This window comes from Leptospira hartskeerlii (assembly GCF_002811475.1).
Taxonomy (GTDB): Bacteria; Spirochaetota; Leptospiria; order Leptospirales; family Leptospiraceae; genus Leptospira_B; species Leptospira_B hartskeerlii.
The window spans coordinates 173,014-230,684 of the sequence record NZ_NPDL01000007.1 but is presented as its reverse complement, the minus strand read 5'-3'; the positions used below and the strand labels follow the sequence as shown (position 1 = coordinate 230,684).

The following is a 57,671-nucleotide window of genomic DNA, read 5'->3' as shown; positions in this document are numbered from 1 at the left end:
TGGGCTCTCATGTTGTTAGCGGTTCTGGTTTGGCTCTTATCTATGCGACCGGAAAACATACTCAGTTCGGAGAAATCTACAAACGATTGAACGAACGAAAGCCGGAAACCGAATTCGAAAAAGGGATCCGCAAATTCGGTAACCTTCTTCTGGAAATTACTTTGGGCTTAGTATTGGTAATCCTGGGAATTAACGTTTTATTGGAAAAACCGATCTTAGACTCCTTCTTATTTGCGTTAGCAATTGCAGTAGGACTTACACCACAACTATTACCGGCTATCATTAACGTAAACTTGGCCCAAGGCGCCAAACAAATGAGCCGAAAAAAGGTAATCGTAAAACGTCTGAACTCCATCGAAAACTTCGGTAGTATGGACGTACTCTGTTCTGACAAAACGGGAACACTGACGGAAGGAGTCGTCAGAGTACATACAAGTGTAGATCCGAATGGGAATCCAAACCAAGATGTATTAAAATTTGCATCGATCAACGCTAACCTGCAGAGCGGTTTCCAAAATCCTATGGATCTAGCAATTAGCCAAGCATGTTCGATCTCATCCGATACGATCCCCAAATCCGGAGAACTCTCTTATGACTTTCATAGAAAAAGGATCACAGTAATTGCCGAGATCGATGGAAAACGTACTGCAATATGCAAAGGTGCAAGCGTTCCCCTTTTGGAGATTTGTGATCGTTATATAGATTCGCAAGGGCAGATACTACCCATTTCAAAAGAATTGGAATCCATCCAAACGGTATACGAAACGTTCAGTCGGAACGGATATCGTACGATTGGGATCGCCGTTAAAGAAATTAATGAGAACGATCCAGTCGACTATGAGATCGAATCTTCCATGATATTCTTAGGATTTGTAGCTTTTTCAGATTCTGCAAAAGTAGGAATCCAAAACACAATCCAGAACTTAAGGGATTTGGGTATACGTCTGAAAATGATTACCGGTGACAACAGATGGATCGCTGAGCAGGTTGCCAAGTCGGTGGGAATTTCCTGTTCATCGATACTTACCGGCCAAGAATTGCAAAGCATTGGAGAAGAGGCCTTAAGAGTACGAGCAGAACAAACAGATGTATTCGCGGAGATCGAACCGAATCAAAAACAAAGGATCATATTAGCGCTAAAAAAGGCGGACCATGTAGTTGGATATATTGGGGACGGAATCAACGACGCTTCCGCACTACACTCTGCTGACGTAGGTATATCCGTGGACTCCGCAGTGGATGTTGCAAAAGAAGCAGCAGATATCGTCTTATTAGAAAAAAATTTGGCGGTTTTATTGGATGGAGTCAAAGAAGGACGCGTAACGTTTGCGAATACCCTCAAATACGTATTTATGGCGACCAGTGCGAATTTCGGAAATATGTTCAGCGTAGCAGGAGCCTCAGCCTTCTTAAGTTACCTTCCACTCCTGCCGAAGCAGATCTTATTGACAAATTTATTAACTGATCTACCGGAAATGACAATTGCTTCGGACGAGGTGGACCAAAACTGGATCATCCGCCCGCGTAAATGGGACATCAAGTTTATCGGCAGATTCATGCTTGTATTCGGCTTCCTAAGTTCCCTTTTTGATTATGCGACATTCGGCCTGTTACTATTCGGCCTTGGGGCGAACGAAACGCAGTTCCAAACCGGATGGTTTATCGAATCAGTGGTTTCCGCGAGCCTAATCGTTTTAGTTATCCGTACTAAAAAAGTTTTTTATAGGAGCAGACCTGGAAAATTACTCTTAGGCGCAACAATTCTCTGTGTTGGTTTTGTATTTGCGATCCCCTATCTTCCCTTCGCGGAAACATTCGGCTTCGGCCGTCTCCCATTATTATTTTACGGTTACTTACTCGGAATAATCTTACTCTACGTAGGCTCGGCCGAATTCGCAAAATTTCTTTTTTATAAAAAAGAAAACTGAAACAACTATCTTTATAGATCCACTATTACTTTCAAAAAAGTAGCAGGGATGGAAACTCCGACGTTACCACTTTGATTTTGCTCATTTGCTAGCTCCATGAGTTGTTTACGTAACTCATGGAGTTTACCGTTCTTCTCCGCCGCCTCAAAAGCGTTCATTGTTGGACCGTAAAATTTTCCGAGTAATTCTATCAAATCTTCCGGGCTTTTATCCTGCGAAATAAAACTATATTTGTCTTTGAGTAAGGAAATTTTTTCCTCTTTCACTCCAGCCCTAACAAAATAATCCATAACATAAGATTTCATTCCCCAAGTCATCGGGCTCACAAAACCTTCCGGAGGCGGAGGTGAGAAGGAAGCGCTTATCTTTAATAATTGAGAAACAAATGAAGTAGGATCATTTGGGATCCAGTTCCCCATTACTATACGGCCTCCCTGCTTTGTAACTCGCACCATTTCACTTGCAACGTCAAACGGTTTAGGAGCGAACATTGCACCGAATATAGAAAGAGTTAAATCAAAAGAATGATCCGGGACTTCTTTTAAATTACATGCATCTCCTTCTTGAAACTTTAGATTGGATAGAACTTCTTCTTTTGCTCGCTTATTCCCTGCATCCACTAAGTTCCTTGCAATGTCTATCCCGACCACTTCTGAGCCGGTCCTTGCAAGTGGAATTGCAGTAGTTCCATCTCCTGATCCTAAATCTAAAATTTTCAACGGAGATTTTATTCCAAGATTGGTTACAAGTTCTTCTCCTGACCTGCGCATCAAAGAAGCGATCTCAGTAAAATCACCTTTCTCCCATAACGTTTTATTTGGATTTTCGGGTTTAGATTCCAAGGCCTGTTTTATCATATAAGTGTAAATCCTATTATAGAGTAGTATATTCTTTCCAACCTTCCACCCGATATGCAGGTAGAATAAATTCTCAGTGACAAGATGATTATATTTGCAGATGATGAAAGCTCCTTGTATAATTCTGCAACCTTCGATAAAAACTTTACAGGCTCTTATAATGGAAATTAATTCTCGCCCACTCGAACGACAGGAAAGGATTTGTATTTGGGGAAGTCGTTGTTTGTTTGCGGGCTATCTTCCGGATCTAACATTGCGTCGAAGAGCAGCGGCTACAGTCTGTATCAGTTTGGATGGAGAATTCCAAATTTCTTTAAATGATACTGATTGGATTAGTTTTCGTTCAGCGCTCATTCCACCGATGGTGGACCATTCTATTCGTTTTTCAGGAAAGTTCTGCATATTGCTCTTTATGGATTTAAGCAGTCCTAACTATGAATCGTTAAGAGCATCTAATTTAGAAAGTGAAACCGATGGTATTTTTATTTCCTTAAGGGAAGAAGAGCAATTATTCAGCAAGATAAATCAAATCCTTTCCGAAGATTCCAGTTCAGAAGAAGTAATATTAGAATTATTGAATCAAATCCCTCCGATCGTGAAGAATGATGCAAGAATGATCGACCCTCGTATCCAAAAGATCGTAGAATTGATCACTACAATGCCGCATGAAGATCACTCAGCAAAAGATCTGGCGGAATTTGCAGGAATGTCCGTTTCCAATTTGGAACATCAATTTAAAAAGGAAATCGGCATTCCATTCCATTCTTTTAGAACTTGGTTCAGGCTTAAGTTAACCGTGTATTCGCTTTTGCACGGAATGAGCCATACTGATTCCGCACATCGCGCAGGTTTTTTCGATTCTGCACACTTTACACGGACCTTTCGTGCCACATTCGGATTACCTCCTTCCGAAATATTCAGAAGCACAAGACATTTGAGATCATTCATAGAAGTTCCCGCAAGTTACGCAGAAGCTTAATCATAGCTAAGGTATGCTCTCATTTCCCCCTTACCTTTCACATCTATTAATCTTCGAATTTCTATCTGAGAAGTATCTTCGAGTAGATCATACGTTGTTTCTGAGATCTGGATCCTACCTGGTACACCATGAGATTCTAAACGACTAGCGGTATTTACAGCATCACCCCAAAGATCGTACGCAAATTTTTTCTTACCGATCACTCCTGCTACAACTGGCCCTGAATGGATACCAATCCGCATTCTTAAAGGTTTTCCGGATGGATCATGTAAGGTCTTTACAAACTTTTGCATTTCTAATGCCATCTGCATTGCCCTTTCCGCATGATCTTCATTCCAAATCGGAATACCAGAAACTGCCATGTAAGCATCTCCGATCGTTTTTATTTTTTCCATTCCGTATTTTTCAGCCAGAAGATCAAAATGTGAAAATACATCGTTAAGAAAATGTACCAAAGTTTCAGGAGATACCTTTTGGGAAATCGCAGTGAAGTTCTCTATATCTGCAAATAATATAGAAACAATTTTGTATCCATCTGCAATCGTAGACGGGTTTCTTTTTAATCTTTCTGCTATAGGCTCGGGAAGAATATTCAGCAGAAGATTCTCAGCTCGATCATGCTCTTGTTTATTTTTAGAAATAAAATAGAATAAGCTGAAAAAAGTTAATGTTCCTGCTCCTACAATATTGATCACAAAAAACAATATCTGCAAATTCCGTTCTACCCTTGGTATAGGTAACTGCAGATAAAATTCAGCTAATCCGGTTAAAACCAAAACGACCAGGAATAATCCAAACCATACTAAACCTTGGCGGACCGGTGCAAAAGAAAGAGCACCAAGCGGACAGAGAATCGCCCAAATGATGACTGCTCCTGAATTTTCAAAACCGCCCAGGCTCAATTGTAAAAGTACAGGGAGTATAAGGATAAAAAGAAACTGAAGAAATCTAAATGCCAAATACTTACCCGTAGCGAAAACAAAAAATAAGCTTAATAAACTTAAGACTGCATAACCTCCGGGGATCATAGCAGATTGAGGAAAACCTAAAATAAAATATAAAAAGCTCCATAAAAACCCAGCAGCAGTAAACGCCATCGAGAAATTGATGAGCCCGTCCTTGTGAAGTCTATCTCGTTCTTTCGTTATCATATCGTAACTCTCATTTTCTTAATGGACTGATAGAAAAAGAGCAGTTGTTTGTATAATTCTGCACATTCACAAAAAATCACACCGCCTCTATAAATTTTTTCCAAACAATTGCAGGATTATACAAGGAATACCGATCGATGAGTCATATATTGTTGTATATGCACGTTACAAAGGGCAAAAACAAAAAATGAAGAACGTTCTTTTTTACCAGCTATTCGAATCCCAATCTTCGACTTACACTTATTTGATCGCAGATATGGAAACCAAAGAAGCGGCAATCATAGATCCGGTTTGGGAAACTGTGGATAGAGATCTAAAACTGATCCGAGAATTAGGTCTTTATCTAATGTATATCTTAGAAACACATATTCATGCAGATCATATCACCGGAGCTTCCGAGATCCGAAAAAACACTATGGCTCAAACAGCAGTGAGCGCATTGGCAGAAATGGATTGTGCGGATATTTTGTTAGAAGACGGGCGTATTCTTCCACTTGGAAACAAAAATATAAAAGCGATCGCGACTCCGGGACATACGAACGCCTGTATGAGTTTCCTATTCGAAGGAATGGTGTTCACAGGAGATTCACTTTTGATCCGCGGTACTGGTAGGACGGACTTCCAAGAAGGATCTTCCGCGAAATTGTATGATAGTATCACTCAAAAATTATTCTTCCTCCCTGATGAAACCAAAGTTTATCCGGCACACGATTACAAAGGTTTAACCAGTACGACAATCGCAATAGAAAAGAAATTAAATCCAAGGATCGGAGGAAATCGCTCGAAAGAAGAATTCCAAAAGATCATGGAAGAACTGCAACTTACCACTCCCAAAAAGATGCATTTAGCGCTCCCTGCGAACGCAGGATGTGGAAGTTTGGAAATCGTAAGAACAATGAATCCTCAAAGTATATCAGGAATTCCTACTGTTTTGAACGAAGATGTATTCAAGAAAATTGGAAACGTAAAAATCATAGATGTACGTTCTCAGGAGGAATTCCACGGGGACTTAGGCCATATTCGAACTTCTCAACTTATTACGTTAGGCTCTGATTTAACTAAATTTTTAGAAACTGGAGATCGTTTCGAGGAGATCATCTTCGTATGTCGTAGCGGCAAACGTTCCAGGCAAGCCACAGAAGAAAGCATTCGTTTAGGTTATAAATTCACATCCAATATGGCGGGAGGGATGGTGAATTGGAATGAGAAATACCTGCCTAAGGAGTAATAAGAATGGCAACAGAATGGGTAATGGGTCTCGTCGGCGGAGTAGTGATCGGTATCGCTGTTTCTTTAATGCTTTTATGGAATGGAAGAGTGACCGGAGTCAGTAGCATTGTATACGGTGTATTAGTCCCTATCAAAGGTGATCTAGCTTGGAGATGGTATTTTATAGTTGGATTACTCTTAGGTGGTCTTTCCTTAAAATTTACAGCGCCAGAACTCTTAGCTGTGGAACTACAAACAAAAGCATGGATCGGTGCGATTGCAGGGATACTTGTCGGATTCGGTGCAATGTTAGGAGGAGGATGCACAAGCGGACATGGAGTTTGTGGGGTCAGTAGAGTTTCTCCAAGATCCATAGTTGCAACAATCGTATTCATGACTGCGGGAATGGCAGCAGTCATACTTCTCAGAAAAACAGGACTACTCGTATGAAATATAATATTGGAGCACTGATCGTAGGTTTATTATTTGCAGTTGGTTTAGGTTTGTCAGGGATTTTACAACCTGCGAACATAATAGGATTTTTAGATGTATTCGGAAAATGGAATCCTACTCTTTTATTTACGATGGCAGGAGCAGTCGGGGTTCATTTCATAACTTACAAATTAATACGAAAAAGAAAAACTCCAATGTTCTCGAAGGATTGGTTTATCCCGACCAGGCAAGAGATCACTCCTGCTTTGATCATCGGTAGTTTAATTTTCGGAATTGGCTGGGGACTTGGAGGTTATTGCCCTACAGTTTCGGTCACTACTCTTGCAAGCTTTGAAACAAGGCCGCTTATTGTTTTCGTAAGTATTATCTTAGGAATGCTACTATTCTGGGTCCTGGATAAAAACACGAATTTGAAAAGTAGATTAGAATAAACTACTATGCTGATCTTAGGATACATTTCTTCCTTTATCATGGGAATACTGCTCGGTTTGATCGGCGCCGGAGGTTCCATCCTCACAGTTCCCATTCTTTTCTATTTTTTTGGACAAGATGCAATTTTCGCCACAACAAACTCACTCTTCGTGGTTGGAATAGTTGCATTCTTCGGAGCAATAATCCAAATCAAAAAAGGAAATACGAATATAAAAGGTGGAATATATTTTGCGGCACCAAGTTTCTTGGGAATTTACATAGCGAGATATTTCCTCCTTCCTTCACTTCCAAACGTATTGATTTCAAATTTCGGGATCACACTAACAAAACCTTTGTTTGTAATGATCATTTTCGCAATCATAATGATTTTCAGTTCCTGGGCAATGATTCGTTCCGCGAGTCCAATCGTCGAAGAATCATCTAAACTCAACCCATTTTCATATAACTTTTTTGCCATCGGACTCAAAGGACTGATAGTAGGCATGATCACAGGATTTGTAGGTGCCGGAGGAGGTTTCCTTATCATTCCAGCTCTTGTAATTCTATTCAAGTTTCCGATACGGCAGGCGATTGGAACATCACTCGCTATAATTACAGTAAATTCACTATTTGGATTCACAATCAGTTTCGGATCAGTTCAAAATGAAAATTGTCCCCTCCTTCTAACTATTTGTGGCTTAGGAATCTCAGGAATGCTTTTAGGTCAGAATCTTTCATCTCAAATGAATGAAAGATATTTAAAAATTGGCTTCGGGTATTTCACGTTAGTTGTGTCTGCCCTGATCCTATGGGATCAGGGTTTGAAATTGTAAGTTATTTTAACTATTCTCTCGTGCTGAAGTACTGCTTATTCTATGATGCGGCAAGAACCACGCTAACGCTATTAAACACATAAGTATGAACGCAAGCCTAGGAAATCCCGCAAGAGCAAGTAAAGTAGCCATTGTATTTATAAAGATTGTCGCATAGCCTTTGAAATGTCCTTCGAAAAGCCTCGAAAAACGCGAGTCGGTCCCGTGCAAATTTTGCAAAGCTTTCACTAAGCATATATGCGCGATCGTGCTGAATGTCATCACGATAGAATACATTGCTACCGTGATATTTGAAAAATGATTTTCGCCCATCGATCCAGTAACAAACGGAATCAACGATTCCCAAAAGAGCGTAAACATATTTAACCAGAGTATTTTGTTATCAACCTTACTGACCTCGTGAAATAGGTGATGATGATTACTCCAATATAAGCCTATAAAAACAAAACTAAGTGCATAGCTTGCAAAAATTGGATAAGCATCTACGTAATTTTGCCAGGTAGGATCATGTGGCACTTTTAGATCCAAGACCATAATGGTCATAATAATAGCAAGGACGGCGTCCGAAAACGCCTCCAATCTGTTTTTATTCACTTCCACTTTCTCCTTTAAATTTTCTTCATAAACGGCTGATTTCTATTTCGGTAAGGAGGCCATGTCTATTACAAAGCGATATTTCACGTCCCCTTTTTCCAGACGTTCAAATGCTTCGTTAACGTCCTTGACCTTGATCAATTCAATATCCGCAGTAATATTATGTTTTGCACAAAAATCTAACATCTCTTGAGTTTCCCGGATCCCTCCAATATTGGAACCGGAAAAACTTTTTCTGCCCATTACTACATTGAAGGCGCCGACTTCTAACGGTTTTGGCGGCAATCCAACCAAAACAAGCGAACCATCTCGTCTGAGTAAATTTAAATAAGTATTCACATCATGTTGAGCGGAGACTGTATCGATGATAAAATGCAACTGGCCTGCATAAGTTTTCATCTGTCCTTCATCAGAAGAAAGAATTGCATGATCAGCACCCAATCTCTTAGCATCTCTTACCTTAGCGGTTGACGTAGTGAATACGATCACTTCGGCACCCATTGCCTTTGCTATCTTTATCGCCACGTGCCCAAGCCCGCCGATGCCAAGGATGCCTACTTTTTTCCCGATGCCGGCTCCCCAATGCTTTAAAGGTGAATAAACTGTAATCCCCGCACACAATAACGGTGCAGCGGCAGCAAGGTCCTTAAACTCCGGCATATGAAGCACGTATTTATCTTCACATACATAAGTTTGCGAAAAACCTCCAAATGTCATTCCACCTAAATATTTATCCGGCGAATTAAATGAAAAGGTTGGAAATGAATTACAAAACTGCTCCTCTCCTTCTTTACAGTTTTCGCATTCGTGACAGGAGTCTACAATGCAGCCTACTGCTACGAAATCTCCCACTTTAAAATCCGTAACTTGATTACCGATTCGAGTAATTTTTCCAACGATCTCATGTCCGGGAACCATCGGATATGCCGACATACCGAAATCATTCTTGATCTGATGGAGATCCGAATGGCAAATGCCGCAATATAAAATTTCCATTTCGATATCGTGTTGAAGGAGATCCCTTCTTTTAATTTCTATAAGCTTTAAAGGCTTGTCGGAAGCCTCTGTTCCGTATGCCTTCACTAACTTTGTATTCATTCTTATATCCCTTACTTTGCTATTTGAACTTATAGCCAGTCCAAAACTTAGGTGATGATAGATAATATCATCGCTTTCGTAAGCAAAATCTAACACGAAGGCTTGATTCACACAATATCGGATCCTATTTATTCTTGCCTAATCCTATGAATAATAAGAAAATTATACAGACGCGAAAGGTTAAGAATATCTAATGCTTATGAAAAAGAACAATATATCGACATTTGAAGAAAAGCGGCGAAAGTTAGCGGCTCTCATAAAACAATTTGTTCCTAAAGAACAAATCCAACCTTCTAGTTTAAAAGGCGTTCGATTCTTTCGCATTGATCAATCTGCACCGAAAGCTCAAAAAGCTTACGAACCTGGGATCATCATATTGGCCCAAGGACAAAAGCGAATTTTTCTCGGTAACGATATATATACATATAATTCGGGAAACTATTTAGTATTGTCCGTCCCGCTTCCGTTAGAATGTGAAACGAAAGCTAGCCCGAAAGAACCAATATTAGGTATTTATATTACAGTCGATCCTACCTCTGTGGGAGAAATTCTCACGAATGCGGCAATCCGATTGACTGAAGTGTTAAGTAGCTCCGAGGAAACAAAAGTTTTAGGACCTATGATCGTCAGAGAAATTATTTATCGTGTGTTGTGTGAAAAAGAAGGAGGGGCCTTACAAGCACTTGCGTATCGCAACAGAAAATTTTTTCAAATAGCTCGAGCCCTCCATCGAATCCACGAATCTTTTAACGAGGATTTAGACGTTCGATCATTAGCTTTTGATGCGGGTATGAGCATCTCTACATTTCATTCCAGCTTTAAAGCAGTGACAAACGCTTCTCCGATCCAATATATAAAGAATGTTCGCTTACATAAAGCACGCATCCTAATGATGCAAGGAGGTTTAAACGCTTACAACGCTGCAGCCAGGGTCGGATACGAGAGTCCATCTCAATTCAATCGGGAATATAAAAGATTTTTCGGGATCTCACCTGGGAAAGATACTGCAAACGCACGATATGAGGACGAAATAGGATCAGCTCGAATTGTTTAAACAATTATAAAATAAATAAGTTTATGTTTCCCTACAACCGTATCCTCATTGCACCCGACAAATTCAAAGGAACTCTTAGTGCAACACATGCCGCAAAGGCAATGAGTTCAGGTATTCGCTTTGCTTTGGGTGACTCAGTCCAGGTGGTCGAACTCCCTTTGGCCGACGGAGGAGAAGGAAGCCTTGTTGCTCTTCACTCACTAAGACCAAAGCTAAATCTTCGCGCAGAGATCCTCCCCGATGCAGGTGGACTCAAGCGCTCTGTTTGTTATCTAACTGGCGAGACCGATGCCTACTTTGAATCCGCGCGACTACTTTCCTTAAACTTCAAAGGTAATCGCCGACTTCCTCTTCTCGACCGAACTAGCAGTGGCCTTGGCCGCTGGGTTCGCGATATGCTGGCCTTGCAAAAAAGAGAGTTGTTTTTGTTTTTAGGAGGCACGTCCGTATGCGACGGTGGACTAGGTATCCTACTTGAATTCGGGTTTCAACTCTTAGACCACAAAGGGAACCCGGTACATTCTCTACGAAATTTGCCTAACGCGCGAAGGCTCGTACCTCCTACTCCATTTACCTCGATAGGAGCCAACATCAAAATGCTTTCGGATGTAACCAATCCTCTATTGGGACCGATGGGCGCCCCCAAATTGTTCGCCCCTCAGAAAGGCGCTACACAAAGCGATGTGGCTTTATTAGAAGACGGACTTGAGCAACTTTCCCGTCTGTGGGCTGAATTCGCTAAACAGAGTAATAAAAATTGGCCGGGGGGAGTCGGCGCAGGAGGTGGAATAGCACTCCCCTTTCTTGGAATGGCAAAAAAGAAGACAACGCTCAGCTCGGGCTCTCTTTTCTTTTTGGAGGAATCAGGACTAGCCGACATGATCCGTCCGGATGATTTAGTCCTAACCGGAGAAGGTAGGACCGATGCAGGCACGTTAGCTGGTAAGCTAGTAGATGCAGTAGTCCACTTATGCCGTAAGGCTGGAGCGGACTGCTTGGTAGTCAGTGGAGCTGTGGCAGATCGAGACAAATTGGACACAGCCAATTATCCTAAGACAATAGCGGTTTCAACCAATGGCAGTGTACCGGCACATAAAGCAGCAGCTGATGATCTATCTCGAGCCGTTACGCGAGCTTTATCAGAAATGAAATAATATTATTTCATGAAATCCGAAGGTAGATTTGATCCATAAAAATAGATTCAGACTCGCTCGTAATCGGTGGAGTAAGAATGGAGAGGAAAGAATACTTATCTATCTCCTCGCACTAATGCTCACAAGATTACCAATTCATTTTACCGTACTGAAGGTACGGTAGCCTCGTCCCCTAATTTCCGACATACTATCCACAAGCAACATGATTCAAATCGCGTTCTGACTCCACATAACACTAGCTTCTATACGGCTATAACCAAAAAGGTTTTGTCCGACTTCTATCCAAAATACTGCAAGAATTGTGATGCTGCAATGGACAAAGAAGTTACGACGAGGCCTGACGTTATTCGATGCAAGGTCTGTCATTACCAGGCTTCACGTCTTAGCTACACTCCCCTTCATCATTTCAAATTGCCGTTATGGATGTTCGGATTTGTATTCTATGAATCGCTCGTTCAATATCCAAAAGTTCTGACTGCTACCGAAATCAGTTTGCGCTTACGTATTAGTGGGAAGGCTGCATCTCTTCTCAAGCGACGGTTTCAGCTATTCTGTTCTCAGCAACTTCCTGTTTATAAGAAGTTGGCTTACAATGATTTGGCTAATCAGTTCCGCGACTTCGTGTTATCTGAGGAGAATATCGATATTACTGCTGAAATGGCGAATCGGCCGTATGTATGCGCCGATACAGCCGTTTTGTATTCTGCGAGTGAGCGCGCGAATAAAGGTCGTAAACGATATCGTCATGGCGGTGCTACTGCTTCTATCTATCTTTCTGAGAAGCTGGGAGGTAAGCAGGTAGGGGCTCTTGTTCAGACTATTGCTGTTAAAGGTGGCCCTGCATTCTTCTCTTCTGTTCCCAATCAGAAAGCAGATACACTGGGACCTATTATTAAAGAACATCTTCCGGTTACTACCCCGCTATTCACCGACCAAGGATATCCGTGGCTCTGGGGTATTTACAAGAATCATAGATCTGTGAATCACAATGCGAAGTCTGCAGAAGGTCGATATCGCTGGGCTCGTAATCGTTGGAGCAAAAATGGAGTTCATAACCAAGTCGCCGAAGGCAATCAGCGTCTTCTCAAAACTGCATTCGCATCTTACGGATACATTCGTCCGCAAAATTCTACACTCTATTTGAATGAGTTCTCTTTTATTAAGAATGCTCGAGTCTTTGGACTCGATGTGTTGGTGCCGACTTCTACTCAAGCGCCGCAAGCGGCGCCTGTGAGGATTGGTGCGAAGGGATACTTACCTCAACACATCATTCAGCAGCTTCCCTAACATCTGATCTTGCGTCTGAACAGTTTTCTGATTCGCCTCATAAGAACGGTTCACTTCTATCATTTCCACCATTTCAGTCACAACACTAACATTAGAAGCTTCTAAATAACCTTGGAGAAGATTCGGTTCTTCTTCCAAGAGAAAAGGTCTTGGTTCGCCTGACTCGGGCGTATCGTTATAGAAAGAGTCCCCTTCTTTGTCCAAGTGGCGAGGATTTTCCACGGTGCGGATCTTGATACGGTCCAAAAGAACAGGAGTTTCGAATCTATTCTTATCGGCTCCAACGGAATTACGGGGATCATTACCGATCTCACCATTGATCCAAACTTCACCGTTTTCTTTGATCAAAAAATTTCCACGAGCGACTTTGATCGGGCCATTCTCCCCCATCAAAGGAAAACCTTGAGGAGTCACCAAGTAACCGTTCGTATCCAAAACGAAAGCACCTGAGCGGGAAAGTCTTTCACCTCTATTTGTCAAAACACTAAAGAACGCCGGATGTTCCGTGCCAGGCCTATCTTGCAGCATCATGTCGAAAGGATTGTCTGTCTTCTTCACGGCACCCTGTTCGAATCTTGTATAAATTTCATTCACCTCGGCGCCTAACCCGAGTTTGCCGACCACAGGAGCAGTATCGAAGGAGCCCATTGGAACCTTGCCAACTCCGTCCTCACTGAATCTATGGATCAAAAGTTCAGGGAAAGTTTTGAACAACGTTGTGTCCCTTTTGAATGCCGTCTTGTCCACGTTCGCAAGATTATTGGAGATAACGTCCATGCGCGTTTGCTGCACGATCATCCCATTGGATCCGGTGTACATTCCTCTTAACATTCTTCTTTCTCCTGCTCTATTTAAGGATCGGAGTTTTCCAAAAATCCCATTACGCTTTTGAAGACATAAAAAGAAAAAATAAGAAGGAGTTCCTACCGATTTCAAAGATCAAATGTGAAGTTTGGCCGCCTCCCTCGACGAAGCTCGGGACCGGGCTCTCCGCTTCGGTCGCTTCGCGACACCCGCGTCGATCCCTGGCGGAGTACTAATCCCGGAAACTTCATTCCAAACCAAGCCGACACGGAATCGGGAATCTACATTCCATCCCAAAAGCGAGCAAACTGGACTTGTTAATTTGAATATTTTCTTATATAGGGTCTGGAAGGAACCTCCCACGGGCCCTCCACCACCACCCAAACCAGGGCGGGGGCCGCCCCTCCTCCGCAACCCTGTTGGAGTTCCTACCAAGAAGGCTGATTTTGTCTCATTCCTAAAAAACCTTTGACATCTCTCGTTCTGAGAGCTATCTATCCAGGGGATGAAGAAAAAAGGGTATTTTCTCTCCTTAGGAGCCGGCAAAAACCAGGTACCCTTGATCTCTGCGGCAAGAGCCTTGGGCCTAGAAGTGGCCGCGGTAGACAAAAACGATAAGGCTCCCGGCTTCGCGATGGCAAGCCTTCGTATCATCGAATCCACCTTCGAATACAGAAGGATCTTAAGAGCAGTCGCCGAAAATCCATTGCCAACACCGATCATCGGACTCGGAACAAGATCCTACGGCAAAGCAACTTATAGTACAGCCTATCTTGCAGAAAAATTGAAGCTGAAATATGCAAGCACAGAATCCGTATTAAAATTTTCTGATAAACAAGTCCTAAAAGAAACATTAGCTCCAAAAGGGATCAGAGTCCCGAGAGAGATCCCGACTTCTGAGATCAAAGCAAAGTCAAAATCTTTTCCTTATCCTTGGATCTTAAAACCCAGCCAAGGTAGCGGCAAATCAGGGATCCAACTCATAGAATCAGATTCTGATCTGAAATCACTTTCTAGTTTAATATCCCCTAAAAAACAGTCCAAAGCAAAAACTGCCGCGAATTCTCCTCATCCGGAAACCTGGCTTTTGGAAGAGTATATTCCAGGTCCTGAATATACTGTTTTAGGATTGGTAGATGGATCCGACTTTCATCTAGTGAATATTTCTTTGAAGGAAACTTCTTCTTTTCCTCCTTTTCTGGAGGCTGCTCATCGTTTACCCTTCCCTAAATCCGAATTGGAAGGTGAGATCAAGATGTTGTGCAGGGCAATTGTAAAGGCAACCGGTCTTAAAAATTGTCCTTTTGTGGCAGAGTTCAGATTGGATGAAAATGGAGATCTAGTCTTGATCGAAGCTGCCCCGGAAGTGGGCGGTGAATATCTAGCGGATGTTCTTGTTCCTGGTTATTCCGGTTACGATTATTTTACCAACCTAGTAAAACTTTTAGTGGGAGAGCCTATTACCCCTCCTCCTTCTAGTTTAGAAATTCCTAAAAAACTAAAGTCCCAAGTTCGTTTTGATATTCCCCCTAGAGGTGTTTCCATTCTGAAATCCTGGGAAAATTTTCCTACAAATTATGGTGAGACAATTCTTTTGAACCAAAACTTAAAGGAGCCGGGTTCTAAACTGGATACTTCTCTTGGGAATGAAACAAGAACAAGAGTTCTTTGTTTAAGATCAAAGGCGTCTTCCTCTGAAGAAGAATGGAATGGTTCCGTTAAAAATCGTTTGAAGGCGGAATATGAAGCCCGCTGATCACCCTTCCAAAGAAGCTTGGGAAACCCATTATACCAGACCTAAAGCAAAACTTTCCTATCCGGATGAGAACTTAGTTCGTATGATCTCTAAGTTTCCTCCTTCTTCCACTTCTCCAAAGGCCTTGGACTTTGGTACTGGTTCCGGAAGGCATTGTGTTCTTCTGAGAGATTTCGGTTATGAAGTGTATGCAGCTGATTATAGTGAGAACTCTATTCAGTCCGTTCAGGAATCTTATCCTTGGGCCAAAACTTTCTTATTGAATTCGCCCCCTTATCCTTTTGCAGACGAAGAGTTTGATCTTATTGTAAGCTGGGGAGTTCTACATTACAACTCTCCGGATCTCGCCAAATCCATGTTAGCTGATACCTTTCGTATTTTAAAAAAGGGAGGCTATCTTGCAGCTTCCGTAAGAGCAGAAGGCGACACTCATCTTAAAGCGGAAAAAGGTAAGATAGGAACTGCAGATCTTGTAGGCGGCGCTACTTGGTTTTATTCCCTGGAAACTGTAAAAGAACTTTTGAAAAATTTTTCTTCCTTCGAGATAGGTTATACGGAGAGAACTCCATTAGGAAAATTGGATGAGAGGATTTGTCATTGGATCTTTCTCGCCAAAAAATAATCCAAGAAGAATGTCCTCTCAACGGGGACTGCAATTGGGAACCTTTATACAGATCCGAATTCGGCAACTTCGATCTTTCTATCCAAACTTGTAAAACCTGCGGATTCCAAGCCCAATTTCCAAGACCTGAACCTGAGTCATTGTACACTGAAGAATATTATACGGGTAATCAGGAATTCACATATAGAGACGAAAGACTGACTGAAAAATTCGATAGATATGTTTGGTTTGCTCGTTTAAAAAATATTTCCAAGTTTAAATCTTCTGGGAATTTCCTGGATATCGGTTGTTCCTTCGGCGGTTTTTTAGAATGCGCTAAAGAAAAAGGATTCGTACCGTATGGAGTGGAAATCTCTCCCTTCTCCGCCAAACAAGCGGAGGCTAGAGGTTTCAAAATATGGCAGGGACAATTCTTAGACGCGGATCTTCCTGAAAATTTTTTCGATGTGATCACATTGATCGAAGTGATCGAACATTTAGAAAACCCAAAAGAAGTATTTAATAAGCTTGCGAGGGTCCTAAAGCCTGGAGGCCTACTCCTCATTCAGACCGCGAATTTTGATGCCTGGCAGGCAATGGAAGCAGGTAAAAATTATCACTATTATCTGCCTGGCCATGTGTATTATTATTCTGCAAAAATCCTCCGGAAAATTCTTGCCATACGAGGATTCGAAAGACAGATTACTTACCTCGGAGTGGACTTCCCTCTTTCTGCTAAACTTTTAAAATCAAGGGGAAGTTTTTCAAGCTGGAAGGATTATTTAAAATGGTTCCGTATCTCTTTCTACCATTTCAAAAGTAAACTTTCCAAAAAAGGAATACCGCTCACTTCTTCTATGGTGCATTACGCGATTAAGAAATGAATTCTCATCCGAATACAAAGTACAGTAGATTTTTCGATTATATCCCGGACGCAGGTTTAGGAAGAAAACTGAACTTTACCGTCCGTGTTTTGGCCGCATCCGCCTATCGTTTTGCCAAGGACGAATGTTTAATCAAGGCTTCCGGTATTTCTTATACTACAATCGTATCCTTGATCCCAATGCTTGTTGTGGCTCTTTCTCTTTTGACGATCACTTCCGGATTGGACAATCGTAAGGAAGAAATATTCGATAAAATTAATGCGTTTTTCTTAGTCAGTAATATCAATTTGGATATCAATCCTTACTTGGATACCCTAGGAGAATTGATTGATGCTGCCAGACAAATCGGTGCGATCGGCTTTATTCTTTTAGTATTCTCTGCTACCACAGTATTAAGGTCTTTAGAGAACTCTTTTAATTCCATATGGAGGATCGAAGAAAAAAGATCCGTCCTTCAAGAATTCGTATTTTACTTTTTTGTTCTTTCCATTGGGCCTTTACTTTTGGTGATCGGAGACAATCTTGCCAAGAAGGTTACCGACGTATTTCGTCCTCCTCATTACCTGAGCATGGATAAGGATTTAGAAAATCATATCTGGATTGCAGGTGAGAATGGCACACTCTTTCGAATGGATTCCGGTCTCAAAAAGGATTATTATTTAGATGAGAAAGACATCGATCTGAAAAATATTCGCTGCTTGGATTCTTTCGGAGTCCGAGTAGACTTCTGCGAAAAGCCTGATATTTCCAAAGAGAATTTCGTTCGAGTTTCCATCAAAGACGGAAAAGTATATGCACTTTCCGAAAACGGATTATTCCTCTCTAAACCGGTAGATGGCTCCGTATGGAATGCTATCTATTTTGATAATTCAAATTTTAAAGATTTTGAATATATCAATGAGGGTAATTTTTATCTAATCTTCTCCAACGGGGAAGTCCTACATTTTTTCACCCAAGGCAGAAGCTACAAACCTGTATTCACAAATGTATTGAAGATCCGAGCAAACAGAGTTTATTTTCCCGAACCTTATCTAGGATACATCGTGGACGAGGACGGAAATGTTTGGAAAAGTGAAGATGGCGGCTATACTTGGAATGCGACTAAGATAACAGGCCATGGTTTAAAAGATATCCATCGGATCAGACCGGGCGAACTTTTTGTAACAGGAGAAAGGGGTTCCGTTTTTAAAACGGAAGATGGCGGTTACTCCTGGAAAAATCTAAGTCATAAAAGATACACATTCAGCAAAGTCTGGTCCGTAGAAAATGATGAGTCCGCGGACATTTTTCTCTTGGACGCTCTCGGAAATATTTTAGTTTCTATAGATGGAGGAGAACACTGGAATACTTTTTATATTCCTGCCAAGGGAAAAGTTTTTGCCTCCGGATTATTGGATAGAAGTGAAAACGGAAGATTCAGATTATTGAATATTGGAGAATATAGAAAGATCAGTCTCTCAGAATACAAGGACGTCAAATACGAGACTATAATTCTGCAAGGAGGAGAATCGGTATTCTCACCTTATAATATTCTAAAATTCTTCTTCCCATTGATAGGGATCTGGCTTTTCTTCTTGGCATTATTCACTTTGATCCCAAATACAAAGGTTCCGATCAGAGCATCTTCTTGGGGAGCAGGATTTACAAGTGTGATCTTTTTGATTTTCCTATATGGATTCCAGGTGTATATCACGTCCTTCTCCGAAACCACGATGATCGTGTATAAGGCACTCGCCTCCATCCCCATCTTTTTGATTGGTGTGTATTCACTATCGTTGATCGTTCTATTCGGTGCCGAAGTTACTGCCTGTGTGCAATATCCGGAAAGATATTACGCGCCATTCCAATTGATAGAAGAACATCATACTGCCTTTAGTTATGAATTTAGAAAGCTAATAGGAGTATTAAAAGCGGTCTATTCTGTTCAAAAAGAAAGTAAGATAGCGCCTCGCAGCGGAGACCTTGCGATCAAATCAGGGCTACATGCGGAAGAAATTCCTAGACTTACTAAAACATTATCCGAAGCGGGACTACTTGTGGAAACAAATGAAGGTGGGGCTTGGTTGCCTGTTGTTTCCGGAGAAGATCTGACTCTAGGAGATTTTTATCGCAGGGTACCTGAACCTCTTCTAAAAGAAGATCCTTCTTTTCATGTATATCCTGATAAGGTTCGGGAAAAGATGGATAAGGCGGAAGCTTCTTTGCAAAAAGATCTGGATGCGATCAGTTTTAGAGATCTGGTAGACTAAAAAGTCGCGAGCATGAGAAGTGATATCGCCGGAAAAAGTATCCCGAGCGTTATAACTCAAAGTGTCCATAGATTTCCAATCGTTAGGTGACTGAAGCCTTAGTCAAAAATATTGCGAATAGCTTTGGGAAATATTTATGTAAGAAGATCCCAAATCTTTCTTTCGTGCCTGCAATGATTACTTCGTTTTTTTCAGACACGATCGCATTCAGAATTTCGGTTGCACATTCCTTAGGATCGATTCCTTTCAGGATTGCATTATCCATTTTTCCATGTTTAGACCCGTTCCCAGAGAGTGCATTCTTCGATATTTTAGTTTTTACAAATCCAGGATAAACGAGCAATACTTTCAAATTATTAGGACTATTTTCCGCTCTAAGCGCCTCATAAAATCCAGTTAACGCGAACTTAGTTGCAGAATAGCCGGTTCTAAGTGGAACTCCGAATTTTCCTGCGACACTTGAGATAGAGACCACCCAACCTTTTTTTCTTTTTCTAAAATGGGGAAGTAAGGCTATAGTTAATCCGATATTCCCTAAAAAATTCACCTTTAAAAGGGACTCGTATGCAGAGATGGAAGTTTCATGCGCTAAAGACCGTTGACTAATCCCTCCATTATTGATCAGAACATCCACTTTACCGAATTTCAGGATCGCTTGATCAGGCAGACTTTCCATAGAAGAATAATTTTCCAGATCGAAAGGAAGAACCAAACAATCTTCATCAGTTTTTCCTAATTTATTTTTTACTCGAATTAGTTCTTCTTTTCTTCTTGCGGAAAGAATTAATCTGGCCCCGGAATCTTTCAATTCCGAAGCCAATGCCTCTCCTATTCCTGAAGAGGCTCCGGTAATCCAAACCACCTTATCTTTAAAGAAAGAATTGATCCGACTCACAATCCTTGGACCACCTTTAAGAATTGGTCTCCCAGATCGATCCTACGGTCCGCTGTCCGTATGAAAGAATGAATAACGTCCCCCGGCTGCAAATACTGGGATCGCTTACTCTGCCCTTTTACGAAAAGCTCCCATTTCTTTCTTTCGGAAAGAAGGCCGGCTATTTTTTGCAGCATCTTGCCCGGAGCTCTAAGAGCGCATCCAGAAGGAGTGCCTGTTAACAAAACATCTCCGGGTAATATATTACAAAAACTAGATAGTTCAGTGATAGTTTCCTCAGGTTTGAATACCAAATTAGAAATAGTATCATGCTGTCTGACTCTATCGTTCACGAGCAAGGTCAGCTCCAAACTATTCAATATTTCAAAGTCTCCCGGTTCCAAAACGGCTAGCACCGGACCCGCTGGCAAAAAAGTACGGTAAGATTTTCCCTTATACCACTGCAATTGAGGAAGTTGTATATCTCTTGCGGATACATCGTTTGCCATAAAGATTGCGGCCACATATTCTGATATATTTTGAGAGTTCACTTCCGTATAAGAATCGATGGATTTTCCAAAAACAAGACCAAGCTCTATCTCGTAATCGAGAAGTTTGACATGTTTAGGTCGGATCACTTCCCCGACAGGAGAAGTCAACGATGCATCCGATTTGGTGAAAAAAAGATTATAACTCTTATCGTCTGGATCAAGTCCGGACTCTATCAGATGTTGTTTATAATTCGCGCCTTGGCAGATAATCTGACAAGGTGAAGAAATCGGAGAAAGCAAACTTACTTCCGAAAGTTTATAACTTTTGGATCCTATATTAGCACTTTCCGTCTTGGAAAATTCCAAAAATTTGCGCGTATCCATGTCCCCTAGTCCGAGAGGATACACTTTACCTTCTGCAAATTTTGCCCAATCTATCTGTTTATCTTTTTGGAAACGTACGTAATTTATAGCCATAGTCCATTCCTCTTTATTAATATTTAATCCAACTTCGTGGAGATCGTTCTGCGACCTTCTTCAATTGTATCAGCTTCCTTAGCTCGATATTCCTTCCCAAAAACAGCCCTTTTACAAGCTGAATCAATTTATCCCAAGAAATCTCAGTGTCCAAAAAGTCCTCTGGCATATCTTGTCCCCATTGGTAAAGGCTCTCTCTACTGATAGGATGAAAGCCAACCGGAACAGTATCGTCGAATTTATCTCCGTCCGTATAATGTTCCACGAGCATTCCGCTTGGATCTCTTTGATAATCGAATATCTGGCTTCCTAAAATATGTCTTCCAATTCCCCAAGCAGGCTTCCAACCTCTTTTCAGAAGCCATTCCCTTCCTTTCGCGACTTCATCCAAATCTTCCAACTCGAAAGCACAATGTTCCAATCTATCGTCTATTCCGGAGGCAATCACTATAGTATGATGATCTGTGAGTTTTTCTCCCAAATCGCATCTTAAAAAAGCGATCACAGGTTCCTTGGAACCCGGAAGTATTTGTATATCGGATGGGATCATACCAAATACGTCGCAATACCACTGCGCATTCTTTAAAAATTCCTGTTTTAAAAAAACTGCATGTCCCAACCGATTTATTTTAGCTGGTCCCACATCATACGGTTGTGGTTTATTTTTACGTAAGATCTTTCCGTCGCTATTCCAACTTCTAAACTTCCCACCCCGATCCTTTTCTTCAAAAAAAGAAGAAGGAATTAATACCGCATCCACGGGAAGATCGGAAGGATCCTTAATCGTAACCGTAGGAAAATGCTCCGCGCCGAATCTTCCCAGAGGCCAGACCTCGGCTCCGTCCATTTGTCTTAACCTTTCAAATTCTTCCGTAGAAGATATATATAATCCTAATCCCAATAAAGAGTCCCTGTCAGCCTTTTCCAAAGACCAACAGGGCAGATCGGAACTAACTCCATGAAACAAAATTCTATCCTTAAACAACTCAAAGGGAGAAAGCCCAAAATCTTTATAATAGTCGGCGGTCAACTCGGGATTTTTTCTCCCTAACCTGACGTATGCGATATCTCTCGCCTTACTTATAGGATCCTTCGACCTTGTAGGACATTTAGAAGGTAATTGTTTCATGGCATTTTTCCCTGATAGATTTCTGCAAATCTTAAAACAGTATCGTCCACTTCCTTTCCATAGGAGACCGCAGCGACAATCTTATCCGGACGAACGATCGCGAATCGATCCGCTCCACCGAAAAATTTCATAAAAGAAGAAGTAACGTCTTCGGCGAAATTAGAGGCAATCTCGGAAGCCTGCTGTTGATTCGAAATATATAATATTCTTCCCCCCATTTTTTTCCAAATCTCAATACAAGATTGGCTTAGTACCTGAGAAGGATGGACCCCGTAACCGACGATACAGAGATTTGGGCCCAATAAAGAATCGGACAATTCCCAATTCCCTTCTTTTAATCTGAGAGGTGCTTGAGGAAAAACAGATCCGGGAGAAATAGAAGAATTTTTTAATGTATTCTTCTTTAAGAATAAACCTTTTCCGAAAGAATTATCCGGTTTTAATCTGAGATCCGATAAATAAGGACGCGCAGGAGTAAAAGATAAAAATTTCATTAAAAAATCCCGAAAAAAAGCGGCGATCCTACTTCTAGTCATGATGATCGAACCCAAAAACACTGCCAAACGTATCATCTTTTTTGCATGTGGTTTTCTCTCCACGTTATAGCTTAAAAGTATATCCTTAGAAGCTTCTTTACGTAAAACGGATGCGATTTTCCAGGCAAGATTGAAAGAGTCTCTCATACCGCTCACCAATCCTTGGCCGGCAAATGGCGGTGTCAAATGAGCGGCATCTCCCAGCAAGAATACTCGTCCCTTCCCCATACATTCCGCAGTCTTTGCTTGGAATCTATAAACGGCTTTTCTCTGTATCTTCATGGAAGAGAGTTCTCCCCAAGGACGAATAAGTTCCGCTACCTTTTCCGGTTTCTCCATTTCTTCCCTTGTTTCTCCGTTCCGAAGAAGAAACTCCCAACGTTGGGATTTTCCTGGCCCGGGAACGTGTGCGATTGGTCTTTTGGGATCGCAGATAAATTCAACCTTATCTAGAGCGTTAGGCATATCTTCTACATCTAAGATCAGCCAATCCTCCTTGTAAGCAGAACCTTTAAGTTTCCATCCTTGTTTCTCTCGGATCCGACTATGAGCGCCATCACACCCTAAAAGAAAACCTGTCGAAATTCGATAAGTAGTTCCGTTGCATTTTACTTTTACGATAACTTCAGAATCCGATTCTATATGAGTTAAATAAGTACATTCTGACCAAAGTTTTACATGATCGAATCTTTCCAGACCCTTTCGAAGAAGTCTCTCCAAGTCAGGTTGATAAATCGAAACCAAACGAGGATGTCCGTCCATGGATCCCATAGAATTAATCTTAGCTAATGTTCCAACATAAGGAGAGATCATTTCTACGCAGGAGATGGAGGGCATAATTTTAGAAGCCTCTTCTCCTAGTCCGGAAGCTTGAAGAATTCTCAAAGCGTCTTGGTCCAAGGAAATGGCTCTTGGAATTTCCAAAATCCCTGGATTCTCATCTATAAGCAGGACCGGAATTCCTTCGCTTCCGAGCAGGTTTGCAGTCAGAACTCCTACCGGACCCGCACCTACGATCAAAACATTCGGTTTCTCCGATTCCTCAACTTCTTCCATGAAATGAAGTTATAATCAAAAATGATAAAAATGTCAATTACTTAAAGAGAAATTAAGAAGGAAATCATCATTTTTGATAAATTTATCAAAAATGTAATTGTGTCATATAATGGATCTGATATTGATATCTTATGGCCTCGCCTACCAAGAAACTACCGCCAAAAAGAGAACGGACTCGGCACCAAATCCTGAATGCGGCTCTCAAACTTTTCGCAAGAAAGGACGCTGGAGAAGCGTCTATCTCGGATGTGATTGCAGAAGCTGAAATCGCAAATGGGACCTTTTATAATCATTTTAAAACCAAAGAAGAACTTTTAGAAGCCTCCTCATTAACTTTGATAGAATCTCTAGCATCCGAAGTGGAAACCATCATGGGGGACTTGGATGATCCCGCAGAAAGAATGGCGTTAGCGGGAATCTATTTCTTCAAAAAAGCAAGAATGGATTCGAATTGGGCCTGGGCCCTTATCCGAATCGCAGCTGTAGCACCCAGAATGAGCGACATGCTTTTAAGCTATCCATTGAGAGACCTACAAAGAGGCACCGCTTCCGGAAAATTTTCCATTGAATCTACAGAAACTGCGCTAGGACTCTTTGTAGGTTCCTTACATTACGGGATCAGGAACATATTAGAAGGAAGGGCGAAAAATAAACTACACGATAGAGAAATGATGACTCTAGTACTTAGAAGTTTTGGAGTAAAGGTCGAGATTGCGAAGAAGTTAGCTTCTAAAGGTTTCGAAAGAGCCTGGAAAGAAGACTGATCTTTTTAAATTTTCGAATCCAGTTTTGAAATTGGCGGAAGATTAGAAGACAAAGATTGGTAGATCTGCTCTGCCAGGCCCAAAGAAGAATTTGCAGATAAATTCTTAGAATATTCATCATAAAGCATATCTTCGAAAATTTCTTCCGCGTATCCGCCGTCTATGAGTCCTGATTTGTGAACTGTGGATTTCATTTCTTTCAACATCATCTTTACAAAGATAGATTCGAATTCACCGGAAGCATCGAATAACTTTTTACGATAAGGGTCTGCAGCAATTTCCTCTTTAATATTATGAGGCATTCTTACTTCGGAAGAAGAAACTTTTCCGGATAAAGTATTGTTAAATTCCTCTCTTAATTGATCCGGAAAACTTTGGCCTGGCTTACCATTTTTTTCTTCGCGTAAAAGTCTTTGCACTTCCGGTCTTTCAGTAAGATCCAATTTAGATCGATAGTCTTGGATTTTATCTATCATTATTGTATCTCCAGTTCGGCATGAAGAGCACCTGCTGCTTTCAATGCTTCTAAAATTGCGATAATATCTTTTGTAGAAGCTCCTACTTTGTTCAATGCTTCCACAACATCGGAGACCTGAGTGGCCTCCTCTATCACGAAAGATTCTTTCGTAGGAGGTTTTTCTCCGCTGAGTCTTGTAGGTCTTCTGTTCTTATCAGCGACTGAAAGACTTAAGCCCGATCTGGCAACTGCCACTTCATCGATTGCTATATTTCCACCCATCACAATAACGCCAGATCTTTCGTTGATAACTACCTTTGCCTTAGAACTGGATTCTACAGTGATGTTTTCCAGGTCGGAAAGAAGATTGAGTAAACCTGGAGATTTAGCGGAGAACCCAGCGCCCACTTCTATCACGATCTCAGAAGGAGTTAAAGCCTGAATAGACTCGGGCTTCAATCCGAATTTCTCAGGAACAGTTTCTTTGATACGATTCACTACATTATTCATCAAAGAGAAGTCTTGGTTATTCAGACGAATAACCACTCTTTGATTAGAAAAGAAATCTTCTTTTAATTCAGTTTCTACAATTGCACCCGCGTGAACAATCCCAACAGTCTTTTTAGAAGCTCTTCCAAGCCCACCCGCGCTATTCTCTTTTCCACCGAAAGAGATCACTCCGCTTGCAACCGCATAAATTTTATCGTTCGCAGTTTTTAAAGGGGACTGAAGAAGCACTCCCCCCTCTAAGGACTTTGCATCCCCAATAGAAGAAACAGTCACATCAAGCCTGTCACCTTTACGAGCATATGAAGGAATATTAGCGGTAATTAATACGGATGCTATATTTTTAGTCTGTTCCGGCTTAAGATTCGCATCCACTCCAAGGTTTTTGAGATAGTTTTTCATACTCTCAGTAGTCATTGGAGTCTTAGAATCCCCAGTTCCAGGAAGTCCAACAACAATCCCATAACCAGTGATCTGATTATCTCGAATCCCTTCTATCTTAGCCAGATCTTTTAAGCGGACTTCTGCTCCGGAAAGTGATATGGAGAATATTATAAAAAGGAAAATTACTCTTTTCATCTGGACTCTCCCAATAAACGGTTTAACTGTTCCAGAATATATCTTTGTTTTTCTTCCTCTGAAAGTTCCGCTTTGACGGTCACGGTTCCGTCTGGGTTATTAACAGTTTTTAAAGTGATAGGAGGTTGTAAATTTTTAGGCTCAATCCTTCCTGTAAATTGGATCTGTAGATCAGCTATCCGATCCGCATCTACTGAATTATCTCTGGCAATAAACTCAGGAGATAATCTTCCGGTCAAAATAACTTGAGAAGGTTCACCATTATAGGTAGAAGAACGCTGTCCTTGCAAGGTCAAAAGGCCTGTATTCGCATCGATCGCGGTCACTACAGCAGTTAGATTTCCTTTTAGTTTTCCTAGAGATTTGATCTTACCTTTATTTTTACGAACGATAGTACGATCCGTATTATAAGCAGGATTATCAGGGATCACTTTTTTGTCGGGTACAGCTTTGATCGTGATATTTTCGTCTGCAGTAGATTCAATTTCGAACTCTGCCGTAAAACCATCTTTCAATTTTACGAATATTGCAGTTCCTACTCTCAGATTCTGGCTTCTGGAGTAAGGATTTTTATCCTGCCATTGAGAAAGATCCTGCGCAAATAGAGCGATCATTCCGGATAAAAATAAAAGTGGAAGTATAAATTTCAAACTTCGGATCATATCAATTCTCTAAAAGGACTGTGCCCTTCTCCACCACTCTTGCGGAAATTTTTCCTTCTTTGGAATGAGACGAAACGTCAACGATCTCCCCAATATTACCGGAACTTAATGCTTTTGTCTTGGATTTTACCACCAAGTTTCCCTTTGTATAAACGAGGTTTACGTCCCCGCCTCTTTGCACATCGAATAAGAACCTAAATTGTTTCTTGCGGAGAAGTTCCCCTATTTGTAAATCCTTGAGTGCAGTGGAACCTACATCCTTACTCGAAATTCCATCCGTAAAAGATTCTTCCATATAGACGGTTCTTTCTTCCAAATCATCAGCTTGTAGTTTTTGCCCTTTGCGGATCTCTTTTTTGGCGAAGAGTGCGTTCATTCTTCTTTCCAACTTAAATTTGATCCTTTGCGTATGGACTTTTCTATTCTCGAAATAAAAATCCAAAGAAGCAACGATCTGTCCAGGATGAATGACTTGAGGAAGCCCTGCCCATTTCAGTTCCACACCTTGGCTTGGAACAAATCTATCCCCATTCAAATAGGAAATTTTAAAGTCCCCTTCTTTATCTTGAGGAAGTTTAGAAACTTCTTTCCTGAGGCTTTCCTCCAGTTCTTCCGGATCTAATTCAGAATCCAAAGGTAAAACTAAGGTTTCTTTTCCGGAAACCGGGATCCCAGCCAGAACTTCCTTCAAATTTTCAGGACGGATCACAACTGGAGCATTCAGATTTCTTAATACAATTTTGTCTTTCATCCCGTCGGGAAGTTTTGCGATCTCGGAAAGTAAGACTTCTTTCTTTTGGGTGAGAAGTTTTCCGCGAAGATAAACCGCTTCCATTCCTTCTATCTTTTCCGAACCGGACACAAATAGCCCTGCTAAGATACAGAATAGGATGAAGAAGCGGAAACTCATATTAATTAACGTTTCAGTCCGATCGCGGTAGATAACATGTTATCGGAAGTTTGAATGGCCTTTGAGTTAGACTCGTATGCCCTTTGGGCAACGATCATATTCACCATCTCTTCTACGATTTTAACGTTAGACATCTCCAAGAATCCTTGCAGAACATTTCCGAAACCTTCCATACCTGGAGTTCCAGGAATTTCAGGACCGGAAGCAACGGTCTCTTGGAATAAGTTTTTACCGATTGCTTGAAGACCCGCAGGGTTCACGAAACGATATAATTCGACCTGACCGATCACAGTAGGACGGATATCTGCCCCGATCTTTACAGTCACTTCTCCCTGCTCGGAGATCATCAAAGTGTTCAAGATTGCTCCCTCAGGAAGAATAAGAGGTGGCTCCAACAAATAACCGTTAGACGTTACTACTTGTTGGTTAGAATCTATTTTATAAGAACCGTCACGAGTGAATGCAAAACTACCATCAGGCATTTGGATCTTGAAAAATCCCATCTCGCTTGTGATTGCAAGGTCGAGTTTGTTTCCGGTCGCCTGAAAAGAACCGATCTCGAATAATTTTTGAGAGGCTGCCGCCCTAACCCCGTGGCCCACATTCACACCTGTAGGAATTTCGCTCACGGAAGTGGCTGGAGTTCCTGCCAATACCATATGTTGGTAAACTAAGTCCTCAAAATCCGCACGGTTCTTTTTAAAACCGGTGGTATTCACGTTTGCCAAGTTGTTGGAAATTGTATCTATGTGAAATTGCTGAGCGATCATTCCGGTCGCGGCAGTCCAAAGGGAACGCATCATTTGAGTTTATACCTCGATCCCTTTACCTATCGACCATTCCCTAAAAATCCTCAGGGGAATTCGGGATTTTTGAGACAAAATATAGGTTTTTAGGAAGCCCCCGCCCCGCCTGGAGGTAGGAACTCCTCATCTTTCTCAGAATTTCACAAGAAGCTTCGTTGCCCTCTGACCATACCCCTCCACCGCATCCTTCCAATGGATTGCATGAGTTGTAATCTTTTCAGGACGCAATCTGCCTTCCGAGATCAGGTCGAAAATTTCCTCCGTATAAGCTCCTACATTTGCCCTTCCCACCTTCAAAGTAACTCCTGTATTGTACATCTTCCAGTATGGAACAGAAATATCATTTTTGAAATGAACACTTACACAGGCGCAGGTCCCTCCGGGTTCCAAACTTTCCAAGGCGGTGATAAGTCCTGCACGAGTATTCGTGCTATCCACTACCAGATCAAATTTGCCTGGACTTTCAGAATGAGGAGCCTCAATCGCTTCCGCACCCAATTGTTTTGCAAGTTCTAAGCGAGAAAGATCCGTATCCGTAAAAACAGGTTTAACACCTAACGCAATCGCAGATTCTACCGCATATAGACCGCAACTTCCTACCCCACCTAAAATTAAAACAGACTGAGCGGGATTTTCTTTTAGATAAGGAGCCACACATCTATAACCGTCTGCAAGATTATCCGCAGCAGAAACAGCTTGTTCAGGTAAAACTCCTTTCGGAATTTTTTTTAGCATGCTATTTGCATAAGGAACCCTTACTAATTCCTGCAATGCTCCTCCCCATTCATACCCGAATCCATACCCAGGACTATCGGCAACGGAAGAACAAAAAGCAAGAAGTCCCTTATTACAATGAGAACAGGAACCACAATTGATATGCCAAGGAACCATGACTAGATCTCCTATTCGGAAATTTTTCACGTCCTCACCTAATTCAGAAATTTCTCCTACCATCTCATGACCTAAAGCGATCGGTCCAGGAAGAGGTGTTGCTCCATAGATGATCCCAAAATCCAGATCACATCTACTTACATAAAGAGGTTTAACGATTGCCTCTATTCCGTCCTTGAGCTTGGGCTCAGGTACTTCCAACCAAGAGAGTTTTCCTCTTCTTATAAAATTGAGTTGTTTCATTCTACTTCCCTCTAAAAACAGCATTACGTTTTTCTAAAAAAGACTGAACACCTTCTTTGGAATCTTCCGTATGAAACAATTTCAAACCGTTCTTCATAAGAGAATCGAACGCAGTCTTTCGGTTTTCTTGGATCGAAAGTCTGGCAGATATTAAAGTTTCCTTCAAAGCTAAAGGAGCACATTGTTCGGCGATCAATTGAGAGATTGAATAAGCTCGATCGAATAGTTTATCTTTTTCTACTACTTCCTGTATAAGTCCTAGCTGAAGAGCTTTTTCAGAATTGAATTCTTCTCCGGTAAGAAGATAACGCATCGCATTTCCCCAGCCTGCGATCTCCACCATACGAACTGAAGCTCCACCTAAAGGCATGATACCTCTTCGAACTTCGAATTGTGAAAACATGGTTTTGTTGGTAGAAAGTCTGATATCAGCCGCAAGTAATAGTTCAATTCCCAATGTAAAACAAAATCCCTGGGCAGCGGCGACTATAGGCTTTGTTCTGGGCCTTGCTTTTAAATTGATCCCGAAAGGATCGACGCCTCCTTCTACAAGAGGCCATTCTCCTCTCTCTTTCACTCTTTCGGAAATGCTGTCCAATTCCAATCCCAAAGTAAAATGTTTTCCTGAAGCCACGAGAAGTCCCACTCTGGCTTCCTCCATCTCTTCCAGCTCGGTGTAAGCTCTGGATAGATCTTCCAACATTTCCCAGGTAAATACATTCCTTTCGTCGGGACGGTTGATCCGAATGACCAACACCTTCCCCTTTAACTCTCTTTCTATAAATTTATCCACAACATTCTCCTATATCAAAAGTAGAACGATCATTCTACCTTTTATTTTATAAAGTAGAATGATCTGTCTACTTTATTTTTGCGGAGAAGTTAATATTTTGACATTTAAACTTATGCTTTTAATCCTTTATCTGTGAAGAAGTGGACATCATCTGAAGAAACAAAAGAACGAATCGTCCAAGAGGCATTACATTTATTTTATGTCCAAGGATATTCGAATACGGGAATCAACCAGCTATTAGAAGAGTCAGGGGTATTTCGGAAGAGTTTTTATACTCATTTTTCTGGAAAGGAAGAACTCGGAATGGAATACTTATGGGCCCAGGACAAATCTTATATAGGTTATATGCGGTCCATGATGGGTAAATATCCGGATGCTCAGGATTTTATCCAAGCTTGGTGTGCGATGCTCCTGCGAAATTCGAGGACCAAAAAATTCATAGGATGTCCTTTTTCTAATTTTGCCAGCCAAACATTGGATCAAACCGAATATTTCGGAAAGAATTTAAATGAGATCATGAACAATTGGAAAAACGAATTGGCGGATTACTTTTCCATAGCAAGTTTTAGAGGCAAACCTCTACAATCTAAGGATACTCAGGATCTTGCAATCCGCTTCCTTACCTGCTACGAAGGCTTAGTACAACTTTATATTACTATGAAAGAATCAAAGTATCTAACTAGGTTAGAGAAAGATCTAGAAAAGATATTAGAAGAATATTATTAAATTTGCTTAATTTGATTTAAACTTAATTCTCACGCTAAGGCGCTAGGATAAGAAGATATTTACTCTGGATCTTCAAATCCTATATAAAGCTCTTCTCCACTTTGCGGCTTCGCGTGAAAATTTTAACTCCACTACTTCAGGTTCCGAAACACCACGCAGCGATTTGAATTCGTTCCTTTCTCGTTATTCGAAACATTCCAGCAATTGGCAAGTTTCGTGAATTTCTGGTCGTTTATGTATGTATTTTCCCATACGAGTCCGGTAGATTCCGCACATTTGATCACATACTCATCCAAGTTGAAGACTGTTTTTCCTTTTCTGACTTCACCCACTTCCATAACCACAGTTCCACCCGGTTTTACTACTCTGGAAAGTTCCGCTAAGGTTCCTTGGATGAATTCACACCAGCCTGCAAGAGTCGCGAAGATACTCGGTTTCTGGTCCTTCTCCAGTTCAATATCTAAAAACCAATATCTAAGCCAATTGTCCTCTTCGTAGTTTACCTTGTCCAAAAATGGAGGGCTAGTCACTACAAGATCCACTGAATCATCTTCGAGGCCGAAAAGATCCAAAGAAGAATGATTTGTGTATTCGTTTCTGGAAGAAAACTCATGATAAAAAGGTGTTAGAGATTCTTTCAGATCCCTTTTCATCTTTTGAAGGATACGAGGTTTGATCTCTCGATAATCTGGTACAACTCCCCTCTTCTCATTATTTCTTTTTTGAGCCAAAGGAGGAATAGAGATCTGAGGAAAACTATATACTGAAAAGAATCCGTTACTATGCCCGTGAAGCCTGGATAATGCAGTTAGACCTAAATATCTTAGCTCAGCAGAATCAGAATCGGAAAGTATCTTCTTCAGGTTCTTGATCTCTTTTAGAGTATCTTTATGATAAAAATGTAAAAGACCCTCGTCTTCTTTTTCCTCTTTGATCTTAGAGCTAAGATCCAAAGTATGAAGCGCTTTTTCCAGTTTTTCGACAGAAGGAACGGTCTGTCTCGACTTCGCCAAGAACAAAGACATAGGACTTATATCGTTATGAATGGCAGCATAACCTTCTAAATTTGCTTGGACTGTTGTAGTTCCCCGTCCACCGAAAGGATCAAATACGATCCCCTTTCGATTCTCCAAATATTTACCAATGAAGAATGCGGGTAATTCAGGCTTGAACGAGGCTCTGTAACTGACCACGTAATGGATTGGATGAGACTGCCTTTGTTTAGAGGTCCAAAATTCCCCGGTGAGTATCTTTCTTTCTTTTTTACGAAGTGCGCCGTTCATCCGCTCCGCCTTTTCTTTTTTCTTATTTTCGGAAGAAGGCGCGATTTTCAGTTTTGCTTTTTAAAATATTGCCTGAGACATAACGAAGGAATGACGGAAGTGAGATTAGAAATACTTGTCTCCCTACCGAATCCAAAAATCTTAGCATTCAGATCCGGATTTTTGGGTAAGTCCAAGCTCGGATCGATAAGAGAATGAAAACCGTATCCTCTCAACTGTACGAAGAATTTTTAAAAGAGAAAAAAACGAATCGAAGATTCGAACTCGCAGGTTTATATATAGGATACGGAGCTTATGTGGTAAGTCTTGGGATCGTATTCTGGCTCAAGAGAGAAAATCCACTCTTCTCAGCAATGTTCTTTTTAGGATTATTTACAAGAGTTTCGAGCTTAATGATTGGTAGAGTATTCTTGGTTCCTAAAATTTTTCTAAAACTTTTCTCTTCCGATATTTCCGAAAAGGAAGATGCTTGGGAAACCATCCAAGCTCATAAGAGTGAGATGGTAGGAAGACTTGCAGGTAATATTTTCGGTTGGAATGATTCGAGTAAGTTATACTCCATGAACCGGGAAGAAATGACCGAATTCGTGAAAAAATATACCGCAACGGACTGGAGAAGGATCGGAAAATTTTTCCTGATGTTCTACATTCCACTTTTTCTATTCGTTACTTATCTTACGATTTACGCCTGGTTCCAATGAACCGCATCTTAGGTTTTTCTTTTGCGATCCTTCTACTTTCCTGCTCCGTAAAAACAGGAACAGACTCACCCGTCCTCCAAAAAGAAGAGCTAAATCTCTCGGACAGAAAAGTCTGCTTATTCCTAGCTGAAATGGAAGAAGGTACACTCTTAAAAGTGGGAGAAGATAACTGCAAAAAAAAATCCCCTTCTATGTATGTATTCCAACCGGTACTCGCGTTGGCGGCCTTAGAGCTTGGAACATTAAAAGACCCTCATGGATATTTCCCATGGGATAAAACCAAATTCCCGTACCTCCGCTGGCAGAAGGAACAAAATCTGAGGTCTTCATTAGAAAGTTCCACCGTATGGTATTTCCAAAGGATCTGGACGGATACTGGAACTATTAAACTTAAGACCTGGTTGTCTTCTGTTGGACTTCCTACATTGGTTCCATTCGAGCCTTCTAGATCCTTTTGGATGGATGGAGGATATTCTTGGACTGCAGAAGAATTCTATTTATTCTTATGGAAATTATTCAACGGGGAGTTAGGAGTCAGAAAGAAAAATTTAAACTCGGTATTAGAAGGTCTGGAAAGAAATCCGGGAGAGATCAAAAATCCAACAGGCATTCATAGACTAGACGGCAACTTCGGGAACTACTCCGGTTTTTATTCCGATTCCGCAACAGGATATGCCCAAGGAAGATCCGTCTCTTGGTATTGGTTTTTTTGGAAAGGTCCAAAAAGATCTTATCTATTCTTATCCAGAATAGAAAGTGAATCCGAAACCTTATCTCCCTTAGAGGCCGCAAAGTTTGGCATGGAATATCTAAAAGAAAAAGGCTTTTGGGAAAAATATTTCTCTTCGTCAAACTAAGTATTATTCTTTTCTCATTCTTTCCATTTTTATAGTATGGAGGAACTCCAACATTCCGAGGGTTTCCGATTCTAAGGATGAAACGAAACGCAATTTTCTACATAACCCTATTAGTATTTTCTTTCGGAGCCTTTCTCTTCATAACGAAACAAGGCAAGTCATTAGAAATAGGTAAAGTTGCTATCATCGAGGCAACCTCTCCCACTTCGGTCGAATCTACAGAAGATCCGATCGATATTTGGAAAAAAGCGGGTGCAAAACTTTGGAAGGGTTTTCATGAGCCTCTTCCACTTCTACTATTACAAATCGGAGTCGTGATAGCAGCCACTCGAGTAATGGGTAAACTTGCAGTAATTGTAAGGCAACCATTCGTAGTCGGAGAGATCCTTGCGGGTATATTATTAGGCCCATCGTTGTTCGGGTTATTATTTCCGGAGCAGTATCAATTCTTATTCCCCAAAGTCTCCTTAAGTTCGCTTCAACTATTAAGCCAAATCGGTTTAGTATTCTTCATGTTCGTAGTAGGAATGGAGTTGGACCTAAAGATACTTAGAAACCAAGCAGATTCTGCGATACTTATCTCTCATGCGAGCATTCTTCTTCCTTTCTTACTCGGAGCGATCTTAGCACTTTCCATTTACAAAACATTAGCTCCTCCTGACGTAACATTTTTATCCTTCTCCTTATTTATGGGGATAGGAATGAGTATCACCGCTTTTCCAGTACTTGCTCGAATCGTTCAGGAAAGAGGACTAACCAAAACGAAACTAGGAGGACTCGCGCTCACCTGCGCTGCCTCGGACGATTTAACTGCGTGGTGTTTACTTGCAGTGGTGATCGCTCTTGTCCAAGCCGGAGGGATTTTAGCCGCACTATTCACCATAATCCTTGCAATTATTTACGTTTTCATAATGTGGAAGATCGTTCAACCTGCAATGCACAGAGCGGGAGGGATCTTCACAAACAGAGAAGCATTTACCAAAATGGCGGTAGCGCTATTTTTACTTTTCCCGATCGCATCCGCTTGGATTACCGAATCCATAGGGATCCATGCATTGTTTGGAGCGTTCTTAGCAGGCGTTGTTATGCCTGACAAACCTAAACTTAGGACACTCTTGGCGGAGAAGGTAGAAGACCTGAGTACTGCGATCTTTCTTCCATTATTCTTCGCGTTAACCGGAATTAGGACGCAGATCGGCCTGTTGAACCAAGGCAACTTGTGGTGGGATTTCGCAATGGTGCTTACGGTCGCCATCGTAGGAAAATTCGCAGGAAGTGCCATCGCTGCAAGAGCCTCCGGAAATAACTGGAAAGATTCCTTATCCTTGGGTGCACTCATGAACACCAGGGGACTTATGGAATTGATCGTACTCAATATAGGTTACGATATCGGAGTATTATCTTCTCAGATCTTCTCTATGATGGTGCTCATGGCATTGGTCACAACTTACATGACCGGACCAAGTTTGAATTTGATAGAAAGAATTTTCTCGGTAGTCAAAGACAAAAAAGAAGAAGGTATACTACTCGCATTCGCATTACATTCCAGAGGTGTGGACCTATTAAGACTTGCTTCCGGATTATTCCAGAATGGGAACAAAACAAAAGAAGTAACAGCGCTTCACCTGACTCCGGATTCCTGGATTTCCGGCAAAACTGCTCAAAAATACGAGAAAAAAAGTTTCGAACCTTTATTCAAACTTTCTAAAGAACTTGGGATCAAATTAAAAACTTTATATAAACCTTCCGACAACGTCACAAGAGATATACTAAGAACAATCCAATCAGGAAATTATAATATATTCCTAACAGGTGGAGCCAAATCCCTATTCAGCGATGACGTCTTAGGAGGAAAGATCAGAACACTTCTTTCCGAGTCCGAAACAAACGCAGGGATATTGGTTGCGGAAAAATTAAAGGATTTAGATCGTTTTATCTTAGCTATCTACTCAGACAAAGATGTAAAACTATTAGGATTTTCTTTAGCAATGGCTAAGAAGATAGGAGCTAAACTTTCCATCTGGGACCCGAAAGGTCGTGTTCCTCAATTTTCTCAAAAAGAAAGAAACCTTCTCAAAAAAGAAAAGATCACAATCCTAAAAGGAGAAAATCCTCAAGTATTATCGGAAGCAGATTTAGTGATTTGCGATCTGGAAACCTGGGAAGAAGAAACCGAATTTAGGAATTGGGAACTGTCAGACGGTTCGGGTTTGTTTTTGGTTCGCTATAAAGAATAATATTATAAATCTGTTTTTAGAAAGTAACCTACTCCCGGTTCCGTAATTAAAATCTCGGGATTACTCGGATCTCTTTCTATCTTTTTTCGGATCTGATTCACGTAAACTCTTAGATAACCGGATTCCGCCATTTGATTCGGACCCCAGAGTTCTTTTAAGATCTGAGTTTGGGTCACTATCTTTCCAGGATAAGTCGCCAACAATTTTAGAAAAGAGTACTCGGTAGGTGTCAGTCGGACTTCCTTTCCTTCTTTCAGGACTTTTCTCGTACCAAAATCCAATTCCAAAAGCCCGATCCTAACTTTTACATCCGTTTTTTCAGGAGAAGAATGTCTTAATAACACTCTAATTCTTGCGAGTAATTCTCCAATGCCGAAAGGTTTGGTAAGATAATCGTCCGCCCCGCTATCCAGCAAAAAGATCTTATCTTTCTCGGAATCTCTAACACTTAAAACTAATACTGGAATTTTAGAACCGGACTCTCGGATCTTTTTAAGGAATTCTTCCCCGCCTTTTTCCGGTAAACCCAGATCCAAGATGATACTATCAGGACGGACCATATAAACTTTTGATAATGCTTCGTCTACTGAGATTGCCTCTTCTACTTTGTATCCTTCTTTTTCAAGAGCCACTCGGACCAATCGGCGAATTTGGATCTCATCGTCTACGATCATAATGATTGGACTAGACAATCGGATCCTCCAGAGGAGGGAATGTGAGGACAGGAAGCCGAATAAGAAACCTCGCTCCTCCTTCTTGTCTATTTTCCGCCCAGATCTTTCCACCTTGAGCTTCTACAAGTCCCTTGCAGATAGAAAGTCCGAGACCTGTTCCTTGCATAGAGGAGGAAACTTTGGTGAATTTTTCAAAAATTTTGTCTTCTTGCCCCAAAGGAATTCCAGGTCCATTATCCTCTACCGTTAATAGAAGATGGTCCTTAGGCACACTTGCTCTCACGAGAACAGTACTATTCTTTTCCGTATGTAAAAATGCATTTTGCAAAAGATGGATCAATACTTGGATCATCAATCTTCTGTCCATTCGAACAAGAGGCATACTTTCATCAGATTGGACTAACAAAGTATGTTCTCCTTTCTCATATTCTGCGATCCGTATCGTTTCAGTTACCAAGTCTACAGGATCTTCCCATTGGAGGTCCAACTTCAATCTTCCGGATTCCAGTCTAGACATATCCAAAAGATCTCCAACCAATCGATCTAACTTTTTATAAGCAATTCGGATCTCTGAGAATAAGTCGGATTTCTCTTTTTCGTTTTTTCCATTTCCTGCTTCCAATAGATCCAAAGAAGCTCTGATCACGGTCAGAGGGGTCCTAAAATCATGGCTAACTGAATTGAACAATGCGGAATAAAATTTTTCAGATTCTTCTACCATCTTAGCGTTTGCACGAATTCCAAGTAATTGTATCCGCTCTAATGCCAAAGCAATTTGGTTCAGCATAGAAAATAGAAGTGTCTCTTCCTCCAATTCCAAACTTTCCTTATGCTCTCGATCCAATCCGACCACTCCAAAACATCCACCTGGAGTAAGTAACGGAAGATATAACCCTTTAGACATCGGAACGGTATCCGTATCTTTTCCGGAAGGTTTTCTATTTTGGAATGTCCAAGCTGCGAGGGCAGATTCTTTCATATCCGGTTTGAAACCACTTTTAGGATGGGGAGTGCGAGAAAGCAAAGAGTCTTGATCCGCAAGTAAGATTAAGACGGAAGATTGAAATGTATCTCCAATCGTTTCTACCGCTACGGAAGCAATTTCATCCAAACTATGAGTTTTAGATAATGTAACTGAAAGTCTATATAGACCGGAAAGTGCTTCTTCTCCGGTTTGTAATGCTTCTTCTCTATCTCTTAATCTCGTAGTGAGCGCTCCTAAAACCAAGGCCAACACGAAGTAGGTACCGAACATCATCCAGTCTTCTACTTTTTCAATATAGAATGTAAATTTAGGAGGAATGAATAGAAAGTTCCAAAAGATAGCGCTTAAGGAAGCCGTGACTAAAACGGGTCCCCTACCCGCAAACAGAGCCACAAACATTATAAAAAACAGATATACTAGTCCTATAGACCAATAACCGGCAAAAATATTGAATAAAAGATTAAAGGAAGTGATGCCGAGTAACGCCAAAAAGGAAAGAAAATACTGAATGGGTTTGGATCTGGTCCCTTTAGTAAAAAAACCGAAGTGGATCTTAGGACTTTCTTTCAGAATTTCCGTCGGGGCGAGAAGTATCTGAAAATCCCCAGTTTGTTCACTCAATTTATCTACAAAGGAACCTCCTCTCAAAATCCTGGAAATTTTACTTCTACCACTTCTTCCAATGACAACATGAGTTGCCTTAGTACGATTGATCGCTCTTATAATACCTAAAACCGGATCCCTATCCGAAAAGTTCAGGATCTCAGCCCCTAACTCTCTAGCAAGACCTAAGTTTTCTCGTAATAGCGCTTTCTGGTCTAAAGACAACGAATTTCCATCGTCAACATGCACTGCGACCCAAGGGCATTTTAACCCGAATGCAATACGTTTCGCATAACGTATCAAATTGGCGGCTTGGGGAGAAGATGATACCGCCACCAGAATTTTATCAGAAAGTTTAGAATCCTTGGTCGGCTCTAATCTAGAAAGCTCTCGGTCCACCAGTTTTGAAGTAAAATTTAAAGAAAGCTCCCTAAGAGCTGTCAAATTCGGGACCTTAAAAAAAGAATGGAGAGCTTGAGGTACTTTATCCGAAGGATATACCTTACCTTCTTTCAAACGTTTGATCAGATCGTCCGGAACTAGATCGATCAATTCCACTTCATCAGCTATTTCTAAAATAGAGTCCGGAACCCTTTCTGAGACAGGAGCACCCGAAATTTCCTCCACGATACCCGCTCTACTTTCTAAATGTTGCACATTCAAAGTTGAATAAACATTTATCCCTTGGTCCAAAATTTCCAAAACGTCTTGGTATCTTTTAGGATGCCTGGAACCGGGAACATTCGTATGAGCTAGCTCATCCACCAACACCAGATCCGGTTTTTTTTCCAAAATAGCATCCAAATCCATCTCTTCCAGATCCACCGACTTGTATCTGGATCTTTTTCTCGGAATGACGGAAAGACCTTCTGCTTGTGCTTCCGTTTCTTTTCTATTATGAGTCTCTAAATAACCGATCCAAACATCTATTCCTTCCGATCTCGCTTTTTGAGCGTCTCGGAGCATCTCGAAAGTTTTACCTACTCCTGCGGCCATGCCGAAGAAAATTTTCAACTTTCCTCTGGTTTTAGCCTCTTCTCCTCCGATCCGAGAGAGTAACTCGTCCGGATCAGGTCTATTTTCTTCTGCAGGTCTCACTCTATAACTACTTTAGTTTTTCAGAATATTCTATTCTAAGTAAACGGATCTCAATTTCAGGTTTAATTTCAGAATATTGATCTTGGAAGAACCGAATAATCCCCATTCAGGAGATTCTATAGTCTCTTCGACCAATCGAGTTAGCTTTTCTTCTGAAATTCTCTTTGTTTTCGCGATCAATGGAACTTGATATTTCACAGCCTCAGGACTTAAATGAGGATCCAAGCCGCTTCCGGAAGAAAACAAAAGTTCCGAAGGCACTGGCTCAGCTCCTCCTCTCGCAATCCAATACTGTTTTCTCTCTTCTACCTTTTTAGAAAGTTGGGCATTCGTTGGTCCAAGGTTAGAAGCTCCGGAAGAAGAGGGATCATACCCGATTGCAGAAGGTCTGGAATGAAAATACTCCGGATGATCGAAAGACTGAGCAAGTAACGCGGAACCGATTAACTTTCCATCTACCTCAATCAAGGAACCTGAACTCTCTCTTGGAAAAGCAAATTTAGCAAACCCGTATACGATTGCAGGATAGCAGACCCCGCATACAAAAGTCCAAAATCCTAATTGTAAAACTGCTCGTATCATGCGAATACCCCCTTGGTAAAACTTAAGATCAGATCTATTCCTTTGATCCCGAAAAACGGAAGGATAAGTCCTCCAAATCCGTAAATAAATACATTTCGCGCTAAGACAGAATCCGCACCTGCAGGTCTGTAACTCACACCTTTTAGCGCAAGTGGAACTAAAAACACAAGGATAAGAGCATTAAAGATCACTGCACTTAAAACCGCTGATTCGGGACTTGCAAAACCAAGAATATTCAAAATAGATAAAGCACCTATTCCGCCTATAGGAAATAACCCCGCAAACATTGCAGGTAGGATCACAAAATATTTAGATACATCGTTTGCTATGCTGAAGGTAGTCAAAGATCCCCTTGTCATCAGAAGTTGTTTTCCGATCTCTACAATCTCGATAAGCTTGGTAGGATTACTATCCAAATCGATCATATTCCCGGCTTCTCTCGCTGTTTGGGTCCCGGTATTCATTGCGACTCCCACATCTGCTTGCGCTAAAGCCGGCGCATCGTTTGTACCGTCGCCGATCATCGCCACGAGTTTTCCACCGGATTGTTCCTCACGGATACGTTTCAGTTTTGTTTCAGGAGTTGCTTCTGCGATAAAATCATCCACTCCTGCTTCTGCCGCGATTGCTGCAGCAGTTAAAGGATTATCACCTGTGATCATCACAGTTCTGATCCCCATTTGTCTGAGCCTTGCAAATCTTTCTTTGATCCCACCTTTTACGATGTCTTTTAAATGAATGACTCCTAAAATTTCTCTACCTTCTGAGACAACTAAAGGGGTTCCACCTTCTCTTGCGATCTCATCTACTATATCTGAAATTTCTTTTGGGTATTCTCCCCCTAAGCCCGTAATATAATTTCGAACGGATTCGGAAGCACCCTTTCGGATTGGAGGCCTGACTTTTCCTCCCAAGTCAGGATCGAAATCCACACCACTCATTTTGCTTTTAGCGGTGAAAGGAACAAATTGTCCTCCTAACTCGGATAGATTCCTTCCTCTTAAATCGAATTTTTCTTTCGCTAATACTACAATGGATCTTCCTTCGGGTGTTTCGTCGGAAAGAGATGCAAGCTGTGCTGCATCCGCTAAGTTCTTTTCAGAAATTCCAGGGGCAGGAACAAATCTGGTCGCCATTCTATTTCCCAAAGTGATCGTTCCTGTTTTATCTAAGAGTAGAACGTCTATATCTCCCGCTGCTTCGATGGCTCTTCCTGATTTGGCGATTACGTTCCTTCTCATGAGCCTATCCATGCCGCTGATCCCGATCGCAGACAATAATCCACCTATCGTAGTTGGGATCAAACATACCAAAAGACCAACTAACGCGGGAAAAGAACCTGAGAGTCCTAAATTTCCTCCGCCTTCTTTTTGACTATAGAATACAGCAGGCACAAGAGATGTGATCGCTACCAAGAACACCAAAGACAAAGCGGAGAGAAGAATGGAGAGTGCAATCTCATTCGGTGTCTTCTGCCTGGAAGCTCCTTCTACAAGAGAGATCATCTTATCTATAAAAGTCTTTCCAGGATCGGTTGTGATCTGCACTATAATTTTATCACTTAAAACTTTGGTGCCTCCGGTAACAGCGGATCTATCCCCTCCTGACTCTCGGATTACAGGGGCAGACTCTCCCGTAATCGCGGACTCATCCACTGAAGCGATACCTTCTATCACCTCACCGTCACCCGGGATTTGATCTCCTGCTTGGCAAACTACCTTGTCTCCTGTGCGGAGTTCGGAAGAAGGAACTATAATAACGGAACTACCGCTTAATTTGTTTGCCTTGGATTCTTTTCTATTCTTTTTCAAGGACTCTGCTTTTGCTTTTCCCCTACCCTCAGCCAACGCTTCCGCAAAATTCGCAAATAGCACCGTTGCCCATAACCAGATAGAGATCTGTAGACCGAAACTTAGATTAACGGGATGAAAGATCACATCATAAGAACTTAATATTGCTCCTATATAAACTATGAACATGACAGGGTTTTTCCATTGAACCCTTGGATCTAATTTTACGAAAGAATCCAAGATCGCCTTTAGCAAGGACTTTGGATCTTGAAAAAAAGAAGTATTTTTGTTTTTCATAATTCTAAACCTTAAAACTTCGAACCGGAATGCAGAAGTATATGCTCACTTCCTGGTCCCAAAACCAAAACGGGCAGGAATGTTAGAGCTCCTACCAAAAAGATCACGGAAAGAAGAAGTAGCACAAACAAAGGACTTTCCGTGGAAAACGTACCTTCTCCCTTTGGAGCTACCTTTTTGCCCAATAAAGCTCCGCTCAGTCCTAAAGCAGGAACGATCACAGCAAATCTTCCCACCAACATACAAAAAGAAAGAGCTAGATTATAAAACGGAGTATTCGCATTCAAACCTCCGAATGCAGACCCGTTATTTCCGGATGCGGAAGCAAATGCGTATAAAATTTCAGTTAAACCATGAGGCCCCAAATTTGTTCTAGAGGAAAGAGCAGATTCATAAAGAAGTGAGAATGCGGTGAATAGTAAAATACAAAGCCCAGGTACCAAAACTCCAACAAGTGCAAGTTTTACTTCCTTTGCTTCTATCTTTTTTCCTAAATATTCAGGAGTCCTTCCCACCATTAGTCCTGCGATAAATACCGTGAGGACAACATAAAATAACATTCCTATAAGTCCGACTCCTACACCGCCAAATACAACTTCGCCCAGAAGAATATTCCAAACCGCTAATCCTCCTGCAAGAGGAGAAAAGCTATCGTGCATCGCATTCACTGAACCGTTAGACGCTGCTGTGGTCGCCATTCCCCAAAGAACGCTTTGTGCTACTCCGAATCTTGTCTCCTTACCTTCCCAGTTCCCTACAAAGTCACCTTCCGACCAAAGAGATATGGAAAGACTTAAGACAAAAAGAAGGGTCATTCCGAAAAAAATAGAAAGACCTGCTTTCCAGGAACCCACCCATCTTCCATAAGCAAAAGGTAATGCTCCCGGAAGAAGTAAGATCAAAATACATTGTAACCAACTGGAAAAAACCGTGGGATTCTCAAAGGGATGAGCGGAGTTTACTCCAAAAAAACCGCCCCCATTCGTTCCCAATTGTTTGATCGCAATTTGAGAGGCGGCCGGCCCGAGAGGTATTTTAACTGAATGACCTCCAAGGCCGATTGTGTCTACATACTTGGAAAAATCCATTACCACACCTTGGGAAACCAAAACCAAAGCGACTAAGATAGAAATTGGTAAAAGAATATATAATATACTTCTGGTTAGATCGATATAGAAGTTACCGATCCCGGATGGGTATTCGCCCGGCTTAGAGATCATTCCTCTTGCCATAGCCGCAAGTACCGCGATCCCGACCCCTGCGCTTACAAAATTTTGCACTCCTAAAAGTAGCATTTGGCTTAAGTAAGAGAGAGAAACTTCTCCGGAATACGCCTGCCAATTGGTATTCGTCACAAAACTGACGGAAGTATTCCAAGCCAGATCCCAAGCAACCCCGGACTTACCTTCCGGATTTCCAGGACGTATGTCCTGAAAATGAAGCCCTAATACAACCAGGACTAAACATAAAAGTGTAAAAATCCCAATATCAAGTAGGTAAACTTTCCAATTGGAATTTTGACCTTCCTTTATTCCGGAAATCTTATATAGGAATGATTCGGATTTGGAAAGAAAGGCAAATCGTTTGGAAACTTCTCCCCTGAGAACGTCCGCTATATAAATTCCTAAAAAGGGAGAGAGAAGAAATAAAACCGCAAAATACAAAAAAAAGAAGATCGAGTCGTTTCCGTTCATTCCGATCTCCTAAAATTTTTCCGGTTTTAAAATGGAGAAGGAGAGATAACCGCATAATGCGATAACTAAAACGATTAAAAATGTATAAGACAAGATTCCTCCCAGCGGAAACATTCCGTCTATTCCAAAAACCTAACCTGATTTTTGGAATTCGTCAATGCGAACCTGCATGAGAGGAAGAGATATATGCGTTAATTTTGCGTTAAGATCTATGTGTAAAATTTTACTAAATCGGACACTTCTTCTCTTGGAGTATGAAATTTATTTAATGTGGAGTCGGGCTTAGGATAACCCAAACTTAAACCACAGACTATTTTCTCGGATTCCGCCAGACCTAATTCTTTTCGGACCACTTCCGGAAATGCGGACAACGCAGCTTGGGGAACCGTTCCCAGTCCATAACTTCGAGCAAGAAGCATTACGGTATTCAGAAAACATCCTATGTCCAAAGCGATATAAAAATTGAGTTCGAATTCTGTTGTGATAAATACCGCTGTAGGAGCTCCGAAGAATTCGAAGTTCCGTAACATAAACTTATCCCTGGCTTCCTTGTCTTTTCTTTCAATACCCGCCGCACCATAGATTTTCATACCAAGATCGAACATTCTGCGTTTCGCATCCGCAGGAAAACCTGTAGGCCAAATCGTATCAGGCACGGGTGTCTCAGATTGTTTCGCTCTTTCTTGCAAGAGTTCCGCCATTTTATCCCGCTTAGAGCCGCTCACCACATGCACCTTCCAAGGTTGGCTGTTTTTCCAACTCGGGGCGCGAAGAGATTTGGAGAATAATTCCTTTAAGACGGAATCTTCGACAGGCTTAGAAAGATAATCCCGGATACTATGGCGGGTAAAGATCGCTTCTTCCACACTGGAAGCAATTCCTGAAATATCAATGGATTCGGTTTCTGAGGATAAAGAAGACATATAGACCTCCGATTTAGACTTGCATTTTAACAAATTTCGGTCTTTCTGGAAGAAGAATGATCCGAACAGACAAGTCTGTCTGTTACTTGATCCCAGGAAGAAAAAAATGTCAACCAAAGAAAAAGGGGTAAAAGACAGGATTTTGGAAACTGCTGCCAGGCTTTTCCAAACCCAGGGTTACGGAAACACCGGTATCAACCAGATCATCCAAGAATCGCAAACTGCAAAGGCCAGCTTTTACGACTACTACCCTTCGAAAGATCTATTAGGAAAGGCATATATAGAATTTTACGGGAAAGAACAACTCGTCCTATTAAAAAAATTACAATCCAGGTCGGAGAATGCTCGGGACTTTATCCAAGCATGGACGCATATCCTAAGAAGACAGACCAGAAACAGTGAATTTGCAGGCTGCCCCATGGCAAACACAGCAGCACAAATTGCATCGGCTTCACCTTCCATCTCTGAAGAAGTCAAAAAATTGGCTTTGAGAACAGTGGACCTTCTCTCTATCTATTTGAAAGAAATGCAGAAGAAGGGGCAGATCCCGAAGAATGCGGACACACAGTCTTTGGCCCGAAAAATATTCGCTTCTTACGAAGGTGTATTACAGATCTGGAAACTTACCGGAAAAATTTCCGCGTTAGACGATTTACCCGAGATGGTGGATGCGATCATTAAATATTCAGGGAAGAAGTGAGTGGACCTGGCAAATTCCACCAGGTCCAGAAAGAGTGATTAGTTATCGTTATAATCTACGGTAGCGGCGGGAGGGGTACCTGAACCTACGATGTAAAGCAAAAAGTAGAAAGATCCGCTAGTACCATTACTTACATAAGTGTAAGGATCTGATCCGGAGATATTGAATTTAGTAGTACCATCTGTGATAATCGAAGACTCAGCTAACGGACAATCCGTAGCTTCGTAAATTGTAGGTTGACCAGAAACATTCGGATTCTCCACAACATCTACCCCATGAAATACTACAGAATCGCTGTTTTGAATACCTAAGATTTCTACAATTGCAATTGGATGATTTACAAAAGGAATTCTCCCCCAGACAACATCCACTCCAGTTGAATCTTTCGCAACACGCGTACGATTTACACCTACCGCTGCCTTGCCAGGGAAATCCACCAAGCAGTCTCCCCCGCCGCTAAGAGCACTGATGATTGCCAAATTGTTTAGGTCGCCGCCATCGTCCTTCTTGCAATCAACGAAAGAAGCCGAGAGTAATAGCACCAATAATGACCAAATAGCTTTTTGTTTCATTTGAGTTTGTCTCCACAGAACAGTCGTTCCTAATACCCGTTTTTCAAGACTAGGTCTGAGTTTCAATCTCAATTAATTAAAAAGATCGAAAATCATTGTATAATTCTGTCAATCTGGCTTGTTATTTGGAAAAACGTCAGGTTTTCTGCTTTTTTCTCTCAGGCAATGGAACCACCACAAGATGAACCTGCTCCCGCAGTACATCCATAACAATGCTGGTGTAATAAGATCTCTCTGGAATCCAGCACAGATTTGTTGAATTCGGATATTCTACTTATCCTACCTTCTATCTTCATATCCAACATTTGGTTAAAATCACAATCGTATAGGCTTCCGTCCCAACCAACGCTTAATGTGTTACGGCACATGACGGCAGTTGCTGCCGCAGGATTGAAAGCAGTTACGAGTTTTTCTAAATAGGCGTCTATATTATCGTTTTCGAGTAATGATTCCAAAAAGCGGCTAATTGGCATATTCGTAAGTGCGAATAATGAATTGAATTCAACGCCATAGACCTGTTTTAATTCCTTTTTGAAATCGTTTTCCAATGTGGATTGTCCACCTGCAAGGAAGGCTCCCACAGGATTATAAACTAAATTTAATATAAGTCCTGAGCCAGGGATACCGTAGCCTAGTGCATTCAATTTTCTTAATGCTTCTATGGAACGATCGAATACACCCTCTCCCCTTTGAGCATCGGTCCTTCTTTTTTGGAAATATGGAAGACTGGAGACAACTTCTACCTTATGTTTTGCAAAAAATTCAGGAAGATCTTTGTATTTTTCCCCAGCCAGAAGAATGGTAAGATTACAACGGATCATGATCTTCTTTCCTAGTTTGGAAGCTTCTTCTACGAACCATCTGAAATTAGGATTCATCTCAGGAGCGCCACCTGTGATATCTAAGGTGGTAACGCCAGGTGTTGCCAAGGCTACCAAACATTCCTGCATGGTTTCCTTACTCATGATCTCTCTGCGATCCGGACCGGCATCCACATGACAATGTCTGCAGGTCTGGTTGCAAAGTTTTCCAACGTTCACTTGTAGTATGTCCACCCCTGTTGGGCGCAAAGGATAAAGTCCCGCCTCTTTTAATTTTTCCGAAAAACTAGGCAAATTTAATTTTCCGGAGACTTCCGTAAGAATTTTTAATTGTTCTTTGGAAGAAGCGAGTTCGCTCCCTCTTGCTAATAGGGATCTCATACTTTAGAAACTCCTTATATACCGAGTTCTTTAACTTTGTTTAATGCTTGGACACTATGAACCAGACTTGCGCCCCCACGGATAGCAGCGCCTACATGGATCGCTTCCCAGATCTGTTCTTCGGTTACACCTTTTTCGACCGTGTCGGTAGTATAAGCATCTATACAATATGGGCATTGTACTACATGTGCTACTGCAAGAGCGATCAAAGATTTTTCTTTAGCAGATAATGCTCCGTCCGCAAAAACCGCCCCGTAATAATCGAAAAATTTCTTTGCCAGATCTGGCTCAAATTCTCCTATATTGCCGAACTTTTTCAGGTCTTCCGGTTTATAATAAGTTGTTTCCTGCGCCACAAAGGGCCTCCATCGTTTTAATTATTCTTTAACTACGAATTGTAAATTATTGCACTTCTCGCAGACTTCTTCCGGTATCCATCCCCATTTTATCAGAAATCCGAAAACAAAACAACCGGCGCAGAATCCCAAAATGGATTCTAAACTTGCAAAAAATACGAGAACCCCAAGCACAACTTGGAAAGCGAATATCTGTCCTAAATATAATAGAATGAATGCTGTTCCGCTGAAGATAACTCCTACGAATTGTGCAAATCTTTTGGGAGGACCTGCCACAATTTTGGACCCAAGACCGAGTAACGGAACGATCCCATGGATCGCAAGTTTCGCAAATGGTGAAAACTTTGGCCCATACAATACTCTGGCTGAAAATCCATAGAAAAGTGCCGCAGCCAACCAAAGCGATTGCGTAATTATTGCGGCCAAACTTAAAATGACAACAAGGCCCGCAACGGTCCTTGCCGCGTATTCATTGACAGTATCTGGAAAATTACCGATTCGAATCATTCTTTCTTGCCTAATCTTTTCGCCTAGTTAGACTTTTCCTCTCAAGAATACAAGAATATTTTCGCTATATTGAACAAAATGGTTAATATAATTGAAAGAGAACCAAATAATTGGCAGAGTTTTGTAGGCACTTCGACAATTTTACTCTTTTGGGCATTTCCCCTCGCTCTGTTCCCAATATTCTTCGAAAGAAGTGATATTTGGTTACTATGTGGAGCTTTCTTCCTTAGCTTAAGCTTCTATATTGTATTTTTAAAATTCTTCTCAGTGGGAAGAGAGAAGATCGGCATCTGGGCCGGGATATTACTCAGGATCTGCTTTTTATTCACTCCTGTATTCTTGTCGGAAGATACATTTCGTTTTTTATGGGATGGGCTTTTAGTCTCGGAAGGTTTGTCTCCTTATTCGGAACTTCCCTCAAATGTAAACTTAGGGCTAAACCAAGACTTGGAGAAAGAGCTACTCTCTAAAATGAATTCTCCCAATTATTATTCGGTCTACCCTCCTATATTGCAGTTTTTATTTTTAGTTCCCGCATTCTTTTTAAAAAGAGGACTCTCCGTTTTCTGGGCAATCTCTATCTGGAAAATTATTTTAATTTTATTTGAATTAGGAATTCTTTATATATATTCAAAAAGAAAAAAAGAAGAAGGCTCCGGGAATTTTCTAAAATACTGGCTCCATCCGCTCGTACTTTGGGAAGGAATTGGAAACGGCCATCCGGAGCCGATCTTATTCTTCTTTCTATTTGCAGGAATACTCTCATGGGAAAAAGGAAAAGTTTTCAGAGGATTTGTATTTTATTTAGCCTCCATCCTGACCAAAATACTTCCTTTATTAGCTCTGCCCTTTTTGTTTTTTTATTGGTGTAGAAGGTCCACTGCTCGTAAAATCCTACTCTTCCTGGGTGCTTGTTTTCTAATTTTCGGATCGGCCCTCATCTGGGTCCTATTCTCAGAGACCGGAGAAAGAATTTTAGAAGAACATTGGAGAAAAGGAATCGGAGTCTATTTTACATTATTCGAATTTCATGGAGGGTTTTATTACCTTCTGAAAAATCTGATCAAATATACATGGTATCCTTATTCTACCGGGATCGTATTGGGAATCTTAAGCATTCTGACTATTTGTTTTTATTCTTTTAGGATTTCTAAGATCGAAACAGGCAACAAAACGGCATTTCTTCTGAACGTTTGGATCCATTTATGCGGGATTTATTATTTATTCTCGAGCACGGTCCATCCTTGGTATTTTCTTCCGATCCTTGCGGCTTCCATATTTACAAAAACGATTTGGCCTTTGGTCGCTTCGGGTATCTGGATATTATCTTATTCTACTTATTCTTCTTTTCCATATTATGATAGGAACTGGGTCCTGGTCTTAGAACATTTTCTTGTGCTTGGGACCTTTTTCTTGGAAAATTTTCTCTTGCTTAAAGATAGAAGAGGACCAAAATATTTCGAAAGTTCTTACCTAAATTTTAGGAATCATCTATGCTCCCGAAACATTTCGAAACCTTAGCAAACACATTGGAAAAAGAGATCCTGGCTAGCGAACAGATCCGAAGTAAGATACTTCTTGCGGTTTTCGGAATTGCAGGGCTGTCATGGGGTGCGCTATTCTTATTTTTCGAAAAGGAATTCAACCAAAGCACTGGTATCGAGTTCCCTTTTGCAATATTGATTATTTCCCTGACCTTCGCGACAGCTTACGAATTCGGATTTTTAAAATTATTGAATTATCTCAAGAAAAAAGGATTTAAACTTCCTCTTCTACCTAGATTCGGGAACGCGCTGATAGAAACATCTCTCCCCGGGGTCATATTATTCATTTTAGTCCAAAAACATTCTCATCCTATTATTCCTTTAAACTCCCCCATTTCCAATCTATATTTTATTTTTATAATACTCTCGGTTCTCAGAATGGAGTTCGGACTTTCTTTTTTTACGGGAGCCATCGCTGCAATCCAGTATCTGATCGTCGGCCTATTCTTCGTTACCGACTCTCCTTTAAGTGCAGAATCCGCTTATACATACTTCTATTCTCATATCCCTACTTATATGCGGTCCGGGATGTTTTTAAGTTCAGGGATCGTGGCAGGATTAGTAGGCTTACGACTTAAAAAAATACTGAAAAACTCAGTGGAACGTCTGGAAGAAAGAAACGAAATTTTAGGAATGTTCGGGCAATATGTTTCTCCTTCCGTAGTAGACAAACTGATGAGCCAGAAAGCGGACACAGCTTCCGAAAACAAGGACGTATGCGTGATGTTTTTGGATATTCGCAACTTCACAAAATTCTCGGAAGATAAAAGTCCCGCAGAAGTGATCTCTTATTTAAATACTCTATTCGAGGATATGATAGAGATCGTGAACAAGCATAATGGGATCATAAACAAGTTTTTGGGAGACGGGTTTATGGCGGTATTCGGAGCCCCTCTTTCCGACAACGGTAAAGATGCTAAGAATGCAGTCTCTGCTTCATTAGAAATTCAGAAAAAAGTAATAGAGATGAATGTCTCCGGTAAGATCCCTGAAACTAAAATTGGCATAGGACTGCACTTCGGAGAAGCTATGACCGGTAGCGTAGGTTCCTCCCAAAGGAAAGAATACACAATTATCGGAGATACAGTCAATCTTGCTTCCAGAGTGGAACAATTGAACAAAGATTTCGGAAGTGAAATTTTGGCCACTGATACAGTTTACGAACATGTAAAACATTTCTTAGAAGCAGAGTCCCTTCCCCCGGTAAAAGTAAAAGGAAGAGAGAAAGAAGTCCTAATCTACAAATTGACCTGATGCAAACTCCTGAATCCCATTACGAAAATTTTTTGGCAGAAAAATATTCTTGGATGCTAGGAGATCTTTCCATAAAGGAAAAGGACCAACTAGAATTTTTCAGATCTTTCGATATTTCTCCTCAAGGAAACGGAGTCGCCTGGGATTTAGGGGCAGGAAGTGGGATACAATCTATTCCTTTGGAAATATTGGGATTTCAAGTTTTAGCCATAGATTTCAGCGAAAAATTATTGTCCGAGATCCAAATCAGGAAACCGGATACAAAGATCAGGACCAAGGCTGCTGATATAAGATCCACAAACTTATACCAAGGAGTTTCTCCAGAATTACTTTTATGTATGGGAGATACGATTACTCACCTGGAAACAGAAAAAGATTGGGAGACCACTGCAAGTCTTTGGTCTAGTTTCCTTTCTCCAGGAAGTAAATTAATTTTAGGTTATAGAGATCTGAGTTATGGAAAACCGGGGGATAAAAGTATTTTTGTGGTTCGCTCGGAAGAATTCAAAATTTTCACCTGCCAATTACAATTTATCCATAATAAAGTAGAAGTTACGGATATATTTCATGAGAAGACGGATAAAGGATGGGCTGTTTCTTCCAGTTCGTATAACAAACTCATCCTTCCTGCAGAAGCTCTGATCAATACCATATCACAGAAAAATTTTGAACTAATAAGAAAAGATGAGAAAAACGGGATGAAGTTTTTACTTTTCGAAAAGCTTTGATTTGACCCTTGTTCTTAGGATCCGTTCCTTTCTATAGTTTATTTTAAGAGGTCCTTTTTCTCAAAAACCATTCGACAAGTCCGGACTGACTGGGAATTTGTACGTATCCTTGCCCGGGACCCTTCCATGATAGATAAACTGATACGTATCTCCATTAAGAATAGAATTTTCATACTAATACTCACTGCAGGTATTACAATTATAGGTTTTTATAACGCGTATCAGCTTTCTATAGATGCAATCCCAGATATCACAAACGTTCAGGTTTCGGTGGTCACTCAATCTCCGGGTCTTTCTCCAGTAGAGGTGGAACAGTTCATTACATATCCGATCGAGATGGAACTTACAGGTGTTCCTCATGTAACGGAGATCCGTTCTATTTCTAGGACCGGGGTAAGTAGTGTTACTGTTATCTTCAAAGACGGAACAGATATTTATTTTGCAAGGCAGCTCATTAACGAAAGATTAAGAGCCGCTGAGGCTGTGATCCCTAAGGGTTATGGAAGTCCCGAACTTTCTCCTATCGCAACTGGTCTTGGAGATATTTACGAATTTGTTCTAACAAGCGATCGTCATAATCCGGAAGAACTCAGGACTTATATGGAATGGGAACTTGCCAGAGAAATCAAATCTACCGAAGGGATTATCGACGTAAATATCATCGGCGGGGAAGCAAGACAATACCAGATAAAGATAGATCCTCAAAGATTAGCAGTTCATAATATTACATTATCCCAACTTTGTGATAAACTCGAGACTGCGAACCAGAATACAGGCGGTGGCTATATCTCCAAAAGTGCGGAACAGATCGTGATCCGAGGAGAGAGCCAATTCAAAACCGTCGATGAGATACGTAACGTAGCGGTCCAAACTGAAAGAGACGGGGTTCCTCTTCTTTTAGGTCAGATCGCCACTGTGGAAACCGGTCCTGCACTTCGTTTCGGACTAATGACCAAAGATGCAAAGGGAGAAGTTGTTGGCGCCACTGCAATGATGCTCATGGGCCAAAACTCTTTGGAAGTAGTAAAGAGAGTCAAAGAAAAGGTTGAAGTATTAAGAGCCAGACTTCCTGAAGGAATGAAGATCGTAACATTCTACGATCGTTCCGAATTTATCGGAAGAACATTAGGCACCATCTTCACTAACTTGGCGGAAGCTGCGGTGCTTGTAATTATCGTTTTAATATTCGCGCTAGGAACTGTAAAAGGTGCGCTCTTAGTCAGCTTATCCATTCCGATCCCGATGCTTGCTGCCACAATATTCATGAGAATGTTCGGTATCGTCGGGAACTTGATGTCTTTAGGAGCATTGGACTTCGGACTCTTGGTGGATGGAACCATCGTGATGTTGGAATCCGTTCTTCACGGTTTTATTCTAAAACAAGCCTTTTACGAACAACAGAATTCGCAAGAAGACAGAAAACTCGCGGCAGAACAGATCATCACAGATTCCTGTGTGAGAGTGGCAAGAGCCGCAGCATTTTCGGTGGGGATTATCTTGTTGGTATACCTACCGCTTATGACTTTAGAAGGTGTGGAAGGTAGAATGTTCAAACCTATGGCGATGACGGTCGCCATCTCACTTGCTATGGCGCTCTTATTCTCTCTAACCACTTTCCCTGCCGCAGCGAGTATTCTATTCCAGACCCCGGTATTCCATCATAGCAAATTCTGGGATAGAGCAGAAGAGTTGTACATGCAACTTCTCGACTTTGGTATGGCCAACAAAAAGTTATTCTTAAGAGCGGGTTTGGGAGTATTTGCAGTTTCTTTAATATTAGGATCCACTTTAGGATCTGAGTTCCTTCCACGTATCGATGAAGGAGAATTTGCGATAGATATAAAAAGACTCCCTTCTACTTCTATCAATTATTCCAGAGATACCAATACCGAAATGGAGAAGGTAATCGCGCAGTTCCCGGAAGTAACAAGCGTTGTAAGCAAGATGGGTAGAGGTGAATCGGCAGCAGAACCTATCGGAACGGAAGAAGGAGAATCCATGGTGAAACTCATTCCTTCTAAAGAATGGACAACCGCCTCTTCTCGGGACGAACTCATGGATAAGATGAAGGATGCAATTCTGAAATCAGTTCCTTCCAGTACGATCTCACTTTCTCAACCGATTGAAAACAGGGTGAATGCTCTTCTCTCCGGATCCAAAGCGGACGTGGTAATCAAAATCTATGGGGACGATCTTCAAACATTAAAGGACACTGCATCAAAATTTGCGGATAAGATCAAAAAAGTCCCCGGTGCTGCAGACTTAAGAGTGCAAAGAGTTCTTGGACTTCCTTTAATACAGATCAAAGCAGACCGACAAAAGATGGCGCGTTACGGCGTTGCCGCCGAAGAAATTCTCACCACTGTTGAGTCTTTGCGTATCGGAAGAAATGCAGGAAAAGTATTCGAGGGCTTCAAACGATTCGACTTAGTCGTTCGTTTACAATTGGATGTTTCCGACCTGGACAAATTGGAAAATATTCCAGTCATGACTTCCACCGGAGTTACAGTTCCCCTAGGTCAAGTAGCAACCATTGAATTTGTAGAAGGTCCTGCTGCAATTTACAGAGAATCCTTAAAACGAAGGATCATGGTAGAAACAAACGTAAGAGGGAGAGACTTAGTAGGTTTCGTAAACGAAGCCCAGAAAGTCACTGCGGACATAGAAAAAAATCTTCCGGACGGTTATAGAACGGACTGGGGTGGCCAGTTCGAAAACTTCCAAAGAGCGAAGAATAGATTATTACTCGTGGTTCCGATCGCACTCGGGATCATATTCGTGATGTTAATCGCTGCATTCGGAAATATTTATTATGCTGCGGGAGTATTTATAGTAGTACCGCTCGCAGTCGCTGGAGGGATCATCGGGCTTGTGATTAGAGGACTTCCTTTCAGTATTCCTGCAGGAGTCGGGTTTATCGCAGTAAGCGGTATCGCAGTATTGAACGGAGTCGTATATGCCTCCACTCTCAAAGAAGAATTAGAAAAAGGTGTCGCGGTCTCTAAAGCAGTATTGTCTGCGGGACTTCATTCACTACGACCAGTAATGACTACTGAGATCATTGCGGCAGTCGGATTTATTCCGATGGCAATCTCCACAATGGCAGGCGCAGAAGTACAAAGACCTTTGGCAACTGTGGTGATCTTCGGAGTAATTGTTGCGACTGTTCTTTCCAGAGTACTTCTTCCGATCGTGATGGAATTCCTACTGAATATCTACCAAGATCAGGAAAGAAGAAAAGAAGCTCGTAAAAGAAAATTAGAGTCCGAATTCCAAGCCTCCAGAGTCCAAGAAAGGATTCCGGAAATCCTGGAAGAAGTTTCCTGGGATAGTGAAGAGATCCAAGAAGAACCGGAAGAATTTATCAGCTCCAAATCTAAACGTACAAAGAACGGATTGAAAAAGAAAAAGTAGGATTGTCGCTGCGGCAGGGATACGCAGGGGAAGTCCGAAGGACCAGAGCCCGTAGTAGCCCGGTCCCGAGCATCGTCGAGGGAGCCGCCCTACTTCTTAGTCTTTAACCCGGCCAAAATCGTGTTCACGACAGATCTTAAAAAATCGATCCGATCTTCTTCTATATTATCGAATACCATTCGAGGATGGTGGAAAGCAGCTGTTCCTTCAAAGATAATCCTCGCTCCTTCTTTGGGAGTATTACAAAAAAATAATCCTTTTTGCATTCCCTCTTGGACCATTGCTTCCAGTTGCTTGTACATCGTCTGGATATGTTTTTTAACGAACGGCCTTGTTTTTTCTGCGGAATTATTGAATGCAATGTAAATTCTCGGGTCGGACTGGACCTTCTCTCTTTTCATCATATGGAGAGTCATCAACCAGTCCAAAATCCTTTCTTCCAAAGGACTAGTTTTAGCTGAAATTTCGGCAAGAGCAAGATCGATACGATCCAACCATCTTTTGGAAATGGAATCGAGTAACGCTTCTTTGTCTGCGAAATGTTTGTATAAGGCAGCGTGGCTTAGATTCAGATTTCTAGCCACGTCGGTAAGTTTCAAACGCTCGACGCCGTTTCTTCTGATCTCAATCTCAGCGGCATCGAGCACTTTTTCTTGTAGTTCTTCTGGCTTTAAACCTGTTTTAGGCATTTCTCATTTAACGACGAGCTGCATCGAATGAGATGGGTATCTATCTCCTTGGAAGGCACCTTCCGGAAAAGAATCGTCCAGGGTTTTCAGTTCTTCCGGACTTAAGTTAACCGAAAGAGCTTCTAAATTTTCCCGAAGACTTTCTCTTCTCGTGGAACCGATCAGAGGAAAAATATCCTCTCCTTTGTGAAGCACCCAAGCGATAGCCAGTTGGGCAGTACTACAACCCTTCTTCTTTGCAAGCTCTTGAAGCAGACTCACACGCTCTAAATTCGCTTCAAGGTTTTTTCCCTGGAAGCGAGGAGAAATAGATCTAAAATCTGCAACACCCAAAGAGCTCTCTATCTTTCCCGTCAGAAGTCCCCGTCCCACAATTCCGTACGGAACGATCGCGACTCCAAGTTCTCTAGCGGTTTGTAGGAGTTCCTTCTCTATCACGCGAGTGGCCAAAGAATATTCAACTTCCAAAGCAGTGACTGGATGGATCTTATGAGCCCTTCTCAAATTTTCAGGAGAAGCTTCCGAAATCCCCAGATAACGCACATATCCTTCTTTGATCAGATCTGCAATCGCACCAACAGTCTCTTCGATCGGAATTTCCGGATCGACCCGAGACGCCTGGTAAATATCGATCACGTCCACTCCGAGTCGAGTGAGAGAATGTGCCGCAAAGTTTTTCACGGAGTTCGGTCTGAAATCGTATCCGATAAATGCTCCAGATGGACTGCGAAGTCCTCCGAATTTCACGCTGATCATGGGTTTGTTTTTTCTTCCTTTCAACGCTTCGGAAATCAAAAGTTCGTTATGACCAATTCCGTAAAAGTCTCCAGTATTCAGGAAATTGATCCCTGAATCTAAGGCCTCATGAATGGCCGCGATGGATTCTGCCCTGTTTCTGGTCTCTTTTGTTCCATAAAAGTCCGACATCCCCATACAACCCAAGCCAACTTGGGAAACTTCAGGACCGTTTTTACCTAATTTTCTCAGTTTCATTCAAAACCTCCATTTAGTTACAACTTACATTTTTAATAATTTGTAACTAAATGCAAGCACTTTTCCAAACGGTTTTTGTCGGAGTTCCTACATTTCTTGCTTTTCGCTTACCGACATAATACCATTTTAGTTTTCCGGAGTAGCAGATCCCATGGAACACCAGAAACCAATCGTCCAACTTTTGGACGCGACCACAGAACCTTTCAATCTAGCCATAGCGTCTGCGAGAACCTGCTATTCTTCTAAAGGGATCCTTCTTCCAGAAGATATGGTCCGCACGGAAAAATCCCTGGAGATCAGGGACAAGGTGGCCAAATCTACGAAGAAGGCGGGTCACCTCACCACTAGACAACATCCTCATTTTATATTCACGCTGGACAAGGTATCCCGCCAGTTCGTTTGGTCTTTTCTACATTCTCATCCATATTATAACTCCGAGCAGGTGAGCCAAAGATATGTAGAAGTGAAAAAGGAAAATTATTATATCCCACCTACTCTTTCAGGAAAGCAGAAGGAACTTTATTTGGAAGCAGTAGAATCTGCGTCTAACGCGTACTTCGAATTTGTTGAACTACTGCATCCATTCATCCAAGACGAATATTTCCTCGTATACAAAGCCAGAGCAAATTATCCGGAAAAATGGCAGCAACCGATCAAGAAGAAGTGCCTGGAAGTGGCACGTTATCTTCTTCCTTTGGGAACATATACTTATTTATATCATTCCGTCAATGGACTCACTCTACATAGATATCATCGTTTGATGAATTCTTTCGATGTTCCGGAAG

General features: G+C 41.4%; 54 protein-coding genes and 1 pseudogene (2 of these 55 only partly in view). 25 read left to right on the top strand and 30 right to left on the bottom strand.

Annotation, left to right across the window (positions count from 1 at the left end; all coding sequences use genetic code 11):
- Positions 1-1,928 carry the 3' portion of a magnesium-translocating P-type ATPase gene (mgtA, locus tag CH352_RS14310; RefSeq protein ID WP_100707626.1) on the top strand. 598 nt of this gene lie to the left of the window's left edge, so only the last 1,928 of its 2,526 coding nucleotides appear in the window; the start codon falls outside the window, past its left edge; its stop codon occupies positions 1,926-1,928.
- Between the two features lie 11 nt (positions 1,929-1,939).
- Here mgtA and CH352_RS14305 read toward each other — a convergent pair whose 3' ends face one another.
- On the bottom strand, positions 1,940-2,785 hold the full coding sequence (locus CH352_RS14305; RefSeq protein ID WP_100707627.1) for a class I SAM-dependent methyltransferase: 846 nt from the start codon (positions 2,783-2,785) through the stop codon (positions 1,940-1,942).
- A gap of 253 nt (positions 2,786-3,038) precedes the next feature.
- Between CH352_RS14305 and CH352_RS14300 the strand changes: the two genes are divergently transcribed.
- The gene (locus tag CH352_RS14300; protein ID WP_244283363.1) at positions 3,039-3,764 is read left to right on the top strand and encodes a helix-turn-helix transcriptional regulator; all 726 of its coding nucleotides are present in this window, start codon (positions 3,039-3,041) and stop codon (positions 3,762-3,764) included.
- Here the strand turns inward: CH352_RS14300 and CH352_RS14295 are convergent.
- The gene (locus CH352_RS14295; protein ID WP_100707629.1) at positions 3,761-4,915 is read right to left on the bottom strand and encodes an adenylate/guanylate cyclase domain-containing protein; all 1,155 of its coding nucleotides are present in this window, start codon (positions 4,913-4,915) and stop codon (positions 3,761-3,763) included. The genes CH352_RS14300 and CH352_RS14295 overlap by 4 nt on opposite strands.
- A 187-nt stretch (positions 4,916-5,102) precedes the next feature.
- On the opposite strand from CH352_RS14295, the gene CH352_RS14290 reads away from it, so the two are divergent.
- From CH352_RS14290 to CH352_RS14275, 4 genes are read left to right on the top strand one after another with little or no spacing between them, the layout of a single operon-like run.
- Positions 5,103-6,143 carry an MBL fold metallo-hydrolase gene (locus CH352_RS14290; RefSeq protein WP_100707630.1) on the top strand — a complete coding sequence of 347 codons (1,041 nt, stop codon included), beginning with the start codon at positions 5,103-5,105 and terminating at the stop codon, positions 6,141-6,143.
- A gap of 5 nt (positions 6,144-6,148) precedes the next feature.
- On the top strand, positions 6,149-6,574 hold the full coding sequence (locus tag CH352_RS14285) for a YeeE/YedE family protein (RefSeq protein ID WP_100707631.1): 426 nt from the start codon (positions 6,149-6,151) through the stop codon (positions 6,572-6,574).
- Entirely contained in the window at positions 6,571-7,008 is a 438-nt protein-coding gene (locus CH352_RS14280; protein WP_100707632.1) for a DUF6691 family protein, read from the top strand. Before CH352_RS14285 ends, CH352_RS14280 begins: the two co-directional genes overlap by 4 nt.
- Positions 7,009-7,014: 6 nt before the next feature.
- Complete coding sequence (locus CH352_RS14275; RefSeq protein WP_100707633.1) at positions 7,015-7,821, top strand: sulfite exporter TauE/SafE family protein; 807 nt, start codon at positions 7,015-7,017, stop codon at positions 7,819-7,821.
- A 6-nt stretch (positions 7,822-7,827) separates the two neighbouring features.
- On the opposite strand, the gene CH352_RS14270 is transcribed toward CH352_RS14275, so the two are convergent.
- Together CH352_RS14270 and CH352_RS14265 are read right to left on the bottom strand one after the other, a co-directional pair.
- Positions 7,828-8,421 carry a TMEM175 family protein gene (locus CH352_RS14270; RefSeq protein WP_100707634.1) on the bottom strand — a complete coding sequence of 198 codons (594 nt, stop codon included), beginning with the start codon at positions 8,419-8,421 and terminating at the stop codon, positions 7,828-7,830.
- 36 nt (positions 8,422-8,457) lie between these two features.
- Positions 8,458-9,624: an NAD(P)-dependent alcohol dehydrogenase gene (locus tag CH352_RS14265; protein WP_243396390.1), complete on the bottom strand. Its 1,167-nt coding sequence runs from the start codon at positions 9,622-9,624 to the stop codon at positions 8,458-8,460.
- Positions 9,625-9,712: 88 nt separating this feature from the next.
- Between CH352_RS14265 and CH352_RS14260 the strand changes: the two genes are divergently transcribed.
- The 3 genes from CH352_RS14260 (at position 9,713) to CH352_RS14250 (ending at position 13,008) form a co-directional block, all read left to right on the top strand.
- Entirely contained in the window at positions 9,713-10,567 is an 855-nt protein-coding gene (locus CH352_RS14260) for an AraC family transcriptional regulator (protein WP_100707810.1), read from the top strand.
- Positions 10,568-10,590: 23 nt separating this feature from the next.
- The gene (locus tag CH352_RS14255; RefSeq protein WP_100707636.1) at positions 10,591-11,721 is read left to right on the top strand and encodes a glycerate kinase; all 1,131 of its coding nucleotides are present in this window, start codon (positions 10,591-10,593) and stop codon (positions 11,719-11,721) included.
- Between the two features lie 189 nt (positions 11,722-11,910).
- Positions 11,911-13,008 carry a transposase gene (locus CH352_RS14250; protein ID WP_423789718.1) on the top strand — a complete coding sequence of 366 codons (1,098 nt, stop codon included), beginning with the start codon at positions 11,911-11,913 and terminating at the stop codon, positions 13,006-13,008.
- Here the strand turns inward: CH352_RS14250 and CH352_RS14245 are convergent.
- Positions 12,976-13,839, bottom strand: coding sequence for a flagellar hook-basal body protein (locus CH352_RS14245; protein ID WP_010515158.1), 864 nt, complete (start codon positions 13,837-13,839; stop codon positions 12,976-12,978). The two genes, CH352_RS14250 and CH352_RS14245, sit on opposite strands and share 33 nt — an antisense overlap.
- A 478-nt stretch (positions 13,840-14,317) precedes the next feature.
- Between CH352_RS14245 and CH352_RS14235 the strand changes: the two genes are divergently transcribed.
- Genes CH352_RS14235 through CH352_RS14220 form a run of 4 tightly spaced genes read left to right on the top strand, consistent with a single transcriptional unit; the run spans position 14,318 to position 19,302 of the window.
- Positions 14,318-15,568 carry an ATP-grasp domain-containing protein gene (locus CH352_RS14235; protein WP_100707638.1) on the top strand — a complete coding sequence of 417 codons (1,251 nt, stop codon included), beginning with the start codon at positions 14,318-14,320 and terminating at the stop codon, positions 15,566-15,568.
- Positions 15,555-16,190, top strand: coding sequence for a class I SAM-dependent methyltransferase (locus CH352_RS14230; RefSeq protein ID WP_100707639.1), 636 nt, complete (start codon positions 15,555-15,557; stop codon positions 16,188-16,190). The genes CH352_RS14235 and CH352_RS14230 overlap by 14 nt, the downstream gene beginning before the upstream one ends.
- Positions 16,166-17,053 carry a class I SAM-dependent methyltransferase gene (locus CH352_RS14225; RefSeq protein ID WP_165780193.1) on the top strand — a complete coding sequence of 296 codons (888 nt, stop codon included), beginning with the start codon at positions 16,166-16,168 and terminating at the stop codon, positions 17,051-17,053. The genes CH352_RS14230 and CH352_RS14225 overlap by 25 nt, the downstream gene beginning before the upstream one ends.
- On the top strand, positions 17,050-19,302 hold the full coding sequence (locus tag CH352_RS14220; RefSeq protein ID WP_100707641.1) for a YhjD/YihY/BrkB family envelope integrity protein: 2,253 nt from the start codon (positions 17,050-17,052) through the stop codon (positions 19,300-19,302). Before CH352_RS14225 ends, CH352_RS14220 begins: the two co-directional genes overlap by 4 nt.
- 82 nt (positions 19,303-19,384) lie before the next feature.
- Here the strand turns inward: CH352_RS14220 and CH352_RS14215 are convergent, their stop codons facing one another.
- Genes CH352_RS14215 through CH352_RS14200 form a run of 4 tightly spaced genes read right to left on the bottom strand, consistent with a single transcriptional unit; the run spans position 19,385 to position 23,865 of the window.
- The gene (locus CH352_RS14215) at positions 19,385-20,188 is read right to left on the bottom strand and encodes an SDR family oxidoreductase (protein ID WP_100707811.1); all 804 of its coding nucleotides are present in this window, start codon (positions 20,186-20,188) and stop codon (positions 19,385-19,387) included.
- A 5-nt stretch (positions 20,189-20,193) separates the two neighbouring features.
- On the bottom strand, positions 20,194-21,144 hold the full coding sequence (locus CH352_RS14210) for a fumarylacetoacetate hydrolase family protein (protein ID WP_100707642.1): 951 nt from the start codon (positions 21,142-21,144) through the stop codon (positions 20,194-20,196).
- A 16-nt stretch (positions 21,145-21,160) separates the two neighbouring features.
- On the bottom strand, positions 21,161-22,273 hold the full coding sequence (locus CH352_RS14205; protein WP_100707643.1) for a VOC family protein: 1,113 nt from the start codon (positions 22,271-22,273) through the stop codon (positions 21,161-21,163).
- The gene (locus tag CH352_RS14200; RefSeq protein ID WP_100707644.1) at positions 22,270-23,865 is read right to left on the bottom strand and encodes an FAD-dependent monooxygenase; all 1,596 of its coding nucleotides are present in this window, start codon (positions 23,863-23,865) and stop codon (positions 22,270-22,272) included. The genes CH352_RS14205 and CH352_RS14200 overlap by 4 nt, the downstream gene beginning before the upstream one ends.
- A gap of 131 nt (positions 23,866-23,996) precedes the next feature.
- Here CH352_RS14200 and CH352_RS14195 point away from each other — a divergent pair, with 131 nt between their 5' ends.
- On the top strand, positions 23,997-24,629 hold the full coding sequence (locus CH352_RS14195; RefSeq protein ID WP_100707645.1) for a TetR/AcrR family transcriptional regulator: 633 nt from the start codon (positions 23,997-23,999) through the stop codon (positions 24,627-24,629).
- A 5-nt stretch (positions 24,630-24,634) separates the two neighbouring features.
- Here CH352_RS14195 and CH352_RS14190 read toward each other — a convergent pair whose 3' ends face one another.
- From CH352_RS14190 to CH352_RS14160, 7 genes are all read right to left on the bottom strand, one after another.
- The gene (locus CH352_RS14190) at positions 24,635-25,108 is read right to left on the bottom strand and encodes a rod-binding protein (protein WP_100707646.1); all 474 of its coding nucleotides are present in this window, start codon (positions 25,106-25,108) and stop codon (positions 24,635-24,637) included.
- Positions 25,105-26,172, bottom strand: coding sequence for a flagellar basal body P-ring protein FlgI (locus CH352_RS14185; protein WP_100707647.1), 1,068 nt, complete (start codon positions 26,170-26,172; stop codon positions 25,105-25,107). Before CH352_RS14185 ends, CH352_RS14190 begins: the two co-directional genes overlap by 4 nt.
- Positions 26,169-26,834, bottom strand: a complete 666-nt coding sequence (locus tag CH352_RS14180) for a flagellar basal body L-ring protein FlgH (RefSeq protein WP_100707648.1) — start codon at positions 26,832-26,834, stop codon at positions 26,169-26,171. The genes CH352_RS14185 and CH352_RS14180 overlap by 4 nt, the downstream gene beginning before the upstream one ends.
- Position 26,835: 1 nt before the next feature.
- Positions 26,836-27,744: a flagellar basal body P-ring formation chaperone FlgA gene (gene flgA, locus CH352_RS14175; RefSeq protein ID WP_207766710.1), complete on the bottom strand. Its 909-nt coding sequence runs from the start codon at positions 27,742-27,744 to the stop codon at positions 26,836-26,838.
- Between the two features lie 5 nt (positions 27,745-27,749).
- Positions 27,750-28,547 carry a flagellar basal-body rod protein FlgG gene (gene flgG / locus CH352_RS14170; RefSeq protein WP_008590869.1) on the bottom strand — a complete coding sequence of 266 codons (798 nt, stop codon included), beginning with the start codon at positions 28,545-28,547 and terminating at the stop codon, positions 27,750-27,752.
- Positions 28,548-28,682: 135 nt separating this feature from the next.
- Positions 28,683-29,684 carry a zinc-dependent alcohol dehydrogenase gene (locus CH352_RS14165; protein ID WP_165780195.1) on the bottom strand — a complete coding sequence of 334 codons (1,002 nt, stop codon included), beginning with the start codon at positions 29,682-29,684 and terminating at the stop codon, positions 28,683-28,685.
- A gap of 1 nt (position 29,685) precedes the next feature.
- Positions 29,686-30,477: a crotonase/enoyl-CoA hydratase family protein gene (locus tag CH352_RS14160; protein WP_100707650.1), complete on the bottom strand. Its 792-nt coding sequence runs from the start codon at positions 30,475-30,477 to the stop codon at positions 29,686-29,688.
- Between the two features lie 132 nt (positions 30,478-30,609).
- Here CH352_RS14160 and CH352_RS19275 point away from each other — a divergent pair.
- Positions 30,610-30,765: pseudogene (locus CH352_RS19275) on the top strand (TetR/AcrR family transcriptional regulator); the annotation flags it as partial.
- A 15-nt stretch (positions 30,766-30,780) separates the two neighbouring features.
- Positions 30,781-31,203: an LmrA/YxaF family transcription factor gene (locus CH352_RS14155; RefSeq protein ID WP_243396391.1), complete on the top strand. Its 423-nt coding sequence runs from the start codon at positions 30,781-30,783 to the stop codon at positions 31,201-31,203.
- Between the two features lie 131 nt (positions 31,204-31,334).
- Here the strand turns inward: CH352_RS14155 and CH352_RS14150 are convergent, their stop codons facing one another.
- Positions 31,335-32,486, bottom strand: coding sequence for a DNA methyltransferase (locus CH352_RS14150; RefSeq protein WP_207766711.1), 1,152 nt, complete (start codon positions 32,484-32,486; stop codon positions 31,335-31,337).
- A gap of 194 nt (positions 32,487-32,680) precedes the next feature.
- Between CH352_RS14150 and CH352_RS14145 the strand changes: the two genes are divergently transcribed.
- From CH352_RS14145 to CH352_RS14135, 3 genes are all read left to right on the top strand, one after another.
- On the top strand, positions 32,681-33,187 hold the full coding sequence (locus tag CH352_RS14145; protein ID WP_100707652.1) for a hypothetical protein: 507 nt from the start codon (positions 32,681-32,683) through the stop codon (positions 33,185-33,187).
- Entirely contained in the window at positions 33,184-34,044 is an 861-nt protein-coding gene (locus CH352_RS14140; protein ID WP_100707653.1) for a penicillin-binding transpeptidase domain-containing protein, read from the top strand. Before CH352_RS14145 ends, CH352_RS14140 begins: the two co-directional genes overlap by 4 nt.
- Before the next feature lie 77 nt (positions 34,045-34,121).
- Positions 34,122-36,281, top strand: a complete 2,160-nt coding sequence (locus CH352_RS14135; protein ID WP_100707654.1) for a cation:proton antiporter domain-containing protein — start codon at positions 34,122-34,124, stop codon at positions 36,279-36,281.
- Positions 36,282-36,283: 2 nt separating this feature from the next.
- Here CH352_RS14135 and CH352_RS14130 read toward each other — a convergent pair whose 3' ends face one another.
- The 7 genes from CH352_RS14130 to CH352_RS14100 form a co-directional block, all read right to left on the bottom strand.
- A complete protein-coding gene (locus tag CH352_RS14130) occupies positions 36,284-36,955 on the bottom strand; it encodes a response regulator (RefSeq protein WP_100707655.1) in 672 nt (223 codons plus the stop codon).
- Between the two features lie 10 nt (positions 36,956-36,965).
- A complete protein-coding gene (locus CH352_RS14125; RefSeq protein ID WP_100707656.1) occupies positions 36,966-39,641 on the bottom strand; it encodes a sensor histidine kinase in 2,676 nt (891 codons plus the stop codon).
- 30 nt (positions 39,642-39,671) lie between these two features.
- Positions 39,672-40,223 carry a potassium-transporting ATPase subunit KdpC gene (gene kdpC, locus CH352_RS14120; protein WP_100707657.1) on the bottom strand — a complete coding sequence of 184 codons (552 nt, stop codon included), beginning with the start codon at positions 40,221-40,223 and terminating at the stop codon, positions 39,672-39,674.
- Entirely contained in the window at positions 40,220-42,310 is a 2,091-nt protein-coding gene (gene kdpB / locus CH352_RS14115) for a potassium-transporting ATPase subunit KdpB (protein WP_100707658.1), read from the bottom strand. The genes kdpC and kdpB overlap by 4 nt, the downstream gene beginning before the upstream one ends.
- Before the next feature lie 11 nt (positions 42,311-42,321).
- Positions 42,322-44,004, bottom strand: a complete 1,683-nt coding sequence (kdpA, locus tag CH352_RS14110; protein ID WP_100707659.1) for a potassium-transporting ATPase subunit KdpA — start codon at positions 44,002-44,004, stop codon at positions 42,322-42,324.
- A 9-nt stretch (positions 44,005-44,013) separates the two neighbouring features.
- The gene (gene kdpF, locus CH352_RS14105; protein ID WP_243396393.1) at positions 44,014-44,118 is read right to left on the bottom strand and encodes a K(+)-transporting ATPase subunit F; all 105 of its coding nucleotides are present in this window, start codon (positions 44,116-44,118) and stop codon (positions 44,014-44,016) included.
- Positions 44,119-44,213: 95 nt separating this feature from the next.
- A complete protein-coding gene (locus CH352_RS14100; protein ID WP_100707660.1) occupies positions 44,214-44,927 on the bottom strand; it encodes a nitroreductase in 714 nt (237 codons plus the stop codon).
- Between the two features lie 106 nt (positions 44,928-45,033).
- Between CH352_RS14100 and CH352_RS14095 the strand changes: the two genes are divergently transcribed.
- Positions 45,034-45,627 (top strand): TetR/AcrR family transcriptional regulator, encoded by a 594-nt coding sequence (locus tag CH352_RS14095; RefSeq protein WP_100707661.1) that lies wholly within the window; start codon positions 45,034-45,036, stop codon positions 45,625-45,627.
- A gap of 38 nt (positions 45,628-45,665) precedes the next feature.
- Here the strand turns inward: CH352_RS14095 and CH352_RS14090 are convergent, their stop codons facing one another.
- From CH352_RS14090 to CH352_RS14075, 4 genes are all read right to left on the bottom strand, one after another.
- Complete coding sequence (locus CH352_RS14090) at positions 45,666-46,199, bottom strand: LIC20153 family lipoprotein (RefSeq protein WP_100707662.1); 534 nt, start codon at positions 46,197-46,199, stop codon at positions 45,666-45,668.
- A 158-nt stretch (positions 46,200-46,357) separates the two neighbouring features.
- A complete protein-coding gene (gene arsS / locus CH352_RS14085; protein ID WP_100707663.1) occupies positions 46,358-47,401 on the bottom strand; it encodes an arsenosugar biosynthesis radical SAM (seleno)protein ArsS in 1,044 nt (347 codons plus the stop codon).
- A gap of 14 nt (positions 47,402-47,415) precedes the next feature.
- The gene (locus CH352_RS14080) at positions 47,416-47,757 is read right to left on the bottom strand and encodes an arsenosugar biosynthesis-associated peroxidase-like protein (RefSeq protein WP_008590515.1); all 342 of its coding nucleotides are present in this window, start codon (positions 47,755-47,757) and stop codon (positions 47,416-47,418) included.
- 21 nt (positions 47,758-47,778) lie between these two features.
- Positions 47,779-48,264 (bottom strand): DUF4395 domain-containing protein, encoded by a 486-nt coding sequence (locus CH352_RS14075; RefSeq protein ID WP_100707664.1) that lies wholly within the window; start codon positions 48,262-48,264, stop codon positions 47,779-47,781.
- Positions 48,265-48,342: 78 nt separating this feature from the next.
- On the opposite strand from CH352_RS14075, the gene CH352_RS14070 reads away from it, so the two are divergent.
- The 4 genes from CH352_RS14070 (at position 48,343) to CH352_RS14055 (ending at position 55,204) form a co-directional block, all read left to right on the top strand.
- Positions 48,343-49,785 (top strand): MptA/MptB family glycosyltransferase, encoded by a 1,443-nt coding sequence (locus CH352_RS14070; protein WP_100707665.1) that lies wholly within the window; start codon positions 48,343-48,345, stop codon positions 49,783-49,785.
- Complete coding sequence (locus CH352_RS14065) at positions 49,758-51,062, top strand: adenylate/guanylate cyclase domain-containing protein (protein ID WP_100707666.1); 1,305 nt, start codon at positions 49,758-49,760, stop codon at positions 51,060-51,062. Before CH352_RS14070 ends, CH352_RS14065 begins: the two co-directional genes overlap by 28 nt.
- Entirely contained in the window at positions 51,062-51,790 is a 729-nt protein-coding gene (locus CH352_RS14060; RefSeq protein ID WP_100707667.1) for a class I SAM-dependent methyltransferase, read from the top strand. Before CH352_RS14065 ends, CH352_RS14060 begins: the two co-directional genes overlap by 1 nt.
- Before the next feature lie 126 nt (positions 51,791-51,916).
- Positions 51,917-55,204, top strand: a complete 3,288-nt coding sequence (locus tag CH352_RS14055; RefSeq protein ID WP_100707668.1) for an efflux RND transporter permease subunit — start codon at positions 51,917-51,919, stop codon at positions 55,202-55,204.
- An 89-nt stretch (positions 55,205-55,293) separates the two neighbouring features.
- On the opposite strand, the gene CH352_RS14050 is transcribed toward CH352_RS14055, so the two are convergent.
- Complete coding sequence (locus CH352_RS14050; protein WP_100707669.1) at positions 55,294-55,893, bottom strand: TetR/AcrR family transcriptional regulator; 600 nt, start codon at positions 55,891-55,893, stop codon at positions 55,294-55,296.
- A 3-nt stretch (positions 55,894-55,896) separates the two neighbouring features.
- Complete coding sequence (locus CH352_RS14045) at positions 55,897-56,886, bottom strand: aldo/keto reductase (protein WP_100707670.1); 990 nt, start codon at positions 56,884-56,886, stop codon at positions 55,897-55,899.
- A gap of 151 nt (positions 56,887-57,037) precedes the next feature.
- Between CH352_RS14045 and CH352_RS14040 the strand changes: the two genes are divergently transcribed.
- Positions 57,038-57,671 carry the beginning of an FAD-dependent thymidylate synthase gene (locus tag CH352_RS14040; protein ID WP_100707671.1) on the top strand. Its footprint extends 941 nt past the window's final position, so the window shows 634 of its 1,575 coding nt (coding positions 1-634); it begins with the start codon at positions 57,038-57,040; its stop codon lies beyond the right edge, outside the window.

What these genes read in the sequence shown, in the direction of transcription:
- CH352_RS14305 (WP_100707627.1), bottom strand. Translation starts at nt 2,785, where the DNA reads ATGATAAAACAGGCCTTGGAATCTAAACCCGAAAATCCAAATAAAACG.
- CH352_RS14295 (WP_100707629.1), bottom strand. Translation starts at nt 4,915, where the DNA reads ATGATAACGAAAGAACGAGATAGACTTCACAAGGACGGGCTCATCAAT.
- CH352_RS14290 (WP_100707630.1), top strand. Translation starts at nt 5,103, where the DNA reads ATGAAGAACGTTCTTTTTTACCAGCTATTCGAATCCCAATCTTCGACT.
- CH352_RS14285 (WP_100707631.1), top strand. Translation starts at nt 6,149, where the DNA reads ATGGCAACAGAATGGGTAATGGGTCTCGTCGGCGGAGTAGTGATCGGT.
- CH352_RS14280 (WP_100707632.1), top strand. Translation starts at nt 6,571, where the DNA reads ATGAAATATAATATTGGAGCACTGATCGTAGGTTTATTATTTGCAGTT.
- CH352_RS14275 (WP_100707633.1), top strand. Translation starts at nt 7,015, where the DNA reads ATGCTGATCTTAGGATACATTTCTTCCTTTATCATGGGAATACTGCTC.
- CH352_RS14260 (WP_100707810.1), top strand. Translation starts at nt 9,713, where the DNA reads ATGAAAAAGAACAATATATCGACATTTGAAGAAAAGCGGCGAAAGTTA.
- CH352_RS14255 (WP_100707636.1), top strand. Translation starts at nt 10,591, where the DNA reads ATGTTTCCCTACAACCGTATCCTCATTGCACCCGACAAATTCAAAGGA.
- CH352_RS14245 (WP_010515158.1), bottom strand. Translation starts at nt 13,839, where the DNA reads ATGTTAAGAGGAATGTACACCGGATCCAATGGGATGATCGTGCAGCAA.
- CH352_RS14235 (WP_100707638.1), top strand. Translation starts at nt 14,318, where the DNA reads ATGAAGAAAAAAGGGTATTTTCTCTCCTTAGGAGCCGGCAAAAACCAG.
- CH352_RS14230 (WP_100707639.1), top strand. Translation starts at nt 15,555, where the DNA reads ATGAAGCCCGCTGATCACCCTTCCAAAGAAGCTTGGGAAACCCATTAT.
- CH352_RS14220 (WP_100707641.1), top strand. Translation starts at nt 17,050, where the DNA reads ATGAATTCTCATCCGAATACAAAGTACAGTAGATTTTTCGATTATATC.
- CH352_RS14210 (WP_100707642.1), bottom strand. Translation starts at nt 21,144, where the DNA reads ATGGCTATAAATTACGTACGTTTCCAAAAAGATAAACAGATAGATTGG.
- CH352_RS14205 (WP_100707643.1), bottom strand. Translation starts at nt 22,273, where the DNA reads ATGAAACAATTACCTTCTAAATGTCCTACAAGGTCGAAGGATCCTATA.
- CH352_RS14200 (WP_100707644.1), bottom strand. Translation starts at nt 23,865, where the DNA reads ATGGAAGAAGTTGAGGAATCGGAGAAACCGAATGTTTTGATCGTAGGT.
- CH352_RS14195 (WP_100707645.1), top strand. Translation starts at nt 23,997, where the DNA reads ATGGCCTCGCCTACCAAGAAACTACCGCCAAAAAGAGAACGGACTCGG.
- CH352_RS14185 (WP_100707647.1), bottom strand. Translation starts at nt 26,172, where the DNA reads ATGAAAAGAGTAATTTTCCTTTTTATAATATTCTCCATATCACTTTCC.
- CH352_RS14180 (WP_100707648.1), bottom strand. Translation starts at nt 26,834, where the DNA reads ATGATCCGAAGTTTGAAATTTATACTTCCACTTTTATTTTTATCCGGA.
- flgA (WP_207766710.1), bottom strand. Translation starts at nt 27,744, where the DNA reads ATGAGTTTCCGCTTCTTCATCCTATTCTGTATCTTAGCAGGGCTATTT.
- flgG (WP_008590869.1), bottom strand. Translation starts at nt 28,547, where the DNA reads ATGATGCGTTCCCTTTGGACTGCCGCGACCGGAATGATCGCTCAGCAA.
- CH352_RS14165 (WP_165780195.1), bottom strand. Translation starts at nt 29,684, where the DNA reads ATGAAACAACTCAATTTTATAAGAAGAGGAAAACTCTCTTGGTTGGAA.
- CH352_RS14155 (WP_243396391.1), top strand. Translation starts at nt 30,781, where the DNA reads ATGGAATACTTATGGGCCCAGGACAAATCTTATATAGGTTATATGCGG.
- CH352_RS14150 (WP_207766711.1), bottom strand. Translation starts at nt 32,486, where the DNA reads ATGAACGGCGCACTTCGTAAAAAAGAAAGAAAGATACTCACCGGGGAA.
- CH352_RS14145 (WP_100707652.1), top strand. Translation starts at nt 32,681, where the DNA reads ATGAAAACCGTATCCTCTCAACTGTACGAAGAATTTTTAAAAGAGAAA.
- CH352_RS14140 (WP_100707653.1), top strand. Translation starts at nt 33,184, where the DNA reads ATGAACCGCATCTTAGGTTTTTCTTTTGCGATCCTTCTACTTTCCTGC.
- CH352_RS14135 (WP_100707654.1), top strand. Translation starts at nt 34,122, where the DNA reads ATGAAACGAAACGCAATTTTCTACATAACCCTATTAGTATTTTCTTTC.
- CH352_RS14130 (WP_100707655.1), bottom strand. Translation starts at nt 36,955, where the DNA reads ATGATCGTAGACGATGAGATCCAAATTCGCCGATTGGTCCGAGTGGCT.
- kdpC (WP_100707657.1), bottom strand. Translation starts at nt 40,223, where the DNA reads ATGATACGAGCAGTTTTACAATTAGGATTTTGGACTTTTGTATGCGGG.
- kdpB (WP_100707658.1), bottom strand. Translation starts at nt 42,310, where the DNA reads ATGAAAAACAAAAATACTTCTTTTTTTCAAGATCCAAAGTCCTTGCTA.
- kdpA (WP_100707659.1), bottom strand. Translation starts at nt 44,004, where the DNA reads ATGAACGGAAACGACTCGATCTTCTTTTTTTTGTATTTTGCGGTTTTA.
- kdpF (WP_243396393.1), bottom strand. Translation starts at nt 44,118, where the DNA reads ATGTTTCCGCTGGGAGGAATCTTGTCTTATACATTTTTAATCGTTTTA.
- CH352_RS14100 (WP_100707660.1), bottom strand. Translation starts at nt 44,927, where the DNA reads ATGTCTTCTTTATCCTCAGAAACCGAATCCATTGATATTTCAGGAATT.
- CH352_RS14095 (WP_100707661.1), top strand. Translation starts at nt 45,034, where the DNA reads ATGTCAACCAAAGAAAAAGGGGTAAAAGACAGGATTTTGGAAACTGCT.
- CH352_RS14090 (WP_100707662.1), bottom strand. Translation starts at nt 46,199, where the DNA reads ATGAAACAAAAAGCTATTTGGTCATTATTGGTGCTATTACTCTCGGCT.
- arsS (WP_100707663.1), bottom strand. Translation starts at nt 47,401, where the DNA reads ATGAGATCCCTATTAGCAAGAGGGAGCGAACTCGCTTCTTCCAAAGAA.
- CH352_RS14075 (WP_100707664.1), bottom strand. Translation starts at nt 48,264, where the DNA reads ATGATTCGAATCGGTAATTTTCCAGATACTGTCAATGAATACGCGGCA.
- CH352_RS14070 (WP_100707665.1), top strand. Translation starts at nt 48,343, where the DNA reads ATGGTTAATATAATTGAAAGAGAACCAAATAATTGGCAGAGTTTTGTA.
- CH352_RS14065 (WP_100707666.1), top strand. Translation starts at nt 49,758, where the DNA reads ATGCTCCCGAAACATTTCGAAACCTTAGCAAACACATTGGAAAAAGAG.
- CH352_RS14060 (WP_100707667.1), top strand. Translation starts at nt 51,062, where the DNA reads ATGCAAACTCCTGAATCCCATTACGAAAATTTTTTGGCAGAAAAATAT.
- CH352_RS14055 (WP_100707668.1), top strand. Translation starts at nt 51,917, where the DNA reads ATGATAGATAAACTGATACGTATCTCCATTAAGAATAGAATTTTCATA.
- CH352_RS14050 (WP_100707669.1), bottom strand. Translation starts at nt 55,893, where the DNA reads ATGCCTAAAACAGGTTTAAAGCCAGAAGAACTACAAGAAAAAGTGCTC.
- CH352_RS14045 (WP_100707670.1), bottom strand. Translation starts at nt 56,886, where the DNA reads ATGAAACTGAGAAAATTAGGTAAAAACGGTCCTGAAGTTTCCCAAGTT.